This is a genomic window from Caulobacter sp. SRI_008 (assembly GCF_057586355.1).
The window spans coordinates 1-57,671 of the sequence record NZ_JBYCZS010000033.1 but is presented as its reverse complement, the minus strand read 5'-3'; the positions used below and the strand labels follow the sequence as shown (position 1 = coordinate 57,671).

General features: G+C 68.5%; 42 protein-coding genes and 1 pseudogene (1 of these 43 running past the window's edge). 21 read left to right on the top strand and 22 right to left on the bottom strand.

Annotation, left to right across the window (positions count from 1 at the left end):
• Positions 1-969 carry the 3' portion of a pyrimidine utilization protein A gene (rutA, locus tag AC2YHT_RS23225; protein WP_487292207.1) on the top strand. The gene continues 90 nt to the left of window position 1, outside the view, so the window shows 969 of its 1,059 coding nt (coding positions 91-1,059); its start codon lies off the left edge, out of view; the stop codon is at positions 967-969.
• Positions 970-1,092: 123 nt separating this feature from the next.
• On the opposite strand, the gene AC2YHT_RS23220 is transcribed toward rutA, so the two are convergent.
• On the bottom strand, positions 1,093-1,593 hold the full coding sequence (locus AC2YHT_RS23220) for an FKBP-type peptidyl-prolyl cis-trans isomerase (RefSeq protein ID WP_487292206.1): 501 nt from the start codon (positions 1,591-1,593) through the stop codon (positions 1,093-1,095).
• Positions 1,594-1,746: 153 nt separating this feature from the next.
• Between AC2YHT_RS23220 and AC2YHT_RS23215 the strand changes: the two genes are divergently transcribed.
• Positions 1,747-1,896: a hypothetical protein gene (locus AC2YHT_RS23215; protein WP_158285856.1), complete on the top strand. Its 150-nt coding sequence runs from the start codon at positions 1,747-1,749 to the stop codon at positions 1,894-1,896.
• Between the two features lie 12 nt (positions 1,897-1,908).
• Here AC2YHT_RS23215 and AC2YHT_RS23210 read toward each other — a convergent pair whose 3' ends face one another.
• Together AC2YHT_RS23210 and AC2YHT_RS23205 are read right to left on the bottom strand one after the other, a co-directional pair.
• A complete protein-coding gene (locus AC2YHT_RS23210; protein WP_487292205.1) occupies positions 1,909-3,036 on the bottom strand; it encodes an endo-1,4-beta-xylanase in 1,128 nt (375 codons plus the stop codon).
• A 107-nt stretch (positions 3,037-3,143) separates the two neighbouring features.
• Entirely contained in the window at positions 3,144-6,356 is a 3,213-nt protein-coding gene (locus AC2YHT_RS23205; RefSeq protein ID WP_487292204.1) for a TonB-dependent receptor, read from the bottom strand.
• A 309-nt stretch (positions 6,357-6,665) separates the two neighbouring features.
• On the opposite strand from AC2YHT_RS23205, the gene AC2YHT_RS23200 reads away from it, so the two are divergent.
• The 3 genes from AC2YHT_RS23200 to AC2YHT_RS23190 all read left to right on the top strand — a co-directional run bounded on the left by AC2YHT_RS23200 (position 6,666) and on the right by AC2YHT_RS23190 (position 11,416).
• Positions 6,666-8,183 (top strand): tryptophan halogenase family protein, encoded by a 1,518-nt coding sequence (locus AC2YHT_RS23200; protein ID WP_487292203.1) that lies wholly within the window; start codon positions 6,666-6,668, stop codon positions 8,181-8,183.
• Positions 8,180-9,694: a tryptophan halogenase family protein gene (locus AC2YHT_RS23195; protein WP_487292202.1), complete on the top strand. Its 1,515-nt coding sequence runs from the start codon at positions 8,180-8,182 to the stop codon at positions 9,692-9,694. Before AC2YHT_RS23200 ends, AC2YHT_RS23195 begins: the two co-directional genes overlap by 4 nt.
• A gap of 258 nt (positions 9,695-9,952) precedes the next feature.
• Positions 9,953-11,416 carry a glycosyl hydrolase family 28 protein gene (locus tag AC2YHT_RS23190; protein ID WP_487292201.1) on the top strand — a complete coding sequence of 488 codons (1,464 nt, stop codon included), beginning with the start codon at positions 9,953-9,955 and terminating at the stop codon, positions 11,414-11,416.
• A gap of 181 nt (positions 11,417-11,597) precedes the next feature.
• Here AC2YHT_RS23190 and AC2YHT_RS23185 read toward each other — a convergent pair whose 3' ends face one another.
• The 8 genes from AC2YHT_RS23185 to AC2YHT_RS23150 form a co-directional block, all read right to left on the bottom strand.
• Positions 11,598-12,479: a sulfotransferase family protein gene (locus AC2YHT_RS23185; protein ID WP_487292200.1), complete on the bottom strand. Its 882-nt coding sequence runs from the start codon at positions 12,477-12,479 to the stop codon at positions 11,598-11,600.
• A 226-nt stretch (positions 12,480-12,705) separates the two neighbouring features.
• Positions 12,706-15,633 carry a TonB-dependent receptor gene (locus AC2YHT_RS23180; protein ID WP_487292199.1) on the bottom strand — a complete coding sequence of 976 codons (2,928 nt, stop codon included), beginning with the start codon at positions 15,631-15,633 and terminating at the stop codon, positions 12,706-12,708.
• A gap of 230 nt (positions 15,634-15,863) precedes the next feature.
• Entirely contained in the window at positions 15,864-18,176 is a 2,313-nt protein-coding gene (locus AC2YHT_RS23175) for a heparinase II/III domain-containing protein (RefSeq protein ID WP_487292198.1), read from the bottom strand.
• A 71-nt stretch (positions 18,177-18,247) separates the two neighbouring features.
• On the bottom strand, positions 18,248-18,910 hold the full coding sequence (locus AC2YHT_RS23170) for a putative 2OG-Fe(II) oxygenase (RefSeq protein ID WP_487292197.1): 663 nt from the start codon (positions 18,908-18,910) through the stop codon (positions 18,248-18,250).
• A gap of 3 nt (positions 18,911-18,913) precedes the next feature.
• Positions 18,914-21,253, bottom strand: a complete 2,340-nt coding sequence (locus AC2YHT_RS23165; protein WP_487292196.1) for a hypothetical protein — start codon at positions 21,251-21,253, stop codon at positions 18,914-18,916.
• Positions 21,254-21,324: 71 nt separating this feature from the next.
• Positions 21,325-24,252, bottom strand: coding sequence for a TonB-dependent receptor plug domain-containing protein (locus AC2YHT_RS23160; protein ID WP_487292195.1), 2,928 nt, complete (start codon positions 24,250-24,252; stop codon positions 21,325-21,327).
• A 335-nt stretch (positions 24,253-24,587) separates the two neighbouring features.
• The gene (locus tag AC2YHT_RS23155) at positions 24,588-24,866 is read right to left on the bottom strand and encodes a GntR family transcriptional regulator (RefSeq protein ID WP_487292194.1); all 279 of its coding nucleotides are present in this window, start codon (positions 24,864-24,866) and stop codon (positions 24,588-24,590) included.
• Complete coding sequence (locus AC2YHT_RS23150) at positions 24,863-26,287, bottom strand: glycosyl hydrolase family 28 protein (RefSeq protein WP_487292193.1); 1,425 nt, start codon at positions 26,285-26,287, stop codon at positions 24,863-24,865. Before AC2YHT_RS23150 ends, AC2YHT_RS23155 begins: the two co-directional genes overlap by 4 nt.
• 270 nt (positions 26,288-26,557) lie before the next feature.
• On the opposite strand from AC2YHT_RS23150, the gene AC2YHT_RS23145 reads away from it, so the two are divergent.
• From AC2YHT_RS23145 to AC2YHT_RS23135, 3 genes are read left to right on the top strand one after another with little or no spacing between them, the layout of a single operon-like run.
• Positions 26,558-27,835, top strand: coding sequence for an oligosaccharide MFS transporter (locus tag AC2YHT_RS23145; protein ID WP_487292192.1), 1,278 nt, complete (start codon positions 26,558-26,560; stop codon positions 27,833-27,835).
• Between the two features lie 2 nt (positions 27,836-27,837).
• The gene (locus AC2YHT_RS23140; RefSeq protein ID WP_487292191.1) at positions 27,838-29,025 is read left to right on the top strand and encodes a glycoside hydrolase family 88 protein; all 1,188 of its coding nucleotides are present in this window, start codon (positions 27,838-27,840) and stop codon (positions 29,023-29,025) included.
• On the top strand, positions 29,022-29,954 hold the full coding sequence (locus AC2YHT_RS23135; protein ID WP_487292190.1) for an ROK family protein: 933 nt from the start codon (positions 29,022-29,024) through the stop codon (positions 29,952-29,954). The genes AC2YHT_RS23140 and AC2YHT_RS23135 overlap by 4 nt, the downstream gene beginning before the upstream one ends.
• A 199-nt stretch (positions 29,955-30,153) precedes the next feature.
• On the opposite strand, the gene AC2YHT_RS23130 is transcribed toward AC2YHT_RS23135, so the two are convergent.
• Positions 30,154-30,531, bottom strand: coding sequence for a YciI family protein (locus AC2YHT_RS23130; RefSeq protein WP_487292189.1), 378 nt, complete (start codon positions 30,529-30,531; stop codon positions 30,154-30,156).
• 87 nt (positions 30,532-30,618) lie between these two features.
• Complete coding sequence (locus AC2YHT_RS23125) at positions 30,619-31,665, bottom strand: LacI family DNA-binding transcriptional regulator (protein WP_370444001.1); 1,047 nt, start codon at positions 31,663-31,665, stop codon at positions 30,619-30,621.
• A 285-nt stretch (positions 31,666-31,950) separates the two neighbouring features.
• Between AC2YHT_RS23125 and AC2YHT_RS23120 the strand changes: the two genes are divergently transcribed.
• Positions 31,951-32,934: a LacI family DNA-binding transcriptional regulator gene (locus AC2YHT_RS23120; protein ID WP_487292210.1), complete on the top strand. Its 984-nt coding sequence runs from the start codon at positions 31,951-31,953 to the stop codon at positions 32,932-32,934.
• A gap of 357 nt (positions 32,935-33,291) precedes the next feature.
• Positions 33,292-35,028, top strand: coding sequence for a glycoside hydrolase family 43 protein (locus tag AC2YHT_RS23115; protein ID WP_487292188.1), 1,737 nt, complete (start codon positions 33,292-33,294; stop codon positions 35,026-35,028).
• Positions 35,029-35,515: 487 nt separating this feature from the next.
• Here AC2YHT_RS23115 and AC2YHT_RS23110 read toward each other — a convergent pair whose 3' ends face one another.
• Positions 35,516-37,456, bottom strand: a complete 1,941-nt coding sequence (locus AC2YHT_RS23110) for a glycoside hydrolase family 97 protein (protein ID WP_487292187.1) — start codon at positions 37,454-37,456, stop codon at positions 35,516-35,518.
• 383 nt (positions 37,457-37,839) lie between these two features.
• Between AC2YHT_RS23110 and AC2YHT_RS23105 the strand changes: the two genes are divergently transcribed.
• The 5 genes from AC2YHT_RS23105 (at position 37,840) to AC2YHT_RS23085 (ending at position 40,362) form a co-directional block, all read left to right on the top strand.
• The gene (locus AC2YHT_RS23105) at positions 37,840-38,451 is read left to right on the top strand and encodes a TetR/AcrR family transcriptional regulator (protein WP_487292186.1); all 612 of its coding nucleotides are present in this window, start codon (positions 37,840-37,842) and stop codon (positions 38,449-38,451) included.
• A gap of 248 nt (positions 38,452-38,699) precedes the next feature.
• Positions 38,700-39,041 carry a DMT family transporter gene (locus tag AC2YHT_RS23100; RefSeq protein WP_487292209.1) on the top strand — a complete coding sequence of 114 codons (342 nt, stop codon included), beginning with the start codon at positions 38,700-38,702 and terminating at the stop codon, positions 39,039-39,041.
• Positions 39,038-39,607, top strand: coding sequence for a TetR/AcrR family transcriptional regulator (locus AC2YHT_RS23095; protein ID WP_487292185.1), 570 nt, complete (start codon positions 39,038-39,040; stop codon positions 39,605-39,607). Before AC2YHT_RS23100 ends, AC2YHT_RS23095 begins: the two co-directional genes overlap by 4 nt.
• Position 39,608: 1 nt before the next feature.
• Complete coding sequence (locus AC2YHT_RS23090) at positions 39,609-39,734, top strand: hypothetical protein (protein ID WP_487292184.1); 126 nt, start codon at positions 39,609-39,611, stop codon at positions 39,732-39,734.
• 82 nt (positions 39,735-39,816) lie between these two features.
• Complete coding sequence (locus AC2YHT_RS23085; RefSeq protein WP_487292183.1) at positions 39,817-40,362, top strand: hypothetical protein; 546 nt, start codon at positions 39,817-39,819, stop codon at positions 40,360-40,362.
• Positions 40,363-40,428: 66 nt separating this feature from the next.
• Here AC2YHT_RS23085 and AC2YHT_RS23080 read toward each other — a convergent pair whose 3' ends face one another.
• Complete coding sequence (locus tag AC2YHT_RS23080; RefSeq protein ID WP_487292182.1) at positions 40,429-41,376, bottom strand: acetamidase/formamidase family protein; 948 nt, start codon at positions 41,374-41,376, stop codon at positions 40,429-40,431.
• 249 nt (positions 41,377-41,625) lie between these two features.
• Between AC2YHT_RS23080 and AC2YHT_RS23075 the strand changes: the two genes are divergently transcribed.
• The 5 genes from AC2YHT_RS23075 to AC2YHT_RS23055 all read left to right on the top strand — a co-directional run bounded on the left by AC2YHT_RS23075 (position 41,626) and on the right by AC2YHT_RS23055 (position 47,165).
• Entirely contained in the window at positions 41,626-41,835 is a 210-nt protein-coding gene (locus tag AC2YHT_RS23075; RefSeq protein ID WP_487292181.1) for an AtzG-like protein, read from the top strand.
• On the top strand, positions 41,832-43,223 hold the full coding sequence (locus AC2YHT_RS23070; protein WP_487292180.1) for an AtzE family amidohydrolase: 1,392 nt from the start codon (positions 41,832-41,834) through the stop codon (positions 43,221-43,223). Before AC2YHT_RS23075 ends, AC2YHT_RS23070 begins: the two co-directional genes overlap by 4 nt.
• Before the next feature lie 8 nt (positions 43,224-43,231).
• Positions 43,232-43,633, top strand: coding sequence for an oxalurate catabolism protein HpxZ (hpxZ, locus tag AC2YHT_RS23065; RefSeq protein ID WP_487292179.1), 402 nt, complete (start codon positions 43,232-43,234; stop codon positions 43,631-43,633).
• 221 nt (positions 43,634-43,854) lie between these two features.
• Entirely contained in the window at positions 43,855-46,041 is a 2,187-nt protein-coding gene (locus AC2YHT_RS23060) for a TonB-dependent receptor (RefSeq protein ID WP_487292178.1), read from the top strand.
• A gap of 158 nt (positions 46,042-46,199) precedes the next feature.
• A complete protein-coding gene (locus AC2YHT_RS23055) occupies positions 46,200-47,165 on the top strand; it encodes a nucleoside hydrolase (protein WP_487292177.1) in 966 nt (321 codons plus the stop codon).
• A gap of 125 nt (positions 47,166-47,290) precedes the next feature.
• Here AC2YHT_RS23055 and guaD read toward each other — a convergent pair whose 3' ends face one another.
• The 5 genes from guaD to uraH form a co-directional block, all read right to left on the bottom strand.
• Positions 47,291-48,574 carry a guanine deaminase gene (guaD, locus tag AC2YHT_RS23050; RefSeq protein ID WP_487292176.1) on the bottom strand — a complete coding sequence of 428 codons (1,284 nt, stop codon included), beginning with the start codon at positions 48,572-48,574 and terminating at the stop codon, positions 47,291-47,293.
• Positions 48,561-49,583 carry a xanthine dehydrogenase accessory protein XdhC gene (gene xdhC / locus AC2YHT_RS23045; RefSeq protein ID WP_487292208.1) on the bottom strand — a complete coding sequence of 341 codons (1,023 nt, stop codon included), beginning with the start codon at positions 49,581-49,583 and terminating at the stop codon, positions 48,561-48,563. The genes guaD and xdhC overlap by 14 nt, the downstream gene beginning before the upstream one ends.
• A gap of 180 nt (positions 49,584-49,763) precedes the next feature.
• Positions 49,764-52,112: a xanthine dehydrogenase molybdopterin binding subunit gene (gene xdhB, locus AC2YHT_RS23040; protein WP_487292175.1), complete on the bottom strand. Its 2,349-nt coding sequence runs from the start codon at positions 52,110-52,112 to the stop codon at positions 49,764-49,766.
• Entirely contained in the window at positions 52,105-53,583 is a 1,479-nt protein-coding gene (gene xdhA, locus AC2YHT_RS23035) for a xanthine dehydrogenase small subunit (protein ID WP_487292174.1), read from the bottom strand. Before xdhA ends, xdhB begins: the two co-directional genes overlap by 8 nt.
• A 1-nt stretch (position 53,584) precedes the next feature.
• A complete protein-coding gene (gene uraH / locus AC2YHT_RS23030; RefSeq protein ID WP_487292173.1) occupies positions 53,585-53,932 on the bottom strand; it encodes a hydroxyisourate hydrolase in 348 nt (115 codons plus the stop codon).
• A 413-nt stretch (positions 53,933-54,345) separates the two neighbouring features.
• Here uraH and AC2YHT_RS23025 point away from each other — a divergent pair, with 413 nt between their 5' ends.
• The gene (locus AC2YHT_RS23025; protein ID WP_487292172.1) at positions 54,346-56,646 is read left to right on the top strand and encodes an NADP-dependent malic enzyme; all 2,301 of its coding nucleotides are present in this window, start codon (positions 54,346-54,348) and stop codon (positions 56,644-56,646) included.
• Positions 56,647-56,896: 250 nt separating this feature from the next.
• Here AC2YHT_RS23025 and AC2YHT_RS23020 read toward each other — a convergent pair whose 3' ends face one another.
• Both AC2YHT_RS23020 and AC2YHT_RS23015 read right to left on the bottom strand, forming a co-directional pair.
• On the bottom strand, positions 56,897-57,091 hold the full coding sequence (locus tag AC2YHT_RS23020; RefSeq protein WP_233245359.1) for a cold-shock protein: 195 nt from the start codon (positions 57,089-57,091) through the stop codon (positions 56,897-56,899).
• A gap of 129 nt (positions 57,092-57,220) precedes the next feature.
• Positions 57,221-57,424: pseudogene (locus tag AC2YHT_RS23015) on the bottom strand (cold-shock protein); the annotation flags it as partial.
• Positions 57,425-57,671 lie beyond the last annotated feature (247 nt).

Below are 57,671 nucleotides of genomic sequence, written 5' to 3'. Positions count from 1 at the left end.
AAGACCATCGTCCAGAAGGCCGAGGAATACGGGCTCGATTTCGCGCTCTCGATGATCAAGCTGCGCGGCTTCGGCGGCAAGACGCAGTTCTGGGAGCACAATCTCGAGAGCTTCACCCTGATGGCGGGCCTGGCGGCCGTGACCCAGAAGATCAAGATCTTCGCCACCGTCGCCACCCTGACCATCCCGCCGGCGATCGTGGCGCGCATGGCCTCGACCATCGACTCCATCGCGCCCGGACGCTTCGGCATCAACCTGGTGACCGGCTGGCAGAAGGCCGAGTACAGCCAGATGGGCCTGTGGCCCGGCGAAGGCCACTACACCGACCGCTACAACTACCTGGCCGAATACGCGACCGTGCTGAAGGACCTGCTGGAGACCGGCGTTTCGGACTTCAAGGGCAAGTACTTCACCATGGACGACTGCCGGGTCAGCCCGCACCCGCAGGACACCAAGCTGATCTGCGCCGGCTCGTCGGACGAGGGCCTGGCCTTCACCGCGCAATACGCCGACTACAGCTTCGCCCTGGGCAAGGGCACCAACACCCCCACGGCCTTCGCCTCGGTCAACAAGCGGCTGGAAGCGGCCGCCGCCAAGACCGGCCGCGACGTGGCCTCGTTCATCCTGTTCATGATCATCGCCGACGAGACCGACGAGAAGGCGCTGGCCAAGTGGCAGACGTACCGTGACGGCGCCGACCAGGACGCCCTGGCCTGGCTGACCAACCAGGCCGCGCCCAACGCGGCGGCGGGCTCGACCACCAACACCGCCCAGCTGGCCGCGCCGGAATCGGCGGTGAACCTCAACATGGGCACGCTGGTGGGCAGCTACGAAAGCATCGCCCGCATGCTGGACGAGATCGCCGAGGTGCCCGGCACCGGCGGCGTGCTGCTGACCTTCGACGACTTCGTCCAGGGCATGGACGACTTCGGCACGAAGATTCAGCCGCTGATGAAGTCGAGGAAGTAGGGCGAAGGCCCCCTCAGTCGCTCCGCGACAGCTCCCCCACAGGGGGAGCATCTTGGCGCTCCGAAGATCCTCCCCCTGTGGGGGAGGTGGCCCGGAGGGCCGGAGGGGGCCGCCGCAGGCGGTCTAGTCCGCCGTCATCATGTCGATGAGCTTCACGCGGAAGATCATCACGCTGTTGGCCGGGATCGGGCCGGCGTCGCGGTCGCCGTAGCCGAGGCTCGGCGGCACGAACAGCGTCCATTCGTCGCCGACCTTCATCTTCGGAATGGCCTCCATCCAGGCCGGCACCAGGCCGCCCAGCGGCGCGATCATCGGATGGCCGCGCTCGAACGAGCTGTCGAACACCGTGCCGTCGACCAGCTTGCCCTCGTAGTGAACCTTGATGATGTCGCCTTCCTTCGGCGACGGCGCGGTCTTCGCGCCCGAGGTCGTGACCTTGTACTGCAGGCCCGACGGCAGGCTGATCACCCCCGGCTGCTTGGCGTTGGCGGCCAGCCAGGCCGTGGACTTGGCCAGGTTGTCGCCAGCGGCGTTGACGGTGACGTCCGGGGCCGGCGACGGCGTCTGGGCCAAGGCCGGACCAGCGGCGAGAATCAACCCCAGGGCGATGAGAGCGGTGCGCATATTCGGCGACTCGTGTTATTTGTGCGACGAAATGTCAGAATAGACATCCGACCGAACGAGAGCACACTAAAAACCGAGGGCTCTCGTTGGTCTGAGAAGAAGAACGGCTGTTTTCTACTTAGACCGTTCTTCGCTCGTCGGGAAGGAAACGTCATGGCCAGGTCTTCTGGCGGCGCGCTGAACGGAGCGCATTGGTGGCAGCGCCATCCGATGTTCGCGCTCTTCGTCGGCTGGGTGGTGATCGGCTCGCTGGCCTTCGCCGCCTACCTGCAATGGGGTCCGCACCTTACGCCACCAGCCTGAAGTCGCCGCCCCCTATCGCGACGGCGCGGCGGCCAGGGCGGCGGCCACCGCCTCGCGCAGCGGCTTGGGCCGATAGTCGTCGTCATAGAGCGTCGGACGCTTGGGGGCCTTGTCCTGGCGCAGCCACTGGTTCTGCAGCCAGGAATATTTGTCGACCAGCCCCCAGGCCAGCAGCTCCCGGGTCTGGCGGTAGTCGAGCATCAAATCGAGATACGCCTTGCCATAGGCCGCCACGGCCGCGTCGCGCTGGGCGAAGTCGACCGGCAGCCCTTTGTCGTGGACGTCGAACTCGGTCAGCGCCAGGTCGTAGCCGAGGCCCGTCACCGCATCGACGAAGGCCCGCCAATCCTTCTCCTGCGGCCGGCCGAAGCCGGTGAAGCTGTCGGCGTTCTCGGCCCCGATGTGGCTCTGGATGCCCAGGGCGTCGACCGGCACGTTCCGCTTCCTGAAGCCCTCCAGCAGCTTGAGCACCCCGTAGCGGTGCTTCTCGTTGCCGGCCTCCCAGCTCATGTAGTCGTTGTAGACCAGCCTTGCCTTGGGGGCTGCCTTGCGGGCGGCGTGGAAGGCCAGGTCCAGCACCGGCTCGACCCCGCCCATGGCGTCGGAGAAGACCGTTCGACGCAGGGCGCCGTCGGCCGGATCGACGGTCTCGTTGACCACGTCCCAGGAATAGACCTGGGGATAGCGGGCGCAGACCCGGTCGATGTGTTCGGTGATCAGGGCCTGCGCCTTGGCGGCGGGCTTGGCCCCGAAGTCGTAACCCTTAAGCCAGCCGGGAAACCACTGCGGGTGATGCCACAGCAGGGTGTGGCCGCGCAGGGCCTGGCCGTGCTCGGCCGCGAAGGCGGCGATGCGGTCGGCGCGCTCGAAGGCGAAGGCCTGCTCGGCCGGCCGCAGCACGTACCACTTCAGCTCGTTCTCAGGCACCAGCGCCCCGCACTCGGACGCCAGCAGCGCGCGGTAGCGGGCGTCCTCGAACGAGCCCGTCAACGATCCGGGCGGACCCGCCCCGACAGCGCTACCGAAGACCAGCCCCTTGGCGGCGGCGAGATCCTTGAGCGCCTTCCCGTCGGCCAGGGCGGGCGACGCCAGGGCGGCCGCGGCCCCCGCTCCGAGCAACAGCTGTCGACGATCGATCATGGGCGGTCTCGCTCAAAAGAAACCGCGCACCGCCAAGGACGATGCGCGGACGAAGTCGGCAGGAAGGCGGACGCGCGGCGGTAAGCTGCCGCGCGTCCCGTCGAAGACTAGAAGCTGGCGCGGAACACGATGGTGTAGCGCCGGTCGTTGACGAACCAGGAGCGGCCCGTCTTCAGCAGGTTGCTGTTGAGCACCTGGGTCGTGCGGGTGGTCTCGTTCAGCAGGTTCACGCCCTGGACGCCGATCTTCATCTTCGGATTGATCGTGTAGAAGAACGATCCGTCCAGTTGGCCCGTCGCCTCGTTCATGATCGGCGCATAGGGCACGATCACGTCGCGGACGGTGAGCAGGAAGTCCGAGCGCCAGTTGTAGGCCAGGCGCGCCGACACCGGCCCCTTCTCGTAGATCGCCGCGAAGTTGACGTTGTGCTTCGAGAGGCCCTGCAGCGGCAGCTTGCTGGTGTCGACCGTGGTGATGCGGCCGGCGGCCACGTCGGGGTCGGTCGCCGACAGCGTGCTTTGCGGCACCCCGCTGCTTTCGATGTAACTGTAGTTGGCGTTGATGCCGAACCCGTCCAGCGGCTTGGGCAGGAAGTCGTAGAACTGCTGGTAGCCGATCTCGAAGCCCTTGACCGTGGCCTTGACGTCGGAGTTGCCGGGCTGGGTGACAACCACGTCGAACGTCGCGCCGTTGTTGGTGAACGGCACACGGCTGGTCCGGTTGTAGGCGACGTCCGTCAGTTCCTTCCAGAAGGCCGCGAAGGTCAGCGAACCGACCGGCGCGAAGTACCATTCCACCGAGGCGTCGATGTTCTTGGACTGGGTGGGCTTCAGATAGGGATTGCCGACGGGGACGTTGCCGCTGGGCACGCCGTTGGTGATGCCGTCGGCGTTGGTGTTGAGGGTCAGGTTGTAGAAGTTGCGGGTCAGGCCGATGTCGGGCGGCGTGATCGTCTTCGACAGGCCCAGGCGATACTGCAGGCCGTGCGGCGCCATGACCTTCAGGTTGAAGCTCGGCAACAGATAGTCGAACGAGGTCCTGACCCGACTGGGCACGAGCGCGCCGTTGGCCCACAGGCGCGAAGCCGCCCGGACCGCCGGCGTCAGCTGGCAGAACGGCGAAGGCGTCTGTCCGACCGGAACCGACGCGCAGTCCAGTTCGGTCGGCAGGCTGGAGACCAGCGGGAAGGCCAGGTAGCCGTCGGCGACGCGCTCGGTCCTGGTGTAGCGCAGGCCGACATTGCCACTGATCTTGTAGTCGCCGGTCACGCCCTTGAAGCGCGCCATCAGATAGGCGGACTCGGTCTGTTCGTTGACCGGGTTGATCTCCTGCGGGCGGAAGGGCGTGCCGGAGACGACGTTGCAGCGCTGCGCCAGCGGCACCCAGTTCTGCGGACAGCCGTTCACCAGGCGCGTGCGCCATTCGTCGCCCACCGACAGGGCGAACTGCGAGACCGCCGCGTAGTTCTCGATCAGGTTCTGCGAATAGAACAGCCGCCCGTCGGAGCCGGTCGGGACGGCGACCTTGCCGCGCATGAAGTTGTCGAAGACGTACTTCTCGATCAGCGCGGTGCTGTCGGTACCGCCTGCGGTGGACGGGTTGCTGTTGATGGCGTCGGTCATCCACACCGGGCCGCCGCTGCCCCAGATCTCGCTGATGACGCCCCAGTTATAGGCCGAGAAGCGGGTGGTCTGGTCACGCTCGGACCAGCGGACGCCGCCCTTGATCGAGTCCAACCAGCTGTCGTTGTCGAACTTGTATTCGACGTCGATCTTGACCGCGTCCTCGGTGCCTTCCGACTGCTCGATGTGGTCCATCGCCGAGCGCCAGAAGCTGTTGTACGGGTCGCTCAGGCTGGTGTGCGCGCCTTGGGCGTAGGACGGGCAGCTGGCGCTGTAGGTCGTGCAGGTGACCACCGAGGTGCCGTTGGCCGGCGGCAGGAAGGTCACGGTCGGCGCGTCCGTGCCGTTCAGGGTGATCGACGCGTTCTGGAACGTCGAACCCCACAGGCCCATGCTGATCGCATCGACCTTGGAATCCACGTGCTGGGCGTCGAACTGGATCCCCCAGTGCTCGTTCGGCGTCCATTTGAAGTTGAAGCCGTAGTCGGTGGTGAGGTTGGTCGTCTGCTCGTCGCGGCGGATGTTGTTCGACTGCAGGCCGTTGATCGGCGTGCGCGGATCAGAGCCGTTCTGGTCGGCGCGCCAGCCGGTGGTGCCGGTGATGACACCGTTCGTGAAGACGCCGTCCTCGTCGAAGGTGAAGGTGGTGCCGGCGGCCGGGCGCGAGTCGCCGTTGCTGGTCACGTTGTCGGTGGCGATCTCGACGGCGTGCTCGGTCCACTTAGTCGTCGACTTCGACCGCAGGTACTGGAACGCGGCCTGCATCGTGCCGTCGTTGCTCCGCCACTGGATGGCGCCGGCCTGGCCCTGGCGCTCGCGCTCGTTGGTGGTCGAGCGGAACGCCGCGCCGCGCGGGAACCACACCCCCTTGGTGCCGTTGCCGCAGTCGCCGGTGGTGACGCCCAGGTTGGTGCGGCAGCCGAAGTTCGACACCTGGATGGCGTCGCTGCGGCTGGCCAGTTCGGAGTTCACGAAGCTGGCGAGGACGCCGATCTCACCGATGTTGGTGTCGAAGCGGTCGCTGTAGAGGAACGAGTAGGTCGGCTTCCACTTCTTGACCATGTCGCCGTAGCTGGCCTCGGCCGACAGCGACAGGATGCGCTTGTTGCTGTCGAACGGCAGGCGCGTGCGCAGGTTCACCGTGCCCGAGATGCCGCCCTCGATCAGGTCGGCCGAGGGGCTCTTGAACACGTCGACGCCGCCCATCAGCTCGGACGGCACGTCCGCGAAGCTGAGGATCCGGCCGTTGTTGGCGGTGAAGGTGTCGCGGCCGTTCAGCTCGGAGCGCACGAAGTTGAGGCCGCGAACCACGACGCCCGAGCCTTCGACCGAGAAGTGGTCGGGGTCCACGCCGGCGGCGAAGCGGTTGATCGACACGCCGGGCACGCGCTGCAGGGCCTCGGTCACCGAGCGGTCCGGCAGGGCGCCGATGTCCTCGGCGGTGATCGAGTCGCCGATGATCTCGGACGACTGCTTCAGCTGCTGGCTGCTCTTGAGGCTCTGCTTGATGCTGGTGACGATCACCTCGTCGACCGTGTCCTCGGTGGAGTCTTTCTTGGCCGCCGTCTGGGCCATGGCCGTCGCGCCGAACACCAGGCTGATCGCCAGCGCCGAGGCCCCGCAGCGCAGGCCGAACTTCAGATTGTCGCCGAGAGTGTGGCGCCCACGGGTCGCGGACGCTCCTTTTGCGGAGCTCATTCTTGTATTCCTCCCCAGTCCCGGTAGCTCGGTAGCGCTACCATTGGTCATATGTCGAGACCATTATTGGTCTGATGATATGGCAAAGGTCGACCACGTCAAGGGCGTTGAAAGAACTCTGCAATCTGACGCAACACAGCGATCAAGCTGCTGTTTTTACTGAGCTATTCAATCGATTAAGCAGCCTGAAAGCGCTTTTCTGGCGAAGACGAGGTGACAAAGGCCGACAGCGCCGTCAATTTACGGCCCGCTTGAAACGGTCAAAAAGGCCGTCCAGACATAAGATCTTCGGGGTGGAAGGGGCTTACCATGTCAGACCAACGGCTGAAGTCCGTGGTCATCGTCGGCGGCGGCACTGCCGGCTGGATGACCGCCGCCGCCCTGGCCAAGACCCTCAGCGCCCAGGGCCTGAAGATCACCCTCGTCGAGTCCGAGGCCATCGGCACGGTGGGCGTCGGCGAGGCCACCATTCCGCCGATCCTGACCTTCAACGCCATGCTGGGCCTGGACGAGCGCGCGTTCATGCGGGCTACCAAGGCCAGCTTCAAGCTGGGCATCGAGTTCGTCGACTGGGGCGCGATCGGCGAGACCTACCACCACCCGTTCGGGACCTTCGGCCTCGACCTGGAGGGCGTGAAGTTCCACCAGGTCTGGCGCAAGTTCGCGAAACAGGCTGGCCCGATCGGCGACTTCAACCTGACCGAGGCCGCCGCCCGACGCTGGCGTTTCGCCCTGCCCGATCCCGATCCGGCCAAGGTGATGTCGAGCCTCAGGTACGCCTACCACTTCGACGCCGGCCTCTACGCCCGCTTCCTGCGCGGCTTCGCCGAGGCCCGCGGCGTCACCCGCGTCGAGGGCCGGATCGCGCAGGTCGACCAGCACGCCGAGACCGGCTTCGTCGAGGCCGTGGTGCTGGAGGACGGCCGCCGGGTGGAGGGCGAGTTCTTCGTCGACTGCTCGGGCTTCCGCGGCCTGCTGATCGGCCAGGCGCTGAAGGTCCCCTACCAGGACTGGAGCCGCTGGCTGCCCAACGACCGCGCCGTGGCCATCCCGTGCGAGCTGGGCGGCGACGGCCTCACCCCCTTCACCCGCGCCACCGCCCGCGAGGGCGGCTGGCAGTGGCGCATCCCGCTGCAGCACCGCATCGGCAACGGCTACGTCTATTCCAGCCATCACGTCGACGACGAGCGGGCGCTCGACACCCTGCTGACCAATCTCGACGGCCGGCCGACCGACGAGCCCAACTTCCTGCGCTTCACGCCGGGCCGCCGCGAGCGGGCCTGGGAGAAGAACGTCTGCTCGATCGGCCTGTCGGCCGGCTTCATCGAGCCGCTGGAAAGCACCAGCATCCACATGATCCAGGCCGGGATCACCAAGCTGCTGGCCCTGTTCCCCGGCCATGGCGTCGATCCGCTGGAGATCGACGAGTACAACCGCCTGACCGCCGAGCAGGTCGACCGCATCCGCGACTTCGTGGTGCTGCACTTCCACGCCACCCGGCGCGACGACACCGACTACTGGCGCTACCTGTCGTCGATGACCGTGCCCGACAGCCTGGCGCGGCGCATGGAGCTGTTCGCCCATCGCGGCCGCTGGTTCCCCTCCGACTACGACCTCTTCCACGAACCCAACTGGCTGGCCGTGCTGCTGGGCCAGGGGATCACGCCGGAGGAGTGGGACCCGCTGGTCGACAGCCTGCCGGACGACCAGGTGCTTCAGCGCCTCTCGCACCTTTCGAGCCTGATCACCCGCACGGCCGAGGCCATGCCCAGCCACGCCGATTTCGTCGCCCGCTACTGCGGGGCCAGCGAAGGAGTTCCCGCATGACGAACGACCGCATCCGCCACGTCGTCATCGTCGGCGGCGGCACGGCCGGCTGGATGACCGCCGCCGCCCTCGGGCGCTTCCTCAAGGACGGGGTCACCAAGGTCACGGTGATCGAGAGCGAGGCCATCGGCACGGTCGGGGTCGGCGAGTCGACCATCCCCCAGATCAACATGTTCAACCGCATGCTGGGGCTCGACGAGGACGACTTCCTGCGCCGCACCAAGGCCACCTACAAGCTGGCCATCGAGTTCCGCGACTGGAAGCAGATCGGCCACACCTACCACCACCCGTTCGGCCCCTACGGCGTCGACATGGAGGGGGTGTCGTTCCACGCCTACTGGCTGCGCTACCAGGCGATGGGCGAGGCCGCCGACCTTTCCGAATACTCCCTGCAGTCGCTGGCCGCCTCGCAGGCGAAGTTCCAGCGCCCGACGGGCCAGAAGAACTCGCCGCTGGGCGACATCGCCTACGCCTTCCACTTCGACGCCGGCCTCTACGCCCGCTTCCTGCGCGACTACGCCGAGGCCCGCCACGTGCGCCGCATCGAGGGCAGGATCACCGACGTCGCCCTGCGCGGAACCGACGGCTTCGTGGAGTCGGTGACGCTGGAGAACGGGACGCTCATTGAGGGCGACCTCTTCATCGACTGCTCGGGCTTCCGGGGTCTCTTGATCGAGGGCGCGCTGAAGAGCGGCTTCGAGGACTGGTCGCACTGGCTGCTCAACGACCGCGCCGTGGCGCTCCCCTGCGCTTCCGGCGGCTCGACCGACCCGGTCACCCGCGCCACCGCCCGCCCCGCCGGCTGGCAGTGGCGGATCCCGCTGCAACACCGTATCGGCAACGGCTACGCCTTCTCCAGCGCGCACATCAGCGAGGACGAGGCCACGGCCTATCTGCTCGCCAATCTCGACGGCGAGCCCCTGGCCGATCCCAACCTGCTGCGGTTCAAGGCCGGCCGCCGCAAGAAGAGCTGGAACAAGAACGTCGTGGCCATCGGCCTGTCGGCCGGCTTCATGGAGCCGCTGGAAAGCCAGAGCATCCACCTGATCCAGGTGGGCATCTCGCGCCTGCTGGCCATGTTCCCCGACCGCCGGTTCCAGCAGCCCGATATCGACCGCTACAACCGGGTGATGACCTTCGAGTACGAGAAGATCCGCGACTTCCTGATCCTGCACTACAAGGCCACCGAGCGCTCGGATACGCCCTACTGGGACTATCTGCGGGAGATGCCGATCCCCGACTACCTGGCCGACAAGATCGCCGTCTTCGAGAGCCACGGCCGAATCTTCCGAGAGAACGAGGAGCTGTTCAACGACACCTCCTGGTTCGCCGTCATGGTCGGCCAGGGGCTCAAGCCCAAGGGCTGGGACCCGATGGCCGACGTCATGAGCGAGGACCTGCTGCGCGCCCGCATGAACGAGATCCGCGCGGTCATCGCCCGCTCGGCAGACACCATGCCCGACCACATGGCCTTCGTGGCCGATCGCGTGCGGCAGGCGGAGGCGGCCTGAAACCTCCGACCGACATCCCGGGCGAAGGCGCCATTTTTCACCGAGCATCCCCGCGAAGGCGGGGATCCAAGCCGAGTCCTTGGACGGCCCACGTCCGCGCCGCATCCTGAAAGCCAGCTTGGATCCCCGCCTTCGCGGGGACAGACGGAGCTGGGGGATCGGCGGATGAGCTCCCCGTCCCCTACCCGCCCGCTTGCCTACCTCTCACGTTATTGATATCGATATCATAAGATCGATAACCAATACGGGCGGAGACGGATGAGCCACGGGAAGACGCGCGCCGCGACGGCGCTGGCCGCGCTGCTGATGCTGGGCGGAACGGCCCTGGCCGGCGAGCTGCGGACCTATCCGGTTCCGCCGCAGCTGCTTTACGCGGCCCACAACGACGACTTCACCGTCCGCGTGCGCGCGCCGGGCGGGCAATGGCGCGACCTCTACGAATACCGGGTGCAGGTCGACACCGACACCAAGCAGAACGCCTCGATGGTCTATTTCGACTTCGACGGGACGGTCGAGCTGGAGGTGATGAAGAACAACGGCCGCTTCGCCGAGGTCTCGGTCGCGCCGCGGTCGAGCGCCGTGAAGCCCCAGCGCCAGGGCCCGGTCCTGCGCATGACCCTGACCAGGCCCGAGCGCTTTTCGCTGCAGTTCGACGACGACCGCCTGCGCAACCTGCACATCGTCGCCGGCGCCCTGCCCCCGCCGCGCCCGACCGGCGGCGACGTCGTCTATTTCGGCCCCGGCTTCCACACCCCGCCGGCGGGCCTCGACTACTTCCCGGTCAAGTCGGGCCAGCGCGTCTATCTCGACGGCGGCGCGGTGCTGAAAGGCGCCTTCGAGCTTTCCGGCGTCAGCGACGTGAAGATCTCCGGCCGTGGCCTGCTGTGGGATCCGGGCCGGGCGATCGACCTGGAGAAGGCCCGCGACGTCGAGGTCTCCGACCTGATCATCGTCAACAACGACCGCAAGGACGCCGCCCGGGTGATGAACATCCGCAATTCCGCGAACGTCAGCGTCAGCCAGCTGACCGGCTTCACCTCCGGCAAGTGGTCGGACGGGATCAACATCTCGACCTCGCGCCACGTGACGGTGGCCGACGGCTATCTGCGGGTGTCGGACGACGCCGTGGTGGTCTACGCGGTCGCCGACTGCCCGCTGTGCCGGACCAAGGCCGCCCAGACCGGCGTTCCCGATCCCAACCCGCCGGGCGACACCTTCGACATCAAGGTCTCGAACATGCGGCTGTGGGTCGACGTCGCCCACGCCCTCTATGTCGGCCACTTCGGCGACAACGCCGACCCGCGCACCATCCGCGACGTGACCTTCGCCAACATCGACGTGGCCAATCTCGACGAGGACGATCCGGACTGGGAAGGCGTGATCGCCGCCTATTCCGGCGACGGCACCCTGATCAGGAACATCACCTTCAGCGACATCCGCGTCGACCGCATCGAGGAGGGCAAGCTGATCAACCTCGTGGCCGGAAACAACCCCCGCTACAACAAGGCGGCGGGGCGCGGGATCGACGGCGTCGTGATCCGCAACGTCGCCTTCACCGGCGAGGGCCTGCCCAGCCCGTCGATCATCCGAGGCCTGTCGGCGACCACCGCCGTCAAGAACGTCACGATCGACAACCTGACCATCGGCGGCAAGCCGATCAAGGCGCCCGAGGACGGCGACATCGCGGTCACCGGCGAGGTGGTGGGGTTGAGGTTCCGGTAGCGATCGTACGTCACTGGCTCCCCCTTAGCCGTCATCCCGGCCGGAGGTCCGCGAAGAGGACCGCAGAGCCGGGACCCAGGGGCCGCCTCACTGCGCTTGGCCCCTGGGTCCCGGATAAGCCCTGCGGGCTTTCCGGGATGACGAGGCTATTGGCCCAGTAGTTCGGATAGCCTGCCGCGCCCTACAGCACCCCAAGCTCGACCAGCGCGTCCTCGCCCGCGGGCGCCAGGATGGCGCGGATCGCCTGCTTCTCCTCGTCCGAGAAGAAGGCGTCGCCACGTCCGGCCACGCCCTTGTTGAGGCGCACGCTCTCCTTGTCGGTGAGGCTGAGCGCCAGGGCCGCGTCGAGTTCAGCCTCGCTGTAGGCGTTGCCCGGATCGACATGGGCGGCGAGCAGGGCCAGGGTCCCGCGCGGGTCGGTGCGCAGCTGTTCGTACTTCAGCCAGAGCGGCGCGGGCCGGCCCTCGGCCAGGCAGCGGCGCTGGTGGTCGAGCCACTGGCCGTAGAACCGCGCGTACCAGAGCGGCGCGATATGCACGAGGCTGTGGCGGCGCTCGCGCGCGTCCATCTCATAGTAGCTGCGGCCCGAATGCAGCAGGGCGTCGTCCATCCGTCGGCCGTCGGCCTGCGCCTTCTCGTGCATGTCGCGCAGGCTGACCAGGGCGTCGAAGATGTTGCGCGAGGCCAGCACCACCGACACCCCGAAGACCTCCAGAATGTCGGTCGCATGGCGGTTGGGGTACATGTGCAGGTGCATCACCGTCGCCTGCGGACGCGGCCCCTGGAAGAGGTGCTGGTTGAGCAGCAGCGGGAAATACGGATCGCGGGAGTGGTCGCAATTGGCGTAGGAGCCGCGCGACAGTCCCGCCTTGTAGTGCTTGCCCAGCAGGTGGACCAGCGCCGTCCGCATGAAGGTGCCGCCGACCTTGGGCGGATAGGACAGCAGGATCTGGCGGTTGCGGGCGCCGGTGCTGCGGATCGCGGCCTTGACCGGCTCGTGGATCTCGCCGTCGGCCGAGGGCAGGGAGACCATCAGTCTGTAGACGGTTTCGTAGATCGACATGCTGACCGCTTTCCCGGCCGCCGACTGCGGCCTCACGGGTCAGTTCAGTCTGGTTTTGAGTCCCGCGGATGTGCGCCCGGTTACGGCGAACAGCCGGAGCATGTCGGCCCCCATCGGGCGTATCGAATGCGTTTCAGGCGAGCCCCTCCCCCCTTATTCCGGCCAAGAAAGGGCGCCGTCTCGTGGACGGCGCCCTGCCCTCGGGAAGGGAAAGCCCGGTCTGGCGCTAGCCGCCGAACTTGTAGCGCAGGCTGATCCCGTAGACCCGGCCGTTCATGAAATACTGGCGCAGGACGTCGGTGTCGTAGCCGTTGTCCGGCTCGCCGACGTAGCGGATCGGGGCCTTGTTGGTCAGGTTCGAGGCCGTCAGCGACAGGGTGAGATCCTCGCGCAGGTTGAGGTTCACCGAGGCGTCGAGCAGGCCGTAGCCCTTCAGGTAGCGGCCGTCGATCGGGTTGGCGGCCACGCCGAACAGCACGTAGTCCGAGCGGTAGGTGTAGACGAGCCGCGCCGAGACGATCTTGTTCTCGTACAGGCCCGCCAGGCTCCAGTTCTGGTCCGACTGGAACGGCTGGCGCACCTTGACGACCTTGCCGTTGATCAGGATCGGCAGCTCGGTCTTGACCCAGGTGTAGGACCCCTGGACCCCGAAATCGTGCAGGAACTCCGGCACGAAGTCGTAGTCGAAGAAGGTCTGGGCCGCGAACTCCACGCCCTTGGCGAAGCCGGGGTCGGCGTTCTGGGTCTGGGTGATGCGGAACTGGCCGGTCGGGCAGTTGTTGGGCGTCACGCCGGTATAGGGCTGCGAGGTCGCCACCGTCTGGCAGCTCTCCACCCCGATCGGGAAGCCGTCGACCTTCTTGTAGAAGGCGGCGGCCGAGACGTAGCTGGTCGAGCCGAAATACTTCTCCAGCGACAGGTCGTAGCTGTAGGCGCGCAGCGGCTGGAGATTGGCGTTGCCCTGGCTGCCCGTGCCGCTGGTCAGGTTGACCGACACGGTCGGGTTGATGTCGCCGACGCTGGGCCGGGTCAGGCCCTTGCCGAAGCCGAAGCGCAGCAGCAGGTCGTCCTGGATGTAGCCGGTGACGTTCAGGGTCGGCAGGACGTCGGTATATTCGTTGCTCTTGGTGTTGGGGACGATGACCGAGGTCGTCCCGCTGGTGTCGGTGACCCGGGCCTCGGCTTCGAGGTTGGTGCGCACCACCCGCACGCCGGCGTTGCCGCGGATGCGGTCGTCGAGGAAGGCGAAGTCGACCACGCCGTAGGCAGCCAGGGTCTCTTCCACCGCCTTGCGGCGCGACAGCAGCACTTCGGGCAGCGAGTCCTCCGAAGGGATCCCGGCCAGGGCGAAGCGGTTGCGGACGTTGTCGCCCAGCAGGGCGTCGGGCGAGAAGGTCAGGAAGCCGCCGGAATAGCCGGCCTCGCCGTCGAACCAGTTGGTGTGCGAACCCTCGACGAGGTCCTGCACGGTCGAGGCCAGTATGCCGTTCGACTGGGTGGCGGTCAGGGCCAGGCCGTCGGTCGTCAGGTTCTTGCCGCTGAAGGAGTAGTTGTAGAACTTCGACTTCTTCCGGTAGTAGCGCGCGCCGAACTTCACGTCCTTGATGAAGCTGTCGTGGATGCGCAGCTTGCCGTCGAACTGGGCGGCCAGGCCGGCGTCGTCATAGACGTTGTTGGTGCCGTTGGCGTAGTTGACCAGCACCCAGTTGGCCGGATTGGCCAGGTCCGGACCGCTGATCGACACGGTCTGCGGCGTGCCGATCGAACGCTTCACATCCCAGGTCAGGCCCGCTTTCGGGGTCATGGTCACCGAGCGGTTGTCCTGGCTCTGGTCGGCCTTCACGTAGGAGAGGTCGGCCTTCAGGTCGAGGTCGTCGGTCGGCGACCACTTGGCGCCGCCGGCCAGGATCCAGGTCTCGTACAGACGATGCTCGTCGCCGCCGATCGAGCTGAAGGTCGAGCCCAGGAGCGTGCCGCTGGCGAAGCGCTGGCCGGCCAGCACCTCGTCGGTCCCGCCGTTGCTGTTGCGGTTGGCCAGGCCCTCGGTGGTGCTGAAGCCCGTCGTCGTCAGCCCCTGGACGTAGCGGCTGTCCGAGCCATTCAGGAACCGATAGCTCTGGTGGTAGAGGTAGGAATTGTAGTTGCCGTCGACATAGAACTCGAGGCCCGGGCGCACCTTCCACTGGAAGGCGCCGGCGAAGCCCTTGCGGGTCCTCTGGATGTCCTCTTCGTTGATGTTGATCTGCACCCCGGCCATGTTGACCAGGTTGGCGCGATCGGTCGCCGACATGGCCAGGGCCTGGGCGTCGGTCACCCCGATCAGGCACGAAATGTCGGAGCGGCCGGTGTAGCTGGCGTTGTAGGCCGAGCCCAGATTGGTCGCGTTGCAGTCGCCGCTGTCGGCCCGCGCCACGCGGCGCAGGTTGGTGCCGCCGGGGCCCGGGGCATTGTCCGAGCGGTTCCAGCTCTTCTGGTAGTTGGCGCCGAGCAGCAGGCCCATCTCGCCGTCGCCCACGTCCCACTTGTGCGAGACCAGGCCGAAATATTCCGGCTGCATCTGCTGGACCATGTCGTTGTAGCGGCCCGAGATCGCCACGCTCCCCGACATCTTGGGCAGGTCGAGCGGCCGGCGGGTCTTGATGTCGATCAGACCGCCGATGCCGCCCTCGATGTGCTCGGCCGAGGGGTTCTTGTAGACGTCCAGGCCGGCGATCATGCCGGGGATGGCGCCCTCGATGTTGAACTCGCTGCCGCCGGCGGTGAAGTAGGAGCGGCCGTCCACCTGCGAGGCGGTCTGACCCGACAGGCCCCGAATGGTCAGGCCCGAGCCGACGCCCACGGGCGAGGCGCCCTCGCCGCCGTAGCGATAGCCCTGCACGCCCGGGATCCGGGTCAGGGTCTCCGCGACGTTGGGATCAGGCAGCTTGCCGATGTCCTCGGCGCGGATGGAGTCGACGACCTCCATCGTGTTCTTCTTCACCTGCACGGCCGACTGCAGGCTCTGGCGGATGCCGGTGACGACCACCGCCTCGACGGTGTCCTCGGCGGCCGGCGCGGCCGTGGTCGTCTGGGCATGAGCCAGGCCGGCCGCGCCCAGGACGACGGCGGCGGTCGATGCGGTCAGCAGCAGCCGCGCGCGGAATTCGGTTCGCATGGTTTCCCCTCCTGCGAGACCTGCGCCCGATAAGCTAGCGCGGTCCGTCTGGTCCCGCTTGCGCGGGCTCTCCTGTTGGCGTCGGGCGCTTGGCGCGCCCTGTTTCACTCCCGAGCAGGCGGCGCGCTCGAACGGCGCGCCTTACCGGCTACATCTCAATTGTTATCGATATCATCGTTAGCTGGCAACTCTTTTGTCTGACAAATGCGACAATAGGTCTCAGAGGTTTCTCAGCGCGGCGGAAGCGAGCGCCGGGCCAGGGCGACGTCGCCCTCGCAGGCCTTGGCGGCGCCGTCGATCCTGACCGTCTTCGCGCCATCGCAGGCCAGGCGGACGGCGTAGGTCGGCTGGCCCTGGATGCTGGCCTCGACGCCCTGCCCGGTCCGGGTCTTGACCACGAAGGCCTTCGACAGGCTGTCCAGCTCCACCTTGCCGTCACGGCGCAGATAGCTGCCGTCGGCCACGAACCACCGCCTGGGCTTCTGCGGCGAGCCGCCCTCCGGATAGGTCAGGGCGAGAAGGTAGGCGTCAGTCTGCCAGCCGCCGAGCTCGGCGTTGGCGTTGCGGTGGCGGATGCGGCCGTCGGCCAGCAGGTTGAGATAGACCTCGGTCACCTCGCCCTTCTGGGTGATCCGCGTCATCAGCCAGTCCTTGCCCTCGACCCGCTCGATCTTCGGCGCGGGATCAGGACCATTGGGCGTCAGGGCGACGACGAACTTGGTGCGGTCGGTGACGCCCGGCGCCTGCAGGCGCAGATAGGCTTGCGCCTCGTCGGGCGCATGGTCCTTCAGCCCCTTGCCCTCGGCCATCCGCAGCAGCTCGGGATAGTCGCTGAACAGCCCGCCGTCCGGCAGGGTCTGCGGAAACAGCGGTCGCACGGCGACCTCGGCCTCGCCGTTCTTCACGGTGATCACCTGGCCCTGGCGCCTGGCCTCGCCCTCGTAGTGCAGCAGCCACTCGAACCGGCCGGGCTTCCAGCCTTTCAGGTCGTCGATGACCAGGATGGTGTCGCCCACCCACAGGAAGCTGCGGTACTTGCGCTCGAAGGTCGCCGCGTTCGGTCCCGTGGCGTCGGCCCAGACAAAGCGCAGGTCGCCGGCGTCGACCAGGTGATCCACCCGCCCCACGAAGTGCGAGCCGTTGTAGGTGGTGCTCTCCGGCTCGGCCTGGCCATCCAGCGTCACGACGTTGTGGGCCACGCTCTGGCGATAGTAGCCGTCGTATTCGGGCCGGGCGTAGCTGCTGTTGCCGGAGTCGATCAGCAGCTGCTTGCCCTTGTGCCAGAGGATGAAGCTGCCGGCGTCGGCGTGGTTGTGGTTCCAGGTGAAGCCCGAGCGCAGCGCCAGGAAGGTCGCGTCCGGTGCCCAGGACGAACGCATCGTCGCCGCGCCCAGGTCACCGTCGATCCAGCTGGTCGGCAGGCCCGGCCCCTTGCCGACCGAGGCCCAAGTCTTGAGCGAAGGCCACTGCACCAGGTTCTCGGGCTCGGCGAAGACGTCCTGCTTGGGATCGGGGCGCACGGTGTTCAGATACCAGAGGTAACGCGCCTGCTGGTCGCCCGTGGCCCACAGGTTGGCGATGGCGCTGGCGCCGCTGGAGGTCGGATTGCCGTCGCCGAAATTGGTCGACAGGAAGCCGCCGGCGGTCGGGTAGAGGTTCTGGATGAAGTAGTCGCCCAGCCCCGCCAGGCGCGGCGTCGCCGCCGGCTTTTCCTTGAAGGCGTCCAGCCAGGCGCGCTTGAAGCGCAGATAGCCCTCGGCGGCGAAGTCGGCGTAGTTGACGCTCTCGACGAAGGCACCGTTCGAGGCGAAGTGCTGCGGCTTGGTCTCGATGGCGCTGCCGTCATAGTTGGCCCACTCTTCGGCCGCCTCGTCGATGCGGCGGATCCAGGCGTCGGCCTGGGGCTCGTCGGTCTTGATGGCGATCGCCGCCACGCCCGCGCCGAAGACGATGTGGCTGAACCAGTTGTGGCCCATGGTGTCGAGGCTGTGGATCCGCTCCCTGCCGTCGACCCAGTCGTTCAGGGTCGGGGCGATCGCGCCCTTGACCAGGGCCTTGGCCAGGCGGGCGCGCTCGGCCGGGGTCAGGGCGTCGTGGATGGCGTCGAACGTCAGGCCATAGGTGTAGGCGCTGGTGCCCATGCCCAGGTCGGAGTTCCACACCGGGTCGCGGGCCAGCAGCGGCTTGTCGGTCACCCAGTTGGCGCGGCCGGCATAGATGTCGAGCAGGGCCTTGGCGCGGTCGGCGTACTTGCGCTCGCCGGTCATGCGGTAGGTCAAGGACAGGCCCATCAGCGCCGCGTTCAGCTCGCGGTCGTTGGCCGGCTTGCGCGCCAGGGCCGCGTCGGCGTCAGCTTTCGCCTTGGCCCAGGCGGCTTTAGCGTTCGGATCCTCGGCGACGCGGGCCTTGAACTGGGCGACGTGGGCGTCGCTGAAGGTCAGGTAAGGATGGCCCGACTTCAGGGTCTGGGCGCTGGCGGCTCCCGCCACGAGACAGGCCGCCAGGGCCAGGCCGGACACCGTCAGCTTCATCAGGCTCTTCACGCGCAACACTCCCCGCAAGCTCTTCCGGCTCGTGATTATGATATCGATATCAGAACAAGGCGCAAGCCGCCTCAGGCCAGGGCCAGGTTCACCGCCATCGACCGCCGCACGCCCGGGCTGCGGAACGGGTAGACGCAGTGCAGCATCCACGACGGCCACAGGTAGAAGTCGCCGACCACCGGCTTGACCGTGAACAGGTTCTTGACCCCTACGGCGCTGCGGCTGTCGATGAACTGCAGGCAGCCGGCGGTGTTCTGGCGGGCCTTGTCGGCCGCGAACTCGGCTTCGTAACCGGGCGGCACCCGCAGGAAGCCGACGCTGGAATAGAGACAGCCCTGGTGGAAATGGGCCGGGTTGTAGTCGCCGGCGACCATGTCGTTGATCCAGCCTTCCTTGATCTCGATGCGCAGCTTTTTCGCCTCGAGCTCCTCGGTGCGCTCGTAGTCGGAAAAGTGCATCAGGGCGTTCTCGCACCGGTAGGTGAAGGTGCGGGCCACGTCGTAGAGGAAGTCGGCCAGCTCGCCCGTCTCGCGGATCACGTCGGTGAAGCGGATCTCGGTGCTGACCGCCCCGGCCAGATGGGCCGACCAGTCGCGGGCGGCGACCTCTTCCCGGGTGGCGACGATCTCGTCGATGCGGGCGTTCAGGCGCTCGACCAGGGCCGGCGGGATCGTCGCCTTGATGATCGTCGGGCTGAACGGCGCGACCAGCCGCAGGTCGTGATCGTGGGTCATGGCCTACCGCCCCGGCGACCAGATCACCGCCGTCGCGCCCGGCGCCAGGGTCAGGCTCGCGGCGTCCGGCGCGATCTTGCGCCTGGTGACCAGATCGGTCCGCTCGCCCGCCGCCTTGGGCAGGGCGACGACCACCGCCTTGGTCCCGGCGTTCATGGCGATGCGGTAGGGACCATAGGTGGCCTCATAGTACTGGCCGCGGCCGGCATAGGGATTGTCCTGGTCCTTGTAGCGGGCCTCGGGCGGCCCCTTGGCCACTGGCAGGACCTCGCCCTCCAGCGCCGCCGGCGCCTCGCCCGGATAGGCGACGATCGGGATCGAGCCGGCCGAGATGTGCGGCGTCGCCCGTCGCACGCAGGTCCTGCCGCTGGGCTCGAAGTCCACCCGCGCGGCGATGGTGGCGATGCGGTCGATGGTAGGGGTCTGGTAGTGAAAGCGCGCCAGCCGGTTCACCCCGCAATTGGCCCGCCAGTAGAGCGAGGCGTAGAGCACCTCGTCGCCGTTCTTGATCGCCACCACCCCGTCCTCGGGATCGGCGAACACGAAGTCGGGCTGGCCCGGGGTCATCGGCAGCTTCACGCTCGACTTGGGCCAGGCCTTCACCGCCAGCCATTCGTCATAGGCGTCGAGCAGGCCGATGGTGGTGCGCTGGTTCCTGTCCTTCAGGCGGTCGCGCAGCACGGCGTAGTACTGGCCGTCGTCCAGGGCCTGGCGGGCGATGGCCATCAGCCGCGGATCTCGGGTGGCGACGGCGACCTGGAACGGCGTGTTGTCCCAGCCCGACTTCTGCACATAGGTGGTCGCGCCGGGATAGACGGGATCGCGCCAGCCGATCGGCGCCTCCAGCAGCATGGTCGCCGCGCCCTCGGCGTCGATCCCCGGATAGCGGAACGGCAGGCGCGCCCGGGCCATCTTCAGCAGTTGGTCGCGCAGCGCCGGATCGCCCTGCCCGCCCGGCCCCGGCGCGGTTGCCAGGTAGACGCCCGCCGCCCAGTCGAGGATCTCGCCGTAGCTGCCCACATAGCCCAGCTCCTTGGAGAGCCCGACGTCGGTGAACAGCTTGTAGCCGTCCGCCGAGCGGAAGCCGCCCGTATCGGCGGCGGAACTGGAGAAGGTCGGCTTGCCGGCCTCGTCGAGGCTGCCGCTCCAGGGCGAAAGACCCATCGACTCGTAGAGGAACCTGCGCATCTGCGGCTCGGGCCGCGCCAGCGGACTGGCCAACGCCCGCAGGCCCTCGTTGCTCCAGTAGATCCCCTGCAAATCGACGATCATCGACTGGTTGGTGTAGAGTCGCCTGTGCGTCAGGGCGTAGCGCAGCCCGGCGTCCAGCATCCGGGCGTAGGCCTCGCGGCGGCTGCCCTGCCCGCCCTCAACCGGTGCATCCAGATAGGGCGCGACGTCGGCGCCCAGCAGGCGCAGCACCTTGCCGTAGGGCCCTAGCACCTCCCAGTCGGGATTGGTGCGCGAGCCGTCGACGAAGACGCTGGTCGGATCGGCCTGGAACCGCAGGGCATAGGCGTCGCCGGCTAGCACCAGCTTCTTCAGCACGGCCGGGTTCTTGTAGGCCCTGGTCCAGTCCAGGCGATAGGCGCGGGCCAGGAACTGGGCCTCGAGCAGCTCCACCGGCCCCGGCTGGGCCAGCTTGCGCTCGATCTCGCGGTTCACGCGGACCTTCAACTCGTCCAGCACCTCGGGACCTGCGGTCGGCGCGGCCGCCAAGGGCGGCGCCTGCCCGGGCGCATCCCCGCTGTCGAGGAACGGATCGGCGTGGACGTAGAGCGCGTAGATCGGCCGCGAGGCCTGGGCCATCGGCTTCTGGAAGCTCTCGAACTTCTGGGTGTAGACCGCGAAGGGCCCGCTGGCGCGGATGGCGCAGTCCAGCCGCGAACGGCCCCTAGTCAGGGTGATCGGCAACGGGAAGGTGCGGTAGGTGAAGCGCCCGGCGAAGGGCGGGGCCTGTGTTCCGATGTCGAGGATCTCGACGTCGCCGAGGTGGCGATAGCCGACCTGCCTGCCGTCGCAGAACAGCACCAGCTTGCCGTCATTGACGTCGCCGCCCCACAGCCGGATCGAGGCGTAGTTCTGGATCGCCGGATCGACCGCCAGGCTGAATTTCAGCTCGCCGCTGAAGCGCTCGCCCGGCGCCGCGGGCGGCAGCCGGCGTGCCGCAACGCCCAGGCCGCCGGTCACCAGCTCCGAGGCCTTGGTATCGACCGCGTGGGCGGTCTCGGAGGCCGCGTCGCCGAAGGTGATCCTGTCGATCAGCGGGGTCGCGGCCTGGGCCTGAACCGCCAGGAAGCCGAGCAGAGCGCCGGCGCCGAGGATCAGTCGATGTCGGGTCATGCGCGCCGCTCGTGCCTGGAGGAGAAATGGCGAAGCGGGGGACCGGAGAACCAGTCCCCCGCCACGGGCCTTTAGAACTGCGTCCGGACGGTCAGCCAGACCGAGCGCGGGGCGTTGCGCTTGATCAGGAAGCCCGACTCCGGCAGCTGCTCGACGACGTCGTAGACCTGCACGTTGGTCGGAAGGTTGGAGCTGATCATCGCGTCGTAGGCCGAGATGTACTGGTCGTTCAGCACATTGCGGACATCGAGGGTGATCAGGGTCTTGTGGTCCTTCAGGCCCTCGTACTGCACCGAGACGTCGAGGTTCTTCTGCTCGGGCAGATAGCGATGGTCGAGCGAGTTGGTATTGACCTTGCGCACGTCCATCCAGCGGTGGCGGGCGTTGAAGCGGAAGTCCTTGTAGCGGTACGAGACCGTGTTGCTGACCGTCCACTTGGGCGAGCGCGCCAGGATGCCGGAGTCGACGCGCAGCACGTCGTCGGCCGCGCCCAGGCCGTTGGCCCCGACGTTTAGCCAGTTATAGGCCTCGGTGGTCTTGCCGTTCAGATAGGTCACCGAGGCGTCCCACGACAGATTCCGGGTGATCTTCCACTTGGTCCAGCCCTCGACGCCGCGCGTGAAGTACTTGTTGAAGTTCTCGGGCAGCAGGTAGGTCGAGACGTTGTCGGTATCGATGCCGGTCGGATAATCGTTCACGGCGAAGTTCTGGTAGAAGTAGGTGATCTGGCCGTTGAACCGGCGATCGCCGAAGGTATAGGCGGCCTCGTGGCCCTTGATGTAGGCCGTCGGGCCTAGCGGGCGCACCAGGGTCGCCGCCGTCGAATAGCGGTTGATGATGCCCATCGACGGCTGCTTGGCGTCGGTATAGCGGTAATAGATCTTGTTCCGGCTGTCGAAATTGTAGCCCAGCGCCACGCTGTAGTCGAAGAGCCCCAGGTCCTTGTCAGCCCCGATCACCTTGGCCGCCGTCCTGGTCATGTAGACGTTGTCGTAGACCGTCAGCGGATCGCCATCGAGGCCGCCGTTGGTCAGCGAGCTGGCGCCCGAGTTGCGGGTGTCCCAGGTCTCCGACGAGGTGCGGGCGTGGAAGTACTGGTACTTGATGCTGGCGTTGAAATCCCAGTGCTCGTTCGGCGCCCAGGAGAAGCCGGCATAGGGCGACAATTCCATGATCCGCGCGCGCTGCGAGACGGTGGTGAACAGGCCGCTGCCATATGAGCCCCAGCCGCCGGCGTCGGTCAGCTGATAGCTCGTGCCGCCGTTGGTCACGTACTTGACGTTCAGGTTCTGCACCTGGCCGTCGGCCCAGGCCGACACCCCCAGGCCGTTGGCCCAGTTGTCGTTCACCTGCTCCGAGCGCGAGACGTAGAGGCCGCCGTTCACGCTCCAGGTCTCGCCGCGATAGGTGGCCGTGAAGTTGCCCATGTAGTCGACGGATTCACGGTAGTTGTCCTCGGCTCGGGTCAGCAGCACCAGGTCCTGCGAGCTCGTGCCGGTCGGCACGGTGCCCGAGTTGTAGCTGCCGTCGGCGCTGGGGATGGTGGCCGTGACCAGGCCGCCGCGCATGTCGATATCGCGGTTGGGCAGGGTGTTGCCGACGATGCACAGGCTGGCGGTCTGGAAGGTGGTGGCCGTCACCCGCGGGCAGGCCACGCCCGTGCGATAGTTGGTCCCCAGCTGCGAACCGGCCACGTTGTTGGCCACGCGGGCCACTTCCTGGCCGGCGGCGTTGGTGAACACGTAATAGCCCGGCGTGCGGTCCAGATTGTTGATGTTGAGGCCGAAGCGCTCGCGCGTCGCCGCCGCCGAGCCCAGCGATGCCAGGCCCTGGGGCTTGTAGGACTGCCCGCGATAGGTCGACTTCTGGATCCGCGCCGAGCCCGTGAAGGTCAGGCGCTCGCCCATGTCGTGGTTCCAGCGCAGGCCCAGGGCGTCCTGCTTGTAGCGATAGCCCGCCGACGGATCGAGGCTGTGCGTGCCGCTGGTGAAGTAGTTCGGCACCGTCTGCTTGCCGCCGTTCATGAACAGGTTCACGTCGCGGCCGAAGCCCGGGATCTCCTGGGGATCCTCATAGCCGTAGGTCGGCTGCTGGAAGGTGGTCAGCTCGGCGTTGGTGTCGTCCAGGTGCTTGTAGATGACGTTGAACGAGCCGCTGCCGTTGGCGGTGTCGTAGTCCTTGTACAGGTTCACCTTGAACTGGCCGCCGTGGTTCAGGTCGAAGCCCGGATCCACCTGGCCGTTCGAGCGGCGGTAGAAACCGCTGACGCCCAGCCCCATGTCGCCGGCGTCGTTGACCCAGCCATAGGCGGCGTCGACCTGCTTCCACGACAGGTGCAGGTCTTCGCCCTCGAAGCCCACGCGGGTCTGGATCATGCCGCCCGGCTTCACCTTGCCGGTGATGTAGTTGAAGGTCGAACCGATGCCGGTGGTGACGCCCGTCGCCGACGAGCCGCCGCGAACCGACTCCACCCGGCTGGTCGAGATGTCGGCGCGGTAGAAATAGCCGTCCTGGAAGCCGCTGAACTTGAACGGCACGACCGGCAGGCCGTCCTCCAGGATCGTCGTCCAGAAATAGCCCGAGGTGTTGGCCCCGGTGCCGATGGTCATGCCGCGGGTGAAGACCTCGTTGCGGGCCACGCCGTCGTTGGACTCGACCACCACGCCGGGCATGTCGCGCAGCATGTCGTCGGCGCTGATCGGCGTGAACTTGCTCATGTCGTCCTCGTTCAGCACCGAGAACGAGACATTGGCCTTCTTGGCGGCCGTGCCGACCATGACGCCGGTGACCAGCACCTCGTCGACGGCCGTGGGCTCGACCGTCTCGACCGGCGCGGCCTTAGCGGCGGCGGCCGGCGCCGTCTTCGTCGCCTCGGTCGCGGCCTGGGCGTGCGCGGCGGCCGCGACCGACATCGCGCTCGCGCCGGCGGCCAGGGCCAGAACCATGTGAGAAACCTGCAGGGCGCGGTTGCATCCGCGCTTAGGGCCGAGACCAGCCATCCTATCCTCCCCTTCGGACTTTCAGCCCGGCCTCGCCTCGCGGCGGGGCCGGCGCGCCGACCGCCTTGTCGTTTTCGAGAGCGCCCCAGGCGCCCCGATCGGCTTGTTGTTATCGATATCAGCGCATTTTGAACGCTGTCAACGGGATTTCGGCGCCGACATGTCGGAAACATTCACACCACATGATCGCGCAATGAACGGCGCTGTCTCAGCTATCCTGACAGCTTTCGATCAGCAATACGGCGTCGCCCGCTACGTGCGATCAGCACAGCGTCGAATGAAAACTTCAGGATGTACGCGGCACGACGAATTCACGACCGGTCGCGCCATCGATTTCATGCGTGAAGCGAGGTTTCACCTGTACGATCACGCGCCTTCACCACTGTTCCATGCCTGGGCCGGCGCGAGATCAGGTCGTCGGCCGCCAGCAGGTCTAGCGCCGCCCGGACGGTGATCCTGGCCACCGTGAAGCCGCTGGCCAGCTCGCGCTCGGTCGGCAGGCGACGCTCGCCGTCGAGGATCGCCGCCCGCAGCCGGTCGGCCAACTGCCGATACAGCGCCACCCGGCCGGTGCGCTTCAGCGGCGCCCAGAAGAGGCCAGGCGAGGCGGTCACTTGAAGCTCACCCCTTCGACATTGGGGCCGATCTCGATCACCGCCGGATCGGCCGCCTTCAGCCGCTTGCCGCCGATGGTCACGTTCTCGAAGCGGATGTTCCTCACCGGCCGGTCCGGACCGTAGCCCGAGAGCGTCGAGGGGCTGGGCCAGCCGTCGCCGGTGAAGTCGATGTTGCGGAACGTCACCCCATCGACCAGCAGCCCCGGGCTCGTGCCGTACTTGGCGTTGAACACCGTGCGCACGTTGAAGAGCTTGCCCTCCTCGATCTGATCCACCCGGATCCCGTCGAACACCACGTCGCGCACGGTGTTGGTGTCGCCGGCGCTGATCGCCAGAGCGCCCTGGTATTCGGGGTCGTCCTCGTCGAGGCCCAGGATGTCGATGTTCTCGAAGCGCAGATCCTCCAGCACGTTGGGCTTTTCGCTGTCGCCGTGCAGGCCGATGAACACCGCGTGGGCGACGTCGGGCCAGAAGATCGAGTCGCGCACCCGCACCCGGCGGGTGTCGCCCTTGCCGTTCTTGCGGGTGGCGTAGACGGCGACGCTGTCGTCCGAGGTGCGGATGAAGGCCCGCTCGACGGTCACGTCGCTGCAGGCGAAGACGTTGATCCCGTCCGACCACGACCCGTTCGACAAGGTGCGGATGTCGCGGAAGGTGACGTTGCTGGACGAGGCGCAGGCGATCGTGCCGTGCTTGGGCGTCAGGAAGGTCAGGCCCTCGACGGTGACGCTCTTCGAATCCTGCACCACCAGCTGCTCGGCCGGCCGGTCGATGATCCCGCGGCCGATGATCCGCACGTTCTCCACACCCTCGGGCTTGAAGGTCCCCTGCAGCACCGCCCCGCCGGCGACATAGATCGTCTGGCCCGATTTCACCGGAAAGAACTGGCCGCCGCCGGGCGGGATGTGCAGGCCGGGCTCGTAGAACACCACGTCGGGGCCGGGCGCGGGCCGCTCGATCGGCGCGCCGGCGAAGATCAGCAGGTTGTGCAGCCGGTCGCCGTCGAACTCGATCGACAGGTTCTGCGGCTTGTCGATGGTGAAGGTGACGACGCCCATTTCGACCTTGGGCTTGATGGCGTTGCGGGTGGGCCGCACCTCGACGCGCTTGAAGTCGCCGTTGTTCTTGCGCACGCCGATCTCGACCTGGCCCGTAAAGTCGAACTGCACCACCGACACGTCGCTGGGGCCGTCGGAATCGACCTTGGCGGTGTATTCGTAGAGGTCGCGCCAGGGACCGCCCGGCTTGCGCACCCGCACCGTGAACGTGTCGTTGTGCATGGTGTAGAACAGCCCGCCCGGCGGCAGCGGATGGATCGTCAGGCCGGGGGTTTCGTCGGCCAATGCAGCGCCCGCGGCCAGCGCGCCGAACGCGACGGCGGCGAGCAGGGCCGGAATTCCACGAGCAGGCGAACGCATCCTTGTCTCTCCCCTGGTCGACGCTCTGGCGCGGCGTCTTGATTGGCCCGGACGACCGGCGCCCCGAAAGAGACGGGTCGTCGAAATCGCTTGCGGGACGCCCGAAGGCTGCTAATTGATATCGATATCAGACACGCCATGCAAGCCCCGGCTTCGCAGGCGAAGAAGGGCGCAAAAGCGCTTGGTATCGTTATCAGTTTGGTCTATGACCGAACGGCTGGACCGACCGCGCCATGAAGCGCGGACGGCGCGGCGATGGGAGGGAGTCGCATGGGTTTCCGGAAGAACTACGCGCTGCTGAGCGCCTTCCTCTTCTTCTACTTCTTCGCCCAGGCCATGAGCATCTCGCTGCTGGCCCTGTGGCTGAAGCGGACCCTGGGCCTGACCGGCGCGCAGACCGGCGTGGTCTTCGCCGCCAACTTCATCTTCGCGATGCTCTCCCAGCCGCTCTACGGCTTCGTTTCCGACAAGGTCGGCCTGCGCAAGCATGTCCTGTGGCTGATCAGCGGCCTGGTGGTGCTGTCGGGCGCCTTCTTCGCCTTCGTCTACGGCCCGCTGCTGAAGACCAACCTGCTGCTGGGCGCGATCGCCGGCGGGGCCTATCTGGGCATCACCTTCATCGCCGGCAGCTACGCCCTGGAGTCGTTCGTCGACCGGGTGGGCCGCAAGTACGGCTTCGAATACAGCCGCGCCCGCCTGTGGGGGTCGCTGGGCTTCGCGGCCGCCGCCTTCTTCTCGGGCCGGCTGTTCAACATGGATCCGCTCTACAACTTCGCCCTGGCCTCGTGCGCGGGCCTCGTCCTGCTGCCGCTGCTGGCCTTCGCCAAGATCGAGCCTAGCGCCGACGAGCGCGAGCGGTCCGACGCCCTCAAGCCCGCCGACGCCATGGCCATCTTCCGGCTGCCGAAGTTCTGGGGCTTCATGGTGCTGATCCTGGGCGTGACGAACCTCTATCTGGTCTACGACCAGCAGTTCCCGGCCTTCTACGCCTCGCACTTCGCCGACCCGAAACAGGGCGCGGCCATGTTCGGCTATCTGAACTCGGCCCAGATCTTCCTCGAGGCCGGCATGTTGTTCGTCGCGCCGTTCGTGGTGAACAAGATCGGGGCCAAGAACGGCCTGCTGCTGGCCGCGGCGATCATGATCGTGCGCATCGCGGGCTCGGGCCTGGTGCACGGCCCCGTGCCGATCTCGGCGATGAAGATGCTGCACTCGCTGGAGCTGCCGATCCTGGTGGTGTCGATCTTTCGCTACATCGCCTTCCACTTCGAAAGCCGCCTGGCCTCGACGCTCTATCTGGTCGGCGTCAGCTTCGGCCATTCGCTGGGCCTGGCGATCCTGTCGCCGATCGTCGGCAAGAGCTACGACCTGATCGGCTTCCCCAGCACCTACCTGCTGATCGCCCTGTTCGCGGCCGCCTTCTGGGTCGCCTCGGTGTTCGCCCTCTCGCCCACCCCGCCGCAAGACCGGCCCGCCCAGGACGCCGAGCCCGATCCGGCTCTAGCCCAGGCCGACCTCGGCGGCGCCGACGTGGCCAAGGTCAACTGAACATGCCCGACACCACCACCGCCCGCGAGCCCATCGCCCGCGCCGACGAGATCCTCGCGCGCCCGCGCCCCGACCGGGCCAAGCTCGACGCGATCATCGCCGCCGTCCTGGCCCGCATCGACGTCAGCCTCGACCTGTTCACCGACGCCTTCCCCAGGCCCTCCAGCGAGGGCGGGGTCTATGCGCCGATGGACAACACCGAGTGGACCAACGGCTTCTGGACCGGGATGCTGTGGCTGGCTTTCGAGGCCAGCGGCGAGGCCCGCTACCGCCAGGCCGCCGAGCGCCAGGTCGAGAGCTTCCGCGACCGCATCGACCGCGAGATCAACGTCGACCACCACGACCTGGGCTTCCTCTATTCGCTGTCCTGCGTGGCGGGGTGGAAGCTGACCGGCAACATCGGCGCCCGCCAGGCGGCCCTGGCGGCGGCCCGCCGGCTGATGACCCGCTACCTGCCGGCCGCCGGCATCATCCAGGCCTGGGGCGATCTTTCCGATCCCGAGCAGGCCGGGCGGATGATCATCGACTGCAACCTCAACCTTCCCCTGCTCTACTGGGCCAGCGAGGAGACCGGCGACCCGACCTTCCGCATCGCCGCCGATCGTCACATCGAGGAGGCCGCCCGCCACATCGTGCGGCCCGACGCCTCGACCTTCCACACCTTCTACATGGACCCGAAATCGGGCGCGCCGCTGCGCGGCAGCACCCACCAGGGCTTCAGCGACGACTCGTGCTGGGCGCGGGGCCAGGCCTGGGGCGTCTCGGGCTTCCCGCTGGTGCATCGCTACAAGGCCGATCCGGCCCTGATCGCCCTGGCGGCGCGGCTGGCCAACTACTTCCTCAACCGCCTGCCAGGCGACCTGATCTGCTGCTGGGACCTGGTGTTCACCAACGCCGAGCGCGACAGCTCGGCCGCCGCCATCGCCGCCTGCGGCCTGCTGGAGTTGGCCCGCGCCCTGCCGCTGGCCGATCCCGACCGTGAGACCTACGAGGCCGCCGCCCTGGCCATGGTCGAGACCCTGGGCGAGCGCTACCTGCTGCCGCTGGGCGAGCCCGGGACCGGGATCCTGGCCCACGGCGTCTACCACATGCCCAACCGCGTCGGCGTCGACGAGGCCTGCCTGTGGGGCGACTACTTCTTCCTCGAGGCGCTGGTCCGCCTCACCCGGGTTTGGGAGCCCTACTGGTGATTCAGATCGGCGTGGATTTCGGCGGCACCAAGGTGGAGGCCGCCGCCCTGGACGCCAGCGGCAAGGTGCTGGCCAAGGCCCGCGTTCCCAATCCGGGCGACTACGACAAGGCCCTGAACGTCGTCCGCGACCTGGTCGGCGAGCTGGAGCAGAAGCTCGGCGCGCGCGGCACCCTGGGGATCGGCGCGCCCGGCTCGATCTCGCCGGCCACCGGCGTGATGCGCAACGCCAACTCGCTGTACCTGAACGGCCGCCGCTTCCGCGAGGACCTGTCCCAGGCCTTGAACCGGCCGGTGCGGCTGGCCAACGACGCCAACTGCCTGGCGCTGTCGGAAGCGGTCGACGGCGCCGGCGCGGGCGCGCGGGTGGTGTTCGCCATCATCCTGGGCACCGGCTGCGGCGGCGGCCTCGTCGTCGACGGCCGGCTGATCGAGGGCGAGAACGGCATCGCCGGCGAGTGGGGCCACATGCCCCTGCCCTGGCCGACGGCGGACGAACGCGAAGGCCCGCGCTGCTGGTGCGGCCAGAACGGCTGCCTGGAGATGTGGGTGTCGGGCACGGGCCTGCGCCGCGACTTCCAGGAGGCGACGGGACTTGCGCGCAGCGGCGAGGAGATCATCGCCGCCTGGCGGGCCGGCGACGCCGCCGCCACCGCCGCCTTCGACCGGCTGATGGACCGCCTGGGCCGCTCGGTCGCGGTGCTGTGCAACATCCTCGACCCCGACGCCATCGTCGTCGGCGGCGGCCTGTCGAACGTGCCCGAGGTCTGCCAGCGCTTGCCGGGCCTCGTCGCCGGGCGCGTGTTCGCCGACCGCTGGAGCACCCGCATCAAGCCCGCTGTCTGGGGCGACGCCTCCGGCGTGCGCGGCGCCGCGCGGCTGTGGAGCCTGGAGGAGGCGCGCCAGTTGCTGAGCGAGCAGGTGGCTTAAGGCCGGATAGGCCCTCCCCCTTCGTCGTCATCCCGGGCGGAGGGCCGCGCAGCGGACCGCAGACCCGGGACCCAGGGGTCGCCGCACTGCGCCGGCTACTGCCTGGGTGGTGGATCGATCCGCAGAGCCCAGTCCCCTGGGTCCCGGATAAGCCCTGCGGGCTTTCCGGGATGACGAGCGGAAATATCTTCGCGCGTCCTCAGCCCTCCCCCATCAGATCCGCCAGCTCATAGACCGGCCGGATCTCGATCTCGCTGGGTCCGGGCATCGGGTTGGGGCAGCGCTTCACCCAGGCGACCGCCTCGTCCAGATCCTTGACCTCCCACAGCCAGAAGCCGGCGACCAACTCGCGCGGCTGGGCGAAGGGGCCGTCGATCACCGTGCGGGCCGCGCCGTCGAACGCCACCCGCTTGCCCGCCGACGAGGGTTTCAGGCCGTCGGCCGTGACCAGGATCCCGGCCGCCGCCAGTTCGTCGTTGAAACGGCCCATGGCCTCCATCATCGCCACCGTCTCGGGCGAGCGGACGAAGCCCTGCTCGCTGTCCTCCGTGGCCTTGACCAGCACCATCACACGCATCGCTCGTCTCCTCGCCGGGATCGACCATGTCGACCTCTCGCCGGAACGACGATCGAAGCCTTTCGGCGCCGACATCACCAGCGAGATTTAGGGCGGCGCGGCGTCGGACGAGGCGCGGTCCATCAGGGTGAAGGGCAGCAGGTGATGCACCGGCGCCGGATCGCCGCCCAGCTTGCGGGCGCGGATCTCCTCGACGATCAGGCTGACCGCCGCCCGGCCCATCTCGGCGATCGGCTGGTGGATGGTGGTCAGCTCCGGCCAGACGGTGGTGGCGACGGCGGTGTCGTCGAAGCCGCAGACGGTCAGGTCGCGCGGCACGGCGATCTGCCGGCCGTGCGCCACGGCCAGGGCGGCGGCGGCCATGTCGTCGTTGCTGGCGAAGATGGCGCTGGGCCGCAGGCGGGCCTCGAACAGCTTCTCGGCCGCCGCCAGCCCCGAGCGGTAGGTGAAGAGTCCCTGCGCCACCCATTCGGGCCGCACGTCCAGCCCCGCCTCGGCCATCCCCGCCAGGAAACCTTCGTAGCGCAGCTGCGTCGGGGTGTGCTGCGGGTCGCCCTTGATGAAGGCGATGTCGCGATGGCCCAGGGCGATCAGGTGGCGGGTCATGGCCAGCGCGCCCTCGAAGTCGTCGATGCGCACGCTGGAGACGTCGACCATCGGCCGGGCGGTCGCCAGGGCCAGCACCGTCACCCCCTCGGCCCGCAGCATGGCGATGGTCTGGCGCGAGTCGCACAGCGGCGGCGGCAGGATCACCCCGTCCACCCCCGCCGCCAGCAGCCGTTTCACCGCCTGCTTCTGGCCGGCCAAGCCCTCGCAGCGCTCCAGGATCAGGTGACTGGCCAGTTTCGAGCTCTGCTCCAGCCCGCCCATCATGATGTCGCTGAGATAGGAGGCGCTGGGGTTGCTGTAGAGGATGCCGACCCGGGCGGCCGAGGCGCGCGAGCGCGTGGCCCGGGCCGCGACATTGACCTGGTAGTTCAGGGCCCGCACCGAGGCCTCGACCCGCTCGCGCATGGCCGGGCTGACATTGGCCGTGCCCCGGATCACCCGCGACACGGTCATCGAGCCGACCCCGGCGTGGCGGGCGACGTCGTGGATGGTGGAGGTCCGGGGCGGGGCCGGGCGCGCGGTCACGGTCGTCGCTTCCGCGCCGGACGCCGGCCTGGCCTTGCGGGGACTCTTCACCAACGCACCATCCTCGGAACGCATCGCGATTGTTCACGATAACAATTCATCCTAGCGGCGCCAGTCGCCCACGCCAGCGCAAAAACGCGCGTTCGCCTGCCGGGCGCTTCTCCTTCTCTCGCTTGGACTTATCGGTGCGGTGTTCGCTAGACTGCGCCGCGACCCGTAGAGAGTCGCAGTTTGGGCGAGGACTCCTTGAGCACGCAGAGGCGACAGGCGCCGACCATCCACGACGTGGCGCAGGCCGCGGGCGTCTCCTCCATGACCGCCTCTCGCGTCGTCAACGGCTATCCGCACGTGCGCCAGGCCGTGCGCGACAAGGTCGAGGAAGCCATCAAGACCCTGGGCTACCGGCCCAATTCCCTGGCCCGCGCCACCCGCACCGGCGTCTCGCTGATCGGCATGCTGTATTCGAACGCCAGCTCGTCGAACCTGTCGAACTACCTGATGGGCGCTTTTAGACAAGCTAGCCAGAGCGGCTGCCAGCTGCTGATCGAGCCCAGCCAGGCCCACCCGACCCCGGCCCAGGCCGTGCAGAAGCTGGTCGACGCCGGCGTCGGCTCGGTGATCCTGCCGCCGCCGCTGTGTGACGACGCCGCGATCCTGGAGTCGCTGGAAAAGGCCGGCGTCGGCGCCGTCAGCTTCGCCACCGCCTTCCCGCGCGAAGGCGCGCCGGCCGTGTTCATCGACGATTTCGCCGGCGCGCGGATGATGACCCGCCACCTGATCGACCTTGGCCATGTCGACATCGCCTTCGTGCGCGGCGACCCCGCCCACTCCACGGCCCAGCGCCGCGAGCAGGGCTTCCGCGAGACGATGGCGCAGGCCGGACTGACCGTGAACGAGGCCTATGTCGCCGACGGCGGCTTCAGCTATCGCGGCGGGCTGGAGGCGGCGCGTCAGCTGCTGAACCTGCGCCGCCGGCCCTCGGCGATCTTCGCCGCCAACGACGACATGGCCGCCGCCGTCAGCGCCGTCGCCCACGGCCTTGGCCTGTCGATCCCCAGCGACCTCAGCATCGCCGGCTTCGACGACACCTCGGTGGCCACCACCGTCTGGCCCGAGCTGACCACCATCCGCCAGCCGATCGCCGACATGGCCGCCTCGGCCGTCAAGCTGGCCATGGACCTGGCCCGTCCGGGCGGCGAGCCCGGCGTCCATGTGCAGGGCGAACTGCAGCTGATCGAACGCGCCTCGACCGCCCCGCCGCCGACCTAGAACAGCGCTGCGGTGCGTGGTCCTCGCCCTTCGACAGGCTCAGGATGAAGACCATTTTGCAGGCCTAGGGCGGATCGACATTCAGCGGCCTGAGCTCATTTTTCACCGAGCATCCCCGCGAAGGCGGGGATCCAAGCCGAGCCTGCGGGCAACCTGCGGCCGCGCCTCCTCCTGAACCTCTGCTTGGGTCCCCGCCTTCGCGGGGAGACACGGATTTGAAGGTCGCGAACGGCTGACTGTCGATACGGCCAGGGCGGTAGAAAAACCTCATCCTGAGCCTGTCGAAGGACGAGGTTTTCGCCTGGATTTTTCCCTGCCAATGATAACGATATCAAAATAAGAACACCGGGAGGCGTGATGACGGGCTTGGGTCGAGCATTCGGCGGGTGGATGCTGCTCGCGGCGGCGCTGGCCGCGCTTCCGGTCTCGGCGGCCGAACCGCCCCAAAGCGAGCGCGCCTGGCTGCCGGACCAAGGCGACGGGACCTACAAGAACCCCGTCCTGGCCGGCGACTATTCCGACCCCGACGCCGTCCGCGTGGGCGACGCCTACTACCTGGTCTCCTCGTCGTTCACCAACGCGCCCGGCCTGCCGATCCTGAAGTCGACCGACCTGGTCAACTGGACGATCATCGGCCACGCCCTGCCCCAGATCACCCCCGTGGCGCACCACTCTACGCCACGTCGCGGCGGCGGGGTCTGGGCCCCAGCCATCCGCCATCGCAACGGCGAGTTCCTGATCTACTATCCCGATCCTGACTTCGGCGTGTTCCTGGTCAAGGCCAAGGACCCGGCCGGGCCGTGGTCCGAGCCCGTGCTGGTCGACGACCGCCGCGGCGTCATCGACCCGGCCCCGTTCTGGGACGACGACGGCCAGGGCTGGCTGGTCACCGCCTTCGCCCGCAGCCGCGCCGGCTTCGCCAACGTCATCACCGCCCGCCGCCTCAACAAGGCCGGCGACCGCGCGGTGGGCGAGGCGATCACCCTGGTCGAGGGCGACAAGCAGCCCAAGGTGCAGACCTCGCGCGGCCCGTTCCCGTGGATGACCACCGAAGGCCCCAAGCTCTACAAGCGGGATGGCTGGTACTACCTGTTCGTGCCCAGCGGCAGCGTGAAGGGCGGCTGGCAGGGCGTGTTCCGCTCGCGCAAGCTGGCCGGCCCCTACGAGGGCCGCGACGTGCTCGACCAGGGCCCCACCGAGATTAACGGCCCCCACCAGGGCGCCTGGGTGACCACCCCGACCGGCGAGGACTGGTTCCTGCACTTCCAGGACGCCGACTCCTACGGCCGCCGGGTCTGGCTGCAGCCCATGGCCTGGAAGGACGGCTGGCCCATCATCGGCGAGGATCCCGACGGCGACGGCATAGGCCAGCCGGTGCTGACCCACCGCAAGCCGGCGACCAAGACCCCCTCCCCGCTGCTCGCGCCGCAGGACAGCGACGATTTCGACGGCGCCCTGTCGCTGGGCTGGCAGTGGAACGCCAATCCGAACGACGACTGGGCCGACCTCAAGGCCGCGCCCGGCCGCCTGCGGCTGAAGGCGATCTCCTCGCCTGAGAACCTGTGGGAGACCGGCGCCCTCCTAACCCAGAAGCTGCCGGCCGAACGCTTCACCGTGACCACGAAACTCGACTTCGCGCCCAAGGCGGTCGGCGAACGGGCGGGCCTGGTCATGTTCGGGTCCGACTACGCCTGGATCGGCCTGCAGAACACCGCCGCCGGCCCCGCCCTGGTGCGCGTCGACCGCCTGGGCGCCGACAAGTTCCAACCCGAACGGGTCGAGGTGATCCAGGCCAAGGCCCCGACCGCCATCTGGCTGCGGATGACCGCCGAGCCCGTCGTGGTCGCCGATCCGCCGCCGGAGTTCTCGCCCTACTGGCCCTCGATGCTGCGTTCGCTGCACGCCAGAGTGACCCTCAGCTACAGCCTCGACGGCCAGGCCTTCACCCCCGTCGGTGCCCCCTTCGTCAGCCGCCCGGGACGCTGGGTCGGCAGCCAGGTCGGCGTCTTCGCCCAGGCCCCGGCGGGGACGCCGGCCAACACGGCGACGCGGATCGGCTGGACGGATTTCGACGGGTTCTGGGTGACGCGGTAGCTCTCTCCTCCTCGTCATCCCGGAAACGGCGAAGCCGTTATCCGGGACCCAGGGGACCAGGCTCGGCGGATCGATCACGCGCCCCAGCGACGGCCCACGCGATGCGGCCGCTCCTGGGTCCGGCTCTGCGCGCTCCGGCCGGGATGACGGGAGAGTAGCAGCCCCGTCACCGAACACCGATTGACAGCGAGCCTATCAATTGGTATCGATATCAAATCTTGCAGCGCCTCCCTGCTGGCGCTCACTTCTTGGACGCAAGTTCCTCCCGACTTCCAAGACCAAGGGGCGCCGTCTGCCCGGCGCCCCGTTTTTTTGTCTTCAGCCCCGACTGCACCCCCAGTCCGTCAGTTCCCCGCGAAGGCGGGGATCCAAGCCGAGTCCGCGGGTGATCAACGGTCGCGCCTCATCCTGAAAGACAGCTTGGATCCCCGCCTTCGCGGGGATGCTCGGCGTTGAGTGCAGGCAAGGAGGTGAATGCCGCCCCTGCCTACCCCACCGGCTCGAACCGTATCGCCTGCCCGCCCGCCGCGTTCAGTTGCAGGCGAAGGCGCGTGCCCGCCTCCACCGCCTGGCGCTCGATCACGACCTTGGTCCGGTTGGCCGGCCGGGCGAGGTCGCCGTCCTTGTAGCGCACGGCGGTCCACTTACCCGCGCCCAGGAAACCCAGATCCAGGTCCAGCCGCCGCTCCATCTCGTTGGTCAGGGCGCCGAGGAACCAGGTTCGGCCCTTGCGGCGAGCGATGATCACGTATTCGCCCAGCTCGCCGGCGATCGCCCGGGTCTCGTCCCAGGTGGTCGGGCAGGCGTCGAACCATTCCAGCTCCGGCCAGGGCTGGCCCTCGTACTTCTCGGGCTTGTCGTACCAGTAGAGCAGGGTCAGCGGGCTGTAGCAGGTGACCGCCAGCGCCAACTGGTGGGCGTTGGTGGTCTGGTTGCGCTCCTGGGCGTAGCAGATCGTGTAGTCGATCGGCCCGGCGATCGGCCGGGTGAAGGCCAGGTTCACATGGTGGCGCGGGGCCGGAAACTGCTCGTTGCCCTTCACGCCCTCCAGGGTCAGGTAGTTGGGCAGGGTGCGCTCCAGCCCGGCCGGCCGCAGGTTGTCGTGCAGGTTCACGACCATGCCGTGCTCGCCGAACGCCCGCACCACCTTGGTGATGAAATCGACGTCGGACTGGCGGCCCTCCCACATGAAGCCCAGCTTCACCCCCGCCAGGCCCCAGCGCTGGTAGAGCCGGCACATGTCGGTCAGCGCCTTGGTCACCGCCACCCGGTCGATATAGACTAGCACGCCAATGCCCCTGGCCTTGGCGTAGTCGATCACCCTTTGCAGGTCCAAGGCGGCGATCGGGGCGGTCGGGTCCGAGGCGTCGGTGCCGTCGCCGTACCAGTGGGCGTCGAACAGCACGTACTGGATCTTCCGCTTCTGGGCGAAGTCGACCGCCTTCAGCGAGGCCTCGGTGGAATAGGGCTTCATGATCCGGAAGGCATGGCCGGGCTTGACCCACGAGACGTCGCCCAGCTGGTTCGGCGTCGCCAGGGTCGGGACCACGTGGTGGCGCTCGATCAGACCCTTGGCGCTGTCGGCCGCCAGCAGCACGCGCCACGGCGTCTTCTGGCCCACGGCGATCTCGAAGGTCGCCTCTTCCGGCGTGTCGTCCTGACCGCCCCAGCCGGTCGCCCGGCCCGGATAGCGCATCAGGTAGGTGACCAGCCCGCCCTTGTCGTGCGCCCGCGCCATGCAGCGCGGATAGTGCAGCCGGTCGGACTCGGCGATGAAGCCATAGACGCCGTCGCCGACGTCCACCGTGATCGGCAGGTCGGCGAAGGGACCCTTGTCGGACGAGCCCGTCAGGTCCGGATGTTCCAGTGGCGCGAGGCCGGTCTGGGTGGAGACGTGGATGTCGCCCTCGTCGCGGCTGGCGTAGAGCCGCGCCGTGTCGGGGAAGCGGAAGCCCGTCCGCTCGCCCATCAGCGCCAGGCTCTCGCCCTTGGCCAGGCCCGTCAGCACGTAGCGCACCGCCACGGCCCCGTTCAGCACCCGCAGGACGATGTCGAACCGGATCCCCGCCTTGGGATCGACCATGTGCAGGGCGATCTGGCGGCCGGACTGGTCGTAGCGCGCCGACTGCCCGAACGGCGGCGACCAGTCGCCTTCGAAGACCTGCGGCGTGACGCCGGCCAGCTTCGCGCCCTCGCCCAGCAGCCGCCCTTCGGCCAGCCATAGCCCCAGGTCCGACGGCAGCAGCAGCGGCTTGCCGTCATAGGTCGCGCTCCAGCGGGGGATCGCGCCCGAGACGTCGACCACCGCCTTCAGCCGGCCGTCGGGCGAGGCGATCTGGTGACTCCGGGCGGTCTCGCCCGCGTGAGCGGTCGAGGCGGCGCCGGATATCGCGGCCAGCGCGACCAGGTCGCGGCGTGTGGGCTTCATCGCGTCGCCTCCTCCCCTTCCACCCTGGCGGCGCATCGGCGCGCGGGCGGTCGATTATCGTTCACGCCCCGGCCGGCCGCATCGCGACCAAACCGGGATCGACAAACTGATATCGATATCAACAATATCGCGCAAGCCGCCGCTCGCCGCCTGGTCGACCTCGCCAACTATTGGCCTTACCTCATTGCCGAATTAAGGTATGACCACATCGACGCGGAGACCTTACCTCGCCAGCGCCCGGGCCGGGCCGCGAGGCAAGTTCTGACGGCGACCCGAACCTCGCGCGGACAGCCTTCCCAGGATCGCGCGTTTTCGCGGCGCATCCTCCCCAGGATGCGCCGCTTTTTTTGACCGCTGTTCGGTTTTACCTCTAGGTTGCGGTCATGGACTTCGACGCCGGACAGACGCCCGCCCCGCCCGCCGACACGCCCGCTCCCCGCCGCGGCCCCGGCCGGCCGCGCGACCCCGAGGTGGAAAAGCGCCTCAAGCGCGCGGCGCTGGAGGTGCTGGCCGCCCACGGCATGTCGGGCCTGACCCTGGAGAAGATCTGCGACAAGGCCGGCGCCCCGCGCGCCACCTTCTACCGCCGCTGGGCCACACCGATGCAAGCGGTGGGCGAGGCCTTCAACGAGGCCTTCCTGTTCGCCCGCCTGCCCGACACCGGCGACGTCGTCACCGACCTCGTCGCCCTGGGCCAGGCGATGATCGACCTCTACAACGACCCGGTCGTGGGGCCGTGCATGAGCTTCCTGATCGCCGAGAGCCGCGTGCGGCCCGAGCTGTTCCACGGCGCCAGCGACGACTTCCAGCGCCGCCGCGCCTACAACCGCCAGGTCGTCGAACGCGCCGTCGAGCGCGGCCAGATTGGCCCCGAGATCGATCCCGACCTGATCATCGACGTCATCAGCGGCCTGGCCATGAACAACCAGGCCACCCGCCGCCCGCTGACCCCGGAGATGCTGGAGTTCGTGGTGAGGCGGTTGCTCTCCCTCTGATCCCTCTCCCCTTACGGGAGAGGGAGGGACCCGCGCCGCAGGCGGGAGAGGATGAGGGGTCGAAAGCCCTCACCGCCGCGACGGCGGGCAGGCCGGGCGCGGTCCTTGAGTTCTGAGAGACCCCTCATCCGTCGGCCTTCGGCCGCCACCTTCTCCCGCAAGGGGAGAAGGATCGTCTGCACCCATCTTGAAAACAAACCAACCAAGCGGTATGTTGCAAGCCTCACCATCGAGGCCCGCCCGTGTCCATCCCCGCTTCCGCCTACGCCATGCTCGCCGCGGCCATCGCCGCCGAGGTGGCCGGCACCACCTTCCTGCAGAAGTCGGAGCAGTTCACCAAGCTGGTCCCGACCCTGGCCATGGCCGGGCTCTACGCCGCCGCGTTCTACTTTCTGTCCCAGGCCCTCAAGCACGTGCCGCTGGGCGTGGCCTACGCCATCTGGGGCGGGGTCGGGATCGTGCTGACGGCGGCGATCGGCGTCGTGTTGTTCCGCCAGAAGCTCGACGCGCCGGCCCTGCTGGGCATCGGCCTGATCGTCTCCGGCGTGCTGGTCACCCAGCTCTTCTCGCGCAGCGTGGCCCACGGATGAACACCACCGCCTACAACCGCCCCAAGCAGCCCGAGCAGGTGCGCCGCGCCCTGCTCGACGCCGCCGTCGCCCTGGCCGAGGAGCAGGGCCTGGGCGGCATCACCGTCCAGGCCGTGGCCGACCGCGCCGGCGTCACCAAGGGCGGCCTCTTCCACCATTTCGCCAGCAAGCAGGCCCTGATCGACGCCGTGTTCGACTTCATGCTCGAACAGATGGACGAGGCGCTGGACCGGCTGATGGCCGACGACGAACAAGGCCAGGGGACCCACGGCTGCTTCACCCGCGCCTATGTCGTCTCGACCTTCGAGTGCTGCGACATGGCGCTCAGCGGCCAGGCCCTGTCGATCTCGATGGTCACCGACCCGGCCCTGCGCCGCCGCTGGCGCGACTGGATCGACGCGCGCCTCGTGCGCCACGCCGCCACCGACCTCGATCCGCGCCTGCACGTCGTTCGCCTGGCCGCCGACGGCTACTGGTTCGCCCGGGTGCTGCACGACGGCGATCCGGGCAGCGAACCGCCGCAGGCGCTGCAGGCGCGCCTCATCGCCATGACCCGGGAGAACTGACATGACCTTCTTCCGCACCCACTGGGCCCTGCTGGCGACCGAGCCGTCACCGCCGGCCGAAGTCCCGCCCGCGCCGCCCGCGGACACCGCGCCGGTCGAGGCCGAAGAGCCCCCGGCCGCCGCCTGAACGCCGCCGCGATGGTTGCAGGCGCCCGCCTGGCTCGCCTAGGCTCGGACGCGCGGCCTCGTCGGCCGTTCGGGGACCATCAATGACCGCTCGCAGCCCGCGCGCCTGGCTGGCCGCCTTCCTGTCACCGGCCGGGCGGATCGGACGAGGGACCTTCGTCCTGGCGGTCGTGGCGGTCTACGCCGCCTGGTACGCGACGCCCTTCGCCCTGAACTGGATCGCCAGCCTGGCGTTCGGCGAGACCGATCCCTTTCCCAGCCCGGAATTCTGGATGGGCCTGGCGCTCTACCCGGCCGTCGCCGCCCTGACCTATGTGAGCTTCTGCGTGCATCGCAAGCGCCTGGCCGACGCGCGGCGCACGACGCTGAGCTTCGGCCTCATGGTCTTCGCCAGCGTCGCCGCGATCGTCGTCGGGCTGCTGGTCTCCCTGGCGACCGTGTCGCCGGTCGCCGTCCATGGTGGAACCGCATCGGCGGAGGTGAACATCGACGTCGGCCGATCCTCCTGGACGGAGACCCTGCCGCTCCTGGCCTTCCTGGCGGCCTGGCCGCTCTACAGCCTGTGGGTGGGCCTGGCGCCGTCGCGCGCCGAAGAGCCCGCGCCCGAAGGCCAGTCCCTGGCCGCCTAGGCGCCCTCCTCGTTATAGCCCGGCGAGCATACCCCTCCCCCGCGAGCGGGGGAGGAGAAGGAAGGCCTAGAACAGAACCCCCTTCTCCAGCAGGCCGTGCACGCCCTTCTCGCCGTTGACCGTCTGGGTCACGCGGAAGTCCACGGCCAGGGAGCAGAACTGGTAGGCCTGCACCCGGGTCAGGTTCGAGCGCGCCACGATGAAGTCGATCATGCCGCGCAGGGCCTGCTTCATGGCCAGGTCCAGGTCCTCGTTGAAGCCCATGATCACGTAGTGGGTCGGGGTCTCCGCGCGCGGCCAGGTCGCCACGCCGATGTCCGACGCCTTGTGCAGGATGAAGGTGAAGGTCCCGGTCAGGCCCATTTCCAGGGCGTTGACGCAGACCTCGCCGTCGCCCTGGCGGCCGTGGCCGTCGCCGGCCGAGAAGTTGGCGCCCGGAACCCAGACCGGCAGGAACAGGGTCGCGCCGGCGCCCAGTTCCTTGTTGTCCATGTTGCCGCCGTGCTCGCGCGGCTCTCGGCTGGACAGGCGGCCGTACTTGGCCGGCGGGGCCACGCCCATGGTGCCGAAGAACGGCCGCAGCGGCAGCTCCGGCCCCCACTGCGGCTTGCAGACCCCACGCGCCTTGTCGACGGCGATGTGGCTGACATAGCGGTCGGGAAAGTCCTCCGGGATCGTGCCGGCCAGCGGCCGCACCGCGCAGTAGCCCCAGTCGTTGTTGGGCTCGACCGCCTCGATGCGCACCTCCAGCGTATCGCCCGGCTCGGCCCCGGCGATGGCCACCGGACCGGTGAGGATGTGCGGCCCGATCCGGTCCAGCCTGGCGTCGTGGATCGCCTGCAGGGCCGGCGGGATGGTCAGCCACGACTCCGGCCCCGGCATCACCTCCGGACCGCCCGAGACGCAGTCGAAGGTGACGCTGTCGCCCGGCTGGATGGTCAGAACAGGGTCGAAGGCCGCGTCGAAGATGCCGAAGCGGACGGTTTCGGGCGTGGAGAACAGGTGGTGGTGCATGGCGACGGCGGAACCGGAAACGAAGAAACGGCCCCCAGTCTCCGGCCGCATCGGCGCGGCGGCGAAGCGGCGCGACCATCGACACGGCCGCTTTCGCCATCCTGCCTGCCCGCTGGGCGCCGCCTGCACGGACCTCACGCATCCGGCGGACGATCAATCCTTCCTAGCCCCTTGAAACGTCTGGCCTAGCGGCGTTATCGTAGGGTCGCTATGAAGTATCTAATTACTTTCTAGCGTGAGTGACTTCCCATGTCGGGCGGCGATCTGTCGGCCTTCCAAAACCTCTCCGACGCCAAGGTCGCCGCCTATCTGGACTCCCGCAGCGCCGACCTCGGCCTGCGCATTCCCGAGAGCTGCCGCGCCGGCGTCGCCGAGAACCTCGCCCTGCTGCGCGACCAGACGGCTCTCTTTGCGGACCTGACCGACGACGACGCGCCGGTCGAGCCTTTCACGCCATGAGTTTCGACACCGCCCAGGCCGTGACCTGCGCCGTACGCGAGGGTCGCACCACCGCCCGCGAACAGGCTCAAAAGGCCATCGCCGCCGCCAAGGCCGAGCCGTTCAACGCCTTCACCGCCGTGTTCGAGGACGAGGCCCTGGCCCAGGCCGACGCAATCGATGCGGCGCTGGCGGCCGGCGAGGATCCCGGCCCGCTGGCCGGCGCGCCCTTCGCGGTCAAGAACCTGTTCGACGTGGCCGACCATACGACCCTGGCCGGCAGCAAGATCCGCCGCGACGCCGCCCCCGCGAGCGCCGACGCTGCGGCCGTCGCCAGGATGAAGGCCGCCGGCGCGGTGCTGGTCGGCGCGCTGAACATGGACGAGTTCGCCTACGGCTTCGTCACCGAGAACGCCCACGACGGCCCCACCCGCAACCCGCACGATCCGGCCCGGATCGCCGGCGGCTCGTCGGGCGGGTCGGCCGCCGCCGTCTCGGGGGGGCTCCTGCCGCTCACCCTGGGGTCGGACACCAACGGCTCGATCCGCATCCCCGCCGGCCTGTGCGGCGTGTTCGGCCTGAAGCCTACCCTGGGCCGGCTGTCGCGCGCCGGGGCCTTCCCGTTCGTGCACAGCCTGGACCACATCGGCCCGTTCGCCCGCACCGCCGCCGACCTCGCCCTGGCCTATGACGCCTTGCAGGGCGAGGACCCGCTCGACGACCTGTCGCCGCCGGTCGCCGATCCCCTGTCCGCGCGCCTCGACGCCCTGGCCGAACAGCCGTTGCGCGTCGGCGTGCTGGGCGGCTGGTTCCAGCAGGGCGCCTTCCCCGAAGTGGTCGAGGCGCTGGAGATCGTCGCCGACGCCCTCCAGGCCCGGCGCGGCGTCGAGCTGCCGGGGGCCAAGGCCGCCCGCGCCGCCGCCTTCGCCCTTTCCGCCGCCGAGGGCGGGCGCCTGCATTTCGACGACCTGGCAACCCGCGCCCTCGACTACGACCCGGCCGTGCGCGACCGCCTGCTGGCCGGCGCCCTGCTGCCGGACGACGTCGCGCAGGCCGCCCGCCGCTATCGCCCCGCCTTCCGCGACGAGGCGCGCCGGCTGTTCGAAGACTTCGACCTGCTGCTGGCCCCCGTCACGCCCTGCCCCGCCCCGCCGATCGGCCAGGCGACCATGGAACTGGACGGCGTTCCCGTTTCGGTGCGCAAGACGCTCGGCGCCTACACCCAGCCGATCAGCTATATCGGCCTGCCGGTGATCGCCGCGCCGGTGAACCGCCCCGGCAAGCCGCCGATCGGCGTGCAGCTGATCGCCCCGGCCTGGCGCGAAGACCTGGCCTTCGCCGCCGCCCTGCGCCTGGAACGCGCCGGCGTCATCGCCGCCCACCGTCCTCCCGTTCGCCAAGGCCTTTGAGAGTTCCGATGATCATCAACGCCCCCGACGTCCTGGCCGAGGTGACCGCCGCGGTCGACGCCTATGAAACCGCGCTGATGACCAACGACGTCGAGGCGCTGGACGGCTTCTTCCGCGATGCGCCAGAGACCGTCCGCTACGGCGTGGCCGAGAACCTCTACGGCTTCGAAGAGATCGCCGCCTTTCGAATCGGACGCACCGGCGGCTCGCCGCTGCGCGATCGGCTGCGCACGGAAATCACCACTTTTGGGCGCGATTTCGCGATCGCGAACGTCGAATTCCTGCGAACCGGGGCAAAACAGTCCGGTCGCCAGAGCCAGACCTGGCTGCGCACCGAAGACGGTTGGAAAATCGTGTCGGCGCACGTTTCCCTGCTCCAGGCCGGCGCCGACCAACGCCTTGCGCCATAGGCCCGCGGATACTCCGCCCAAGGACAATAAGTAAGTATGTCCTGACTTATGACCTAGTTTTGGGCGCCGTTGTCGCAGCGTGGTCAAATAGTGACACGGTCCCTACAAACTTCACGCCAGTGAGACGGAGTCGTCATCAAGCCTTTTGATTTCGACGCGGCCATTGTGCATTGCACCCCACGCAACCGGGTCCTCCACCGGTGTTCGAAGGGGATTTCGAAATGACCACCCAAGCCAAGCTGCGCAACGGCGCCGCCTTCGGCGTGCTCCTGCTGGCCGCCGCCGTCGCGGCCCCGGCCCTCGCCCAGGACGCGCCGACCGCCCTCGACGACGTGATCGTCACCGCCCAGAAGCGCTCCGAAAACATCCAGGACGTGCCGGTCTCCGTCGCCGCCGTCTCGGGCGAGAAGCTGGCCGCGATCTTCGCCGCCGGCGAGGACGTGCTCGCCCTGTCGAGCCGCGTGCCGGGCCTCTACATCGAAAGCTCCAACGGCCGCGCCGCCCCGCGCTTCTACATCCGGGGCCTGGGCAACGCCGACTTCGACCTGGCCGCCTCGCAGCCGGTCTCGGTAATCATGGACGACGTCGTCCTCGAGAACGTCGTGCTCAAGAGCTCGCCGATCTACGACATCGAGCAGGTCGAAGTCCTGCGCGGCCCGCAAGGCACCCTGTTCGGCCGCAACACCACCGCCGGCATCGTCAAGTTCGACAGCGTCAAGCCGAGCGAAACGTTCAAGGCCAACGGCACGGCCACCTACGGCACCTACGGCTCGACCACCTTCGAAGGCGGCGTCGGCGGCGCCATCATTCCGGAAAAGGTCGCCGTCCGCCTGTCGGGCCTGTACCAGCACCGCGACAACTACATCGACAACACCTACACCGGGGTGAAGGACGCGATCGGCGGCTACGACGAAAAGGCCGCCCGCCTGCAGATCCTGATGTCGCCGAGCGAAGACACCGACGTCCTGTTCAACGTCCACACCCGGTCGCTGGACGGCACGGCCGCCATCTTCCGCGCCAACATCATCACCAAGGGCAGCAACGACGTTAACGGCAACTTCGACCGCGACAAGGTCAGCTACAACGGCGGCGCCAACAACCCGCAGAAGTACGACACGACCGGCGTCTCGCTGAAAGTCGACCACGACTTCGGCGGCGTGAAGCTGACCTCGATCAGCGCCTACGAGACCGCCAAGGGCCTGAGCCGCGGCGACATCGACGGCGGCGTGGCCGGCGTCGGCCCGGGCTCCATCCCGTTCGATTCCGACACCCAGGACTCGATTGGCGACCTGGACCAGGTCACCCAGGAAGTCCGCCTGGCCAGCGACACCGACGGCAAGGTCTCGTGGCAGGTCGGCGCCTACTACTTCAAGTCGGCCTTCACCGTCACGACCAACCCGTTCTACGTCTCGGCCACCACGCTCGAGCACAAGAACACCTCGTGGGCCGTGTTCGGCCAGGGCTCCTACCAGTTCACCGACGCCCTGAAGGTGACCGCCGGCGTCCGCTGGACCGACGACGACAAGGACATGACCGTTCTGTCGAACCCGTACGGCGCGATCGCCCCGGTGTCGGTCTCCGACAGCCAGGCCAGCTGGGACCTGTCGGCCTTCTACGCCGTCACCGACGACGTCAGCGTCTACGGCAAGGTGGCCCGCGGCTTCCGCGGCCCGTCGATCCAGGGTCGCGACATCGCCTTCGGCAATCCGCCCTCGGTCGCCCAGTCGGAAACCATCCTGTCGTGGGAAGCCGGCGTGAAGAGCGAGCTGTTCGACCGTCGCGTCCGCCTGAACGGCGCGGTGTTCACCTACACGATCGACGATCCGCAGTTCACCGCCATCGGCGGGACCAGCAACTCCAACCGTCTGATCAACGCCAAGAAGGGCGAGGCCTACGGCTTCGAGATCGACGGCGAGTGGAAGGTGACCCAGAACCTGCTGGTCACCGCCGGCTACAGCTACAACCACACCGAAATCAAGGACAAGACGCTGGCCGTGGCCACCTGCGCCTTCGCCCAGTGCACGGTGACCGACCCCGTGAACGGCTCCAGCCAGGCCCTGGTCGACGGCAACCCGTTCCCGAACGCGCCGGAATACATCCTGAACTTCTCGGCCCGCTACAACGTGCCGGTGGGTGACGGCGGCGAACTGTTCGCCCAGACCGACTGGTTCCGTCAGGGCTACACCAACTTCCTCATCTACGAGAGCAAGGAATACAACAGCAAGAACACCTTCGAAGGCGGCCTGAAGCTGGGCTACGCCCGCACCGACGGCGCGTATGAAGTGGCCGTGTTCGCCCGCAACATCACCAACGAGGTGAACCTGCGCGGCGCCATCGACTTCAACAACCTGACCAGCTTCGTCAACGAGCCGCGCATCGTCGGCATCTCGCTGAGCGCCCGCCGCTAAGCAATCTCGACAAACTGACCTGATGGCGGCCCGGGCGTTGAAAAACGCCCGGGCCGTTGTCGTTTTGACATGCTAGCGGCGCTGGCGGCGGCTAAGGTGGTCGGCTTTCACGGCGTCCAAAAGCGCTTGCAGAACAACGAGAAGAGTTCCGCCCACCGATGACGACCAAGATCATCTTCGACACCGATCCCGGCATCGACGACGCCATGGCCCTGCTGTTCATTGAGGCCAGCCCGGCCCTCGACCTGGTGGCCGTGACGACCGTGTTCGGCAACGCCGACATCGACACCACCACCCGCAACGCCCTCTATCTGAAGGACCGCTTCGGCCTCACCGCGCCGATCTTCAAGGGCACGGACAAGCCGCTCGTCCGCCCGCGCAATCCCTCGCCCACCTTCGTGCACGGCGAGAACGGCTTGGGCGACGTCGAGCTGACGGGCCTGGTTCCCGCCCAGCCGGAAGCCAAGCCTGCCCACCAGGCGATCATCGACCTGGCCCGCGCCAATCCCGGCGAGATCACCCTGGTCGCCGTCGGCCCACTGACCAACCTGGCCCTGGCGCTCGAAGCCGATCCGGAAGTGGCGACCCTGCTCAAGGGCGTGGTGATCATGGGCGGCGCCTTCGCCGTCGCCGGCAAGCCGGGCAACGTCACCCCGGTGGCCGAGGCCAACATCTGGAACGATCCGGAAGCCGCCGACCGCGTCTTCACCGCGCCCTGGCACGTCGCCGTCATCGGCCTGGACGTCACCACCCAGGTGATCATGAGCCCCGACTTCATGGAGGCCCTGGAAGCCTCGGCCGGTCCGGCGGGCCAGTTCCTCAACGCCATCTCCAAGCCCTACGCCGCCTTCTACGGCGGCCGCGACGGCATCGTCGGCTGCTGCGTCCACGACGCCGCCGCCGTGGCCTATGTCATCGACGAGAGCCTGTTCGAGGTCCGCCGCGGCTCGGTCCGCGTGGTCACCGAGGGCATCGCGCTCGGCCAGACCCTGCAGAAGGTGGAAGGCGAGCTCTACGGTCCCTCGGCCTGGGACGACCAGCCGATCCACAGCGCGGCGATCGCCGTGGACGCGGATCGCCTGCTGGCGCTCTATGCGCGGACGATGAATGGGGTGGTGGCTTAACCCCCTCAGTCGGCTTCGCCGACAGCTCCCCCAAAGGGGGAGCATCTACGCCGCAAAAAATCCTCTCCCTCTGGGGGAGGTGGCCCGGAGGGCCGGAGGGGGCCGCGCATCGCGCGGCCTTTTCCCTATCTGCGATGCCGCTCCACCCCGGCCAGGTACGTCCGCGCCACGACGCGGTCATCCCCCAGCACGGTCAGGGCGAACAGCCGGTCCTCCAGCCCCTTGGCCGCCGCCAGCCGCCTCTTCAGCAGCGGGGTCGCGGCGAGGTCCAGCATCAGAAAATCGGCTTCCTTGCCGGGCGCCAGATTGCCGATGCGGTCGTCGAGATCCAGCGCCCGCGCCCCGCCCAGGGTGGCCAGGTACAACGCCTGGAACGGATCCAGCGCCGAGCCCCGCAGCTGCCCCACCTTGTAGGCCTCGCCCAGGGTGTGAAGGATCGAGAAGGTCGTGCCGGCCCCGACGTCGGTGCCCATGCCCACCTTCACGCCATGCGAACAGGCCTCGTCCAGCGGGAACAGGCCCGAGCCGAGGAACAGGTTCGAGGTCGGACAGAAGGCCACCGCCGCATCCTTGGCCGCCAGCCGCTGGAACGCCTCGCCAGCTAGGTGGACGCAATGAGCGAAGACCGAGCGCTTCTGCACCAGGCCGAACCGCTCGTAGACGTCGAGATAGTCGGCAGCGCCCGGGAACAGCTGCGCGGTCTCGTCGATCTCGCGCGGGTTTTCGGACAGGTGAGTCTGCATCCAGACGCCCGGATGCTCGGCGAGCACTTCTCCGGCCATCTCCAGCTGGGCGTCGGTGCAGCTGATGGCGAAGCGCGGGGTGACGGCGTAGCCCAGCCGCCCCTTGCCGTGCCAGTCGGCGATCAGGCTTTCCATGTCGGCGCGGGCGGTCTCGACCGTGTCGGTCAGGCCCAAAGGCGCGTTGCGGTCCATCAGGGTCTTGCCGGCGATCAGCCGCATGTCGCGCGCATAGGCTTCCGCGAACAGCGCCTCGACCGAGCCCTTGTGCACCGAGCCGAACACCAGGGCCGTGGTCGTGCCGTTGCGCAGCAGCTCGTCGACGAAGAAGCCGGCCGCTTCCTTCGCATGGTCCGGATCGGCGAAGGCCGCCTCGGCCGGGAAGGTGTGCTGCTCCAGCCAGTCGAGCAGTTGCGCCCCATGGGCGGCGACGATGTCGACCTGCGGGAAGTGGATGTGGGTGTCGATGAAGCCCGGCGTGATCCAGCAGCCGGTCAGGTCCTCGACCGGGACATCGGCATAGACCGGGGCCAGGTCGGCATAGTCGCCGCACGCCACGACCTTGCCCTGGTCGACGACCAGCAGCCCGTCTTCGTGAAAGCCGATCGCTTCCCCGCTCTTGGTCGGATCTTCCAGCAGGTGGAGGATCGACGCCCTAAACGCTCGCAACTGAACCCTCGTCGTTACTGGCCTGAGCGGCTTCCAGCCGCATCAGCAGGTCGGCGGCCACCGAGACGGCGATCACCTCGGGCGCCTTGCTCTTCAGCCCCGGCAGGCCGATCGGGCAGGTCAGGCGGTTCAGCGTCACCGCCGAAAAGCCGTCGTCGCGCAGCCGGTGCATGAACCGCGCCCGCTTGGTCTTGGAGCCGATCAGGCCCAGATAGTCAAAGCCGCCGCCGGCCAGCCCGGCCGAGGCCAGGGCGTAGTCCAGGGCGTGGTCGTGGGTCAGGATCAGGCCGTAGGCGTCACGCGAAGCGCCCATGGCCAGGGCCGCCAGCTCGGCCGGTTCGCGCACCACCACGCCCGGAACCTCGGCGGCCTCGGGCCGGCTGTCGTACCAGAAAAGCTTGAACGGCAGGGGCGCGAAGGCCCGCGCGATCGCCTGGCCCACATGGCCGGCCCCGAACAGCAGCACCGGCCGACGCGGGCTCTCGCTGCGCTCGACCAGTTCGTCGCCGAGGTCGGGCCGCTTGCCGCGCGCCGCCGCCGGCGCCCCGCCCAGCACCACGGCCGGCGGATCGGCCTCCAGGGCGGCGATCGGCGCGATCGTCTTGGTCAGCAGGCCCGGATCGAACCGCGTGCGCAGCTCGAACGGCTGGTCGGCGTCCATCCGACGGGCCGCCTCGGTCAGCCAGTCGCGGCTGGCGGCCTCGACCCGCTCGATCATCAGCCGCACCCGGCCGCCGCAGCACTGGGCCAAGAGCGGCCCCAGCGGATAGTCCTGGATGGCGAAGGCGGCCTGGGAGCCGGTCAGCATCCGCCGCGCCTGGCTGGTCGCCTGGTGCTCCAGATTGCCGCCGCCGATCGTTCCCGATTGCCCGCCCTCCCAGACCACCATCTTGGTCCCGGCCTCACGCGGCGCCGAGCCCTCGGTGGCCAGCACGGTGACCAGGGCGGCGTGGTCGTGAGCGTCGAGGCGCGACAGGGCGGCGCGGGCCCAGTTCTTGTGGGCGCTCAGCACGACGCCTCTCCCACAAAATCAAACCTCTCCCATGGGGAGAGGGAGGGGCCCGCCGCGAAGCGGTGGGAGGGTGAGGGGGTAAGACGGCCAGGGGTGTACCCCCTCACCCTCCCACGCCTGACGGCGTGGGCCCCTCCCTCTCCCTCTGGGAGAGGTTTGAAAAAAACGGCGCGCGCCCTACGCATCGACCGCCCTTCTCCGCACATCCTCGACCGCCGTCAGCACCGCCTCTGGCGTCGCCGGCGCGTCCAGGTTCGGCATCACCTTGTGATCACCCACCGCCGCCACCGCCCGGGTGATGGCGCTGAACACCGAGATCGCCAGCATCAGCGGCGGCTCGCCCACGGCCTTGGAGCGGTGGACGGTCGGCTCGGCGTTGCGGCCGGGCTCCCAGAGCTTGACGTTCAGCACGCGCGGCCGGTCGCTCGCCGTCGGGATCTTGTAGGTCGAAGGGGCATGGGTCTTCAGCACGCCCTTGGCGTCGTAGACCAGTTCCTCGGTCGTCAGCCAGCCCATGCCCTGGATGAAGCCGCCCTCCACCTGGCCAAGGTCGATGGCCGGGTTCAGCGAGCGGCCCACGTCGTGCAGGATGTCGGCGCGCAGCACCTTGCTCTCGCCGGTAAGGGTGTCGATCACCACCTCGCTGCAGGCCGCCCCATAGGCGAAGTAGTAGAACGGCCGCCCGCGATGGGTCTTGCGGTCATAGGTGATCTTGGGCGTGGCGTAGAAGCCGGTGGCCGACAGCGAGATCCGCGCCAGATAGGCCTGCCGGCAGAGGTCGGGGAAGCTCACCGTCTCGCCGCCGATCTTCACCCCCTCGGGCGTGAAAGCCACCTGCGAGGGATCCACGTCCCACTTCTCGGCCGCGAAGGCGACCAGCCGCCCCTTCAGCTTACCCGCCGCGTCCAGCACCGCCATGCCGTTGAGGTCCGCTCCCGACGAGGCGGCCGTGGCCGAGGTGTTGGGCACCTTGTCGGTCGTGGTCGAGGTGATCTTCACGCGGTCGAGCGGAACCTGGAAGGCTTCGGCCGCCACCTGCGCCATCTTCAGATAGAGCCCTTGCCCCATCTCGGTGCCGCCGTGGTTCAGCATGATCGAACCGTCGGCGTAGATGTGGATCAGGGCGCCTGCCTGGTTCAGGTGGGTGGTGGTGAACGAGACGCCGAACTTCACCGGCGTCAGCGCCAGGCCCTTCTTGAGGATCGGATTGGCCGCGTTGAACGCAGCCACCGCCTGCTGCCGGGCGGCATAGTCGCAGGACTTGGCCAGTTCCTCGATCAGCTCCGGCGCGACGTTGTCTTCGACCACCTGATAGTAGGGCGTCAGGTTGCGGCCGCCTCCTTCTCCATAGGCGCCATAGAGGTTGCGCCTGCGCACCTCCAATGGGTCAAGGCCGGTCGCCTGGGCCACCGCGTCCATCACCCGCTCGATCGCCGCCATGCCCTGCGGTCCGCCGAAGCCCCGGAAGGCGGTGTTGGAGACGGTGTGGGTGCGATAGCGGTGCGAGACGATCTCGACCGCCGGCAGGTAGTAGGCGTTGTCGGCGTGGAACATCGCCCGGTCGTTGATGGCCGGCGAAAGATCCGTGGTCGCCCCGCAGCGCGAGGCCAGCTCCAGCCGGATACCCAGCAGCCGCCCCTCGTCGTCGAAGCCGACGTCGTATTCCACCTCGAAGTCATGTCGCTTGCCGGTCATGACCATGTCCTCGTCGCGGTCGGGCCGGCACTTGGCCGGGCGGCCGGTCTTCACCGCCACCAGGGCCGCGGCCGCCGCGAACAGCGAGGCTTGCGTCTCCTTGCCGCCGAAGCCGCCGCCCATGCGGCGCACCTCCACCGTCACCGCATGATCCGGCCGGCCCAGCACGCGGGCGATCAGGTGCTGCACCTCGGTCGGGTGCTGGGTCGAGCACCAGACGTGGACGTCGCCCTCCTCGCGCGGCGTCGCCAGCGAGGCCTGGCCTTCCAGATAGAAGTGGTCCTGGCCGCCGATGGCGTGGCGGCCTCGAACCCGATTGGCCGAGGCGGCGATAGCCGCCTCGGCGTCGCCCCGCGCCATCCGCTGGCTGGCCTCGATCTTCAGGTCCAGCCCCTCGGCCTCGCCGATCGTGATCGCCGCCGGCAGGTCCTCGTACTCCACCACGGCCTTGGCGGCGGCCGCCCGCGCGGCGGTGATCGAGGTGGCGGCCACAGCGAACAGGCTCTGGCCCACGCAATAGACTTCGCCTTGCGCAAAGAGCCTGTCGTCGTGGATCACCGGGCTGACGTCGTTCTCGCCGGGAATGTCGGCAGCGGTCAGCACGCAGACCACGCCGGGCGAGGCCCGCACGGCGTCGAGGTTCATCGACACGATCCGCGCGTGAGCCCTGGTGCTCATGCCCAGATGCACATGCAGCAGGCCCGCCGGCTCGGGCAGGTCGTCGACATAGATCGCCGTGCCCGTCACGTGGCGCAGGGCGCTGTCGTGCGGGACCGAGGCGTGCACGCCCACGAAGGGCGTGACTTTCAGCGCGGCTCCGGAATCAGCCATGGGCCGCCTCCGCCAGTACGCTGGTCGCCACGCCCGGCTCGGCGCTTTCCAGATAGGCCCGGACCAGCAGGTTCCTCGCGGTGCGCGCACGATAGCCCGCCGAGGCCCTCATGTCCGACAGCGGCGTGTAGTCCTCGTCCAGCTTGGCGGCCGCGGCGTCGATCGTCTCGGGATTCCACGGCCCGCCAACCAGGGCCGCCTCGCAGGCGTCGGCCCGCTTGGGCGTGCCGGCCATGCCGCCGAACGCCACCCGCGCCTCGACCACCACGCCATCCACGACCGTGATCGCGAAGGCCGCGCAGACGGCCGAGATGTCCTGGTCGAAGCGCTTGGAGAGCTTGTAGACCTTGAAGATCTGCCCCGCCGGGCCGCGCGGCACAATCACCGCCTCGACGAACTCGCCCGGCTGCCGGTCCTGCTGGCCGTAGGCGACGAAGAAGTCTTCCAGCGGGATCTCGCGCGTCTGCTCGCCCCGGCGCAGCACCAGCGTGGCGCCCAGCGCGATCAGGGCCGGCGGCATGTCGCCGATCGGCGAGCCGTTGGCGATGTTGCCGCCGATCGTGCCGCTGTTGCGCACCTGGGTCGACCCCAGCCGCCGCATCATCTCGCCGAGGCTCGGATAGCGACCGGCCAGGGTCTCGATCGCATCGACATAGCGAACGCCCGCCCCGATCCGCAAAGCGTCGCCCACCCGGGTGATGGTCTTCAGCTCGGCCACCCGGCCGATGTCGATCAGGGTCTGGGGCGGCTTGCGCAGCTTGGTGACCCACAGCCCCACGTCGGTCGCTCCGGCCACGAAGGCCGCGTCCGGATTGGCCTCGGCGGCGACCGCCAGCTCGGACAGGCTTCGCGGCGCCAGCCAGCGGCGGGTGGCGCCCCGCACCGGATCCTCGTGCGCCAGGCTCAACATGGTCTCGCGCTGGATCGCCTTCAGCGGACCGGCAACGTCCGGCGCCTCTTCGCGCACCACCTCGCGCGCCGCCTCCAGGATCGGGCCATAGCCGGTGCAGCGGCAGAGGTTCCCCGCCAGCACGTCCTCGACCGGCGCCCCCGCCCCGCAGGCCCCGAGCGCGCGGCCGTACAGCGACATCACGATCCCCGGCGTGCAGAAGCCGCACTGCGAGCCGTGCTTGTCGATCATCGCCTGCTGCACCGGATGCGGCTTGCCGGCGCAGGCGCCCGAGCTTCCAGTCGCCAGGCTTTCGACCGTCATCACCGCCTTGCCGTCCAGCATCGGCAGGAACTGGATGCAGGAATTGACCGCCCGCCAGCGCACCGGCGCCAGGTCGTCGCCCGTGGTCAGCTCGCCGACCAGCACGGTGCACGAGCCGCAGTCGCCCTCGGCGCAGCCTTCCTTGGTCCCGGTCTTACGCAGCGGCCCGCGCAGGTGCTCCAGCAGGGTCGTGGTCGGATCGACGCCCGCCGCCTCCCGGGCCTCGCCGTTCAGCAGGAACCGGATCGTCCCGCCCATCTCAGCTGCCCCGGTAGGTCGAATAGCCGAACGGCGAGACCAGCAGCGGCACGTGGTGGTGCTGGGCCGGATCGGCCACGGCGAAATCGATGGTCACCACGTCGAGGAACGGCGGGTCGGAGACCTTGGCCCCGCTGGCGGCGAAATAGGCGGCGATCTCGAACTCCAGGCGATAGCCGCCGACCGCCAGGGCCTCGCCCTCGACCAGCCGCGCGCGGCCGTCGGCGTCGGTGGCCGTCGCCAGCAGCAGCGCCGGCGGGCCTTCCACCCGGCGATAGACGCGCACCGCCACCCCGGCGGCCGGGCGGCCGGCGGCGGTGTCGAGGATGTGGGTCGTCAGGCCGCTCATGCTTGGTCCTGCGGGATCGGGGTCATCATACGCTCTTTCGACCTCTCCTAAGAGGTTGATGAAGGCTGGGACCGCGCGCGCCCGCTGTCCAGCCTCGCCGCCGCCTGACCGTCCGCGCGTGGCGGGTTCGCGGCCGGTTCGCCCAGCCAGGCAGCGACCGGCGCCCGCCGATTGAGCGTATATAAGTCTTTTATTACTTACCAGCCGCGCCCGTTGCGTCGCCCCGCCGACCCCACCCGAAGCCAAACGGACGCAGAATCGCAAAAAATGGTCGGCGGACGCTGCGTAAGGTTGGAAAAGCGCGGCCAACCCCGGTAGCAACACCGGCAGACGGGCCGCGTGCGTAATCCCAACCCCGGGAGCGCGACAAAGAGACGGCCCGCGCCACGCGCTGCGCAGAACAGGACCGATCGATGGACGAGGATTTCCGTAAAGCCGCCCTGGATTACCACCGGCTGCCGCGACCCGGAAAGCTGGCCATCGAGGCCACCAAGCGCATGGCCACCCAGCGCGACCTGGCCCTGGCCTACTCCCCCGGCGTCGCCGCCCCGTGCCTGGCCATCGCCGAGGACCCGGATCTGGCCCGCGACTACACCGCCCGCGGCAACCTGGTGGCCGTGATCTCCAACGGCACCGCCGTGCTGGGCCTGGGCGACATCGGCCCGCTGGCCTCCAAGCCGGTGATGGAGGGCAAGGCCGTCCTCTTCAAGAAGTTCGCCGGCATCGACGTGTTCGACATCGAGGTCGACGCCAAGGATCCCGACCGCTTCATCGAGGTCGTCGCGGCCCTGGAGCCCACCTTCGGCGGCATCAACCTCGAGGACATCAAGGCCCCCGAGTGCTTCATCATCGAGCGCAAGCTGCGCGAGCGGATGAACATCCCGGTCTTCCACGACGACCAGCACGGCACCGCCATCGTCTGCGCCGCCGCCGTCCGCAACGCCCTGCTCGTGCAAGGCAAGCAGCTGAAGGACGTCAAGCTGGTCACCTCGGGCGCCGGCGCGGCCGCCCTGGCCTGCGTCGACCTGCTGGTCTCGATGGGCCTGCCGGTCGAGAACGTCACCCTCACCGACATCAAGGGCGTGGTCCACGCCGGCCGCGATCCGGACATGCCGGACAACATGGCCCGCTACGCCCGTCCGACCGACGCGCGCACCCTGCCCGACGTGCTGCCCGGCGCCGACATCTTCCTGGGTCTCTCGGCCCCGCGCGTCTTCAAGCCCGAGTGGCTGCCGCTGCTGGCCGAAAAGCCGCTGATCCTGGCCATGGCCAACCCGGACCCGGAGATCCTGCCGGAACTGGTCTACGCCCAGCGTCCCGACGCCATCATGGCCACCGGCCGCAGCGACTACGCCAACCAGGTCAACAACGTCCTCTGCTTCCCGTTCATCTTCCGCGGCGCGCTCGACGTCGGCGCGTCCGAGATCAACGAGGCCATGAAGGTGGCGGCCGTCGAGGCCATCGCCGAGCTGGCCCGCGCCGAGGCTTCGGAAGTCGTCGCCTCGGCCTATGGCGGCGCGGCCCCGATGTTCGGCCCGCAATACATCATCCCCAAGCCGTTCGATCCGCGTCTGATCCTGCAGATCGCCCCGGCCGTGGCCCGCGCGGCCATGGAGTCGGGCGTCGCCACCCGCCCGATCGCCGACTTCGACGCCTACCGCGCGGAGCTGGAGCTGTTCGTCTACCGCTCGGGCCAGCTGATGCGCCCGGTGTTCGAACGCGCCCGCAAGGCGACCAAGGCCGCCAAGGTCCGCGTCGCCTATGCCGAGGCCGAGGACGAGCGCGTCCTGCGCGCCGTGCAGACCGTGGTCGACGAGGGCCTCGCCGCGCCGGTGCTGATCGGCCGCCGCGAGGTGATCAAGGCCAAGGCCGCCGAGATGGGCCTGCGCCTCGACCTGGGCGGCGCCGTCGAGATCCTCGACCCGCAGGCCGACCGCGAGCTGTTCGAGCCGATCATCGGCCAGTACCAGGACCTGGTCGGCCGCCGCGGCGTGCCGCCGATGGCCGCCAAGCGCCGCGTCGAGGGCCGCCGCACGGTGGCCGCCTCGATGCTGCTGCAGACCGGCCAGGTCGACGCCGCCCTCGTCGGCGGCAGCGGCGACTGGTGGCAGCACATGACCTACGTCCTGCCGATCATCCCCAAGCGCGAGAACGTCGGCCGGGTCTACGCCATGTCGTCGCTGATCCTCGACAACGGCACGCTGTTCTTCTGCGACACCCACGTCAATGTCGACCCGACCGCCGAGCAGGTGGCCGAGATGACGCTGCTGGCCGCCGAATCGGTGCGCCGCTTCGGCCTGACGCCGAAGGCCGCGCTGCTGTCGCACTCCTCGTTCGGGGCCTCCAACTCGCCGACCGCCCGCAAGATGCGCGAGGCCCTGGCGCTGGTTCGCGCCGGCGCGCCCGAGCTCGAGGTCGACGGCGAGATGCACGCCGACGCCGCCCTCTCCCAGGCCCTGCGCGACCGCCTGGTCGGCGACAGCACCCTGAAGGGCTCGGCCAACCTGCTGGTCATGCCGACCCTGGATGCGGCCAATATCGCGCTCACCCTGCTGACGGCCGCCACCGAGGCCCTGCTGGTCGGTCCGATCCTGCTGGGCATGAGCCGGCCGGTGCACGTGCTGACGCCCAGCGTCACCGCCCGCGGCATCGTCAACATGACCGCCCTGGCCGTGAACCAGGCCGCCGCCGAGCGGGCCGCCAAGGCGGGCTGATCAGGCCTCCCCCGGCTTTCGGGCCGGCGATCTCACGATCTGGATGGCGGCCTCTCGCAAGGGAGGCCGCCATTCTTTTTGGGCGTCGCCAGGCCGGCGGGAAGGCCATCCGAGGGGCGTGTAACGCGCACGAAAAAGCCCCGCCGGAACCCGCCCCTGTCGCAGCGACAGAAGCCAGGTCCCGACGGGGCCTAATTCGCCAGGTCGGCAGCCGGCCAGGCGCTCCGCGCCCAGCCGAAAGACCGATCCCTTAGAGGATGCGCAGGTTGCCGGCCGAGGTCTTGCCCGAGCGGCGGTCCTGTTCGAGTTCGTAACCGACTTGCTGGCCTTCGTTCAGGCCGCGCAGGCCGGCGCGCTCGACGGCCGAGATGTGCACGAAGATGTCGCCACCGCCGTTGTCCGGCTGGATGAAGCCGAAGCCCTTGGTGCTGTTGAACCACTTCACGACGCCCGTACCGGCTTCGCCGGTGCCGCCGCCGCCACCGTAGCCGCCGCCGCGCGGGGCGTCATAGCCACCGCTGCGCTGGGGCGGACGACGCGGCGCGCCGCCGGCCGGAACGGCGCCATGGCCGGTCACGCGCAGGTTGCCGGCCGAGGTCTTGCCCGAGCGGCGGTCCTCTTCCAGCTCATAAGCCACTTGATCGCCTTCGTTCAGACCCGACAGGCCCGAACGTTCAACCGCGGCGATGTGGACGAACACGTCCTGGCCGCCGTCCTCGGGCTGAATGAAGCCAAAGCCCTTGGCCGGGTTGAACCACTTAACGACACCGTTCGCCATCTTATCCTCAAAACCTCAATCGACGGGCCAATTGCCGGCCCGCGTCCTTCCACAGCAACTCATGACGCAAAACTGCGGCACGCGCTACGCCCTTTGCACGGAGATTATGGGTGGGAAGCGGCCGCTGGCCAGAAAAATTCGCGCGCGGAGGCTCAGCTGTCGCCAAAATACCACTATGGGTGGTAGGCGACGGCGTCAAAAAAGGCCGACGCCGGACGACATCGACCTTGTTGGTCTATCAGGAAAG

Coding starts and splice junctions, on each gene's coding strand:
- AC2YHT_RS23200 (WP_487292203.1), top strand. CDS start 6,666: ATGTCAGACCAACGGCTGAAGTCCGTGGTCATCGTCGGCGGCGGCACT.
- AC2YHT_RS23130 (WP_487292189.1), bottom strand. CDS start 30,531: ATGCGTGTGATGGTGCTGGTCAAGGCCACGGAGGACAGCGAGCAGGGC.
- uraH (WP_487292173.1), bottom strand. CDS start 53,932: ATGAGCGGCCTGACGACCCACATCCTCGACACCGCCGCCGGCCGCCCG.
- AC2YHT_RS23025 (WP_487292172.1), top strand. CDS start 54,346: ATGGACGAGGATTTCCGTAAAGCCGCCCTGGATTACCACCGGCTGCCG.
- AC2YHT_RS23090 (WP_487292184.1), top strand. CDS start 39,609: ATGACCTTCTTCCGCACCCACTGGGCCCTGCTGGCGACCGAGCCGTCA.
- AC2YHT_RS23170 (WP_487292197.1), bottom strand. CDS start 18,910: ATGACCCACGATCACGACCTGCGGCTGGTCGCGCCGTTCAGCCCGACG.
- AC2YHT_RS23220 (WP_487292206.1), bottom strand. CDS start 1,593: ATGCGCACCGCTCTCATCGCCCTGGGGTTGATTCTCGCCGCTGGTCCG.
- AC2YHT_RS23095 (WP_487292185.1), top strand. CDS start 39,038: ATGAACACCACCGCCTACAACCGCCCCAAGCAGCCCGAGCAGGTGCGC.
- AC2YHT_RS23195 (WP_487292202.1), top strand. CDS start 8,180: ATGACGAACGACCGCATCCGCCACGTCGTCATCGTCGGCGGCGGCACG.
- hpxZ (WP_487292179.1), top strand. CDS start 43,232: ATGATCATCAACGCCCCCGACGTCCTGGCCGAGGTGACCGCCGCGGTC.
- AC2YHT_RS23205 (WP_487292204.1), bottom strand. CDS start 6,356: ATGAGCTCCGCAAAAGGAGCGTCCGCGACCCGTGGGCGCCACACTCTC.
- AC2YHT_RS23215 (WP_158285856.1), top strand. CDS start 1,747: ATGGCCAGGTCTTCTGGCGGCGCGCTGAACGGAGCGCATTGGTGGCAG.
- AC2YHT_RS23115 (WP_487292188.1), top strand. CDS start 33,292: ATGACGGGCTTGGGTCGAGCATTCGGCGGGTGGATGCTGCTCGCGGCG.
- AC2YHT_RS23210 (WP_487292205.1), bottom strand. CDS start 3,036: ATGATCGATCGTCGACAGCTGTTGCTCGGAGCGGGGGCCGCGGCCGCC.
- AC2YHT_RS23180 (WP_487292199.1), bottom strand. CDS start 15,633: ATGCGAACCGAATTCCGCGCGCGGCTGCTGCTGACCGCATCGACCGCC.
- xdhA (WP_487292174.1), bottom strand. CDS start 53,583: ATGGGCGGGACGATCCGGTTCCTGCTGAACGGCGAGGCCCGGGAGGCG.
- AC2YHT_RS23055 (WP_487292177.1), top strand. CDS start 46,200: ATGACGACCAAGATCATCTTCGACACCGATCCCGGCATCGACGACGCC.
- AC2YHT_RS23145 (WP_487292192.1), top strand. CDS start 26,558: ATGGGTTTCCGGAAGAACTACGCGCTGCTGAGCGCCTTCCTCTTCTTC.
- AC2YHT_RS23150 (WP_487292193.1), bottom strand. CDS start 26,287: ATGCGTTCGCCTGCTCGTGGAATTCCGGCCCTGCTCGCCGCCGTCGCG.
- AC2YHT_RS23070 (WP_487292180.1), top strand. CDS start 41,832: ATGAGTTTCGACACCGCCCAGGCCGTGACCTGCGCCGTACGCGAGGGT.
- AC2YHT_RS23185 (WP_487292200.1), bottom strand. CDS start 12,479: ATGTCGATCTACGAAACCGTCTACAGACTGATGGTCTCCCTGCCCTCG.
- AC2YHT_RS23140 (WP_487292191.1), top strand. CDS start 27,838: ATGCCCGACACCACCACCGCCCGCGAGCCCATCGCCCGCGCCGACGAG.
- xdhB (WP_487292175.1), bottom strand. CDS start 52,112: ATGGCTGATTCCGGAGCCGCGCTGAAAGTCACGCCCTTCGTGGGCGTG.
- AC2YHT_RS23165 (WP_487292196.1), bottom strand. CDS start 21,253: ATGACCCGACATCGACTGATCCTCGGCGCCGGCGCTCTGCTCGGCTTC.
- AC2YHT_RS23190 (WP_487292201.1), top strand. CDS start 9,953: ATGAGCCACGGGAAGACGCGCGCCGCGACGGCGCTGGCCGCGCTGCTG.
- AC2YHT_RS23085 (WP_487292183.1), top strand. CDS start 39,817: ATGACCGCTCGCAGCCCGCGCGCCTGGCTGGCCGCCTTCCTGTCACCG.
- AC2YHT_RS23080 (WP_487292182.1), bottom strand. CDS start 41,376: ATGCACCACCACCTGTTCTCCACGCCCGAAACCGTCCGCTTCGGCATC.
- AC2YHT_RS23160 (WP_487292195.1), bottom strand. CDS start 24,252: ATGGCTGGTCTCGGCCCTAAGCGCGGATGCAACCGCGCCCTGCAGGTT.
- AC2YHT_RS23075 (WP_487292181.1), top strand. CDS start 41,626: ATGTCGGGCGGCGATCTGTCGGCCTTCCAAAACCTCTCCGACGCCAAG.
- AC2YHT_RS23110 (WP_487292187.1), bottom strand. CDS start 37,456: ATGAAGCCCACACGCCGCGACCTGGTCGCGCTGGCCGCGATATCCGGC.
- AC2YHT_RS23060 (WP_487292178.1), top strand. CDS start 43,855: ATGACCACCCAAGCCAAGCTGCGCAACGGCGCCGCCTTCGGCGTGCTC.
- AC2YHT_RS23105 (WP_487292186.1), top strand. CDS start 37,840: ATGGACTTCGACGCCGGACAGACGCCCGCCCCGCCCGCCGACACGCCC.